A 56070-nucleotide genomic window follows, 5' to 3' on the forward strand; every position below is an offset into this window, starting at 1 on the left:
AGGTGTGCGCCTGCCTCGGCCTGCTCTCCGACGGCCAGGCCGAGCGGCTCCGCGAGGCCGGCGCGGACGCCTACAACCACAACCTGAACACGTCCGAGGGGACGTACGGGGACATCACGACCACGCACACGTACGCCGACCGGGTCGACACGGTCCAGAAGGCGCACGCGGCGGGGCTGTCCGCCTGTTCGGGCCTGATCGCGGGCATGGGCGAGGCGGACGAGGACCTCGTCGACGTCGTGTACGCGCTGCGCGCGCTCGACCCCGACTCCGTACCGGTGAACTTCCTGATCCCGTTCGAGGGCACCCCGCTCGCCAAGGAGTGGAACCTCACCCCGCAGCGGTGCCTGCGCATCCTCGCCATGGTCCGGTTCGTGTGCCCGGACGTCGAGGTCCGGATCGCGGGTGGCCGCGAGGTCCATCTGCGCACCCTCCAGCCCCTCGCCCTGCACCTCGCCAACTCGATCTTCCTCGGCGACTACCTCACCAGCGAGGGCCAGGCGGGCAAGGCGGACCTGGACATGATCACGGACGCCGGATTCGAGGTGGAGAACGCGGGCGAGGTGACCCTGCCGGAGCACCGCGCGGCCGCGAGCGGCTGTGGTTCGCACGCGCCGGCCGCCGGCGCGGGGTCCGAGGGCACCGGGTGCGGATCGCACGCGGAGGCCGGGTGCGGGTCCCACGCGGGAGGCGGCTGCGGCTCCCACGAAGGCGGCGGGGCGTGCGGTTCGGTCCCGGCGGCCACCGACGGGGGGGCCCGCGCGGAGACCGCGGGTACGGAGCGGGCGGGCGCGGAGACGGCAGGCACGGAGACCGCACCCGCGGGCGCCCGGACCGACCTCGTCGCCGTCCGCCGCCGTGGTGCCGGAACGGACCTCGCGCCCAATGCCTGACCTGTCCGTGCGGGAACTGCTCGACCTCGACCGACGGCACGTCTGGCATCCGTACGGGCCGATGCCCGGCCGTCAGGAGCCGCTGGTCGTGGAGTCGGCGAGCGGGGTCCGGCTGCGGCTGGCCGGAGGTGCGGGTGAGCTGATCGACGGGATGTCGTCCTGGTGGTCGGCGATCCACGGCTACAACCATCCGGTCCTCAACGAGGCGGCTCGCGGTCAGCTGGACCGGATGAGCCACGTGATGTTCGGCGGGCTCACCCACGAGCCCGCCGTACGGCTCGCGAAGCGGCTGGTGGACATCTCTCCGGACGGCCTGGAACACGTCTTCCTCGCCGACTCCGGATCCGTGTCCGTCGAGGTGGCCGTCAAGATGTGCCTGCAGTACTGGCGTTCGCTCGGCCGTCCGGCCAAGCAGCGGCTGCTGACCTGGCGCGGCGGCTACCACGGGGACACCTGGCAGCCCATGTCGGTGTGCGATCCCGAGGGCGGGATGCACGAGCTGTGGCAGGGCGTGCTCCACCGCCAGGTGTTCGCCGACGCGCCTGGGGCGGAGTACGACGCTTCGTACGCCGAGCGGCTGCGCGAGCTGATCGGCGAACACGCGGACGAGCTGGCCGCGGTGATCGTCGAGCCGGTGGTGCAGGGCGCGGGCGGCATGCGGTTCCACTCCCCCGCGTATCTGCGGGTGCTGCGCGAGGCGTGCGACGCGCACGACGTGCTGCTCGTCTTCGACGAGATCGCCACCGGCTTCGGTCGGACGGGCGAACTGTTCGCGGCGGACCACGCGGGCGTGACACCGGACGTGATGTGCGTAGGCAAGGCGCTGACCGGCGGTTATCTGACGATGGCGGCGACGCTGTGCACCGCGCGGGTGGCCGAGGGCATCTCGCGCGGCGAGGTCCCGGTGCTCGCCCACGGCCCGACGTTCATGGGCAACCCGCTGGCCGCGGCGGTGGCGTGCGCGTCCGTCGACCTGCTGCTCGGACAGGACTGGCGGACCGAGGTGAAGCGGATCGGGACGGGGCTGCGGGACGGGCTCGCGGAGGCCGCGTCCCTGCCGGGGGTGCGGGACGTGCGCGTGCTCGGCGCGATCGGAGTCGTCCAGCTCGACCACGAGGTGGACATGAAGGCGGCGACGGCGGCCGCGGTGCGCGAGGGCGTGTGGCTGCGGCCGTTCCGCGACCTCGTGTACACGATGCCGCCGTACGTCACGGGCGACAGGGACGTCGAACGGATCGTGCGCGCCGTGTGCGCGGCGGCGCGGGAGGGTTGAGATGCCGGTACTGGTGATCACGGGAACGGGCACGGAGGTCGGCAAGACGATCGTCACGGCCGCCGTCGCCGCCACGGCGCTCGCGGCCGGACGGTCGGTGGCCGTACTGAAGCCGGCGCAGACCGGTGTGGGACCGAAAGAGCGGGGCGACGCCGACGAGGCCGCGCGGCTCGCGGGCGCCGTCACGACGCTCGAACTCGGCCGCTTCCCGGAGCCGTTGGCGCCGGCCACCGCCGCCCGGCGGGCCGGCCTCGCGCCGGTGCCGCCGCGGGATGTCGCCGAGGCCGCGGCCAAACTGGCCACCGAGCACGACCTGGTGCTCGTCGAGGGCGCGGGCGGTCTCCTGGTCCGCTTCGACGACGAGGACGGGACGCTGGCGGACGCGGCCCGGATGCTCGACGCACCCGTGCTGGTCGTCACGCCGGCCGGCCTCGGCACGCTCAACGCGACGGAACTGACGGCCCGTGAGCTACGGTCCCGTGAGCTGGAGTTCGCCGGTGTCGTCATCGGCAGCTGGCCGGACGCGCCGGATCTGGCCATGCGGTGCAACCTCGCGGACCTGCCGGCCGTGTGCGGTGCGCCGCTGCTGGGTGCGGTCCCGGCGGGAGCGGGGGGCCGGTCTCCCGCCGACTTCCGTGCGGGGGCCCCGGGTTGGCTGGATCCGCGTCTGGGCGGACGCTGGAACGCCGACGCCTTCGCCGCGGCCAACAGGGCCTGAGCCCCTGCGGGCCGGACGCGCGGACGTCCCGGGAGATCGCTCCGGACCGGCCCGCGGTCCGGCGGTCTTCCCGCGCGGAGCCGCTGTGGGGGCGGGTGGGCCGTCCGGCGCGTGCGACGGACCCGGCGGGGGGACAATTCCGGTAGGACCCGTCCTACCGGGAGGCCCGTCATGCCGTTCAAGCCGTTGCGTCCGGCCCGCTCCGGCAAGGTGACGGCGGACGCCGTGCACCATCCGGTGTTCGCCCGCTCCTACGCCCGCCTCAGCGTCGGCGCCGAGACCCGGCTGGGCATGGGCCGGATCCGGGACCGGCTGCTCGCCGGCCTGTCCGGCCGGGTCATCGAGATCGGCGCGGGCAACGGGCTGAACTTCGCGCATTATCCGGGCACCGTGTCGGAAGTCGTCGCCATCGAACCCGAGCGCCTGCTGCGGCAGTTGGCCGTGGAGGCGGCACTGCGCTGCGAGGTCCCCGTCGACGTGGCGCCGGGCGCGGCGGAGGCCCTGCCGGTCAAGAGCGAGGCGTACGACGCGACGGTGCTGTCGCTGGTGCTGTGCAGCGTGCGGGACGTGCCGAGGACGCTCGCCGAGGTGCGGCGGGTGCTGCGCCCCGGCGGCACGGTGCGGTTCTTCGAGCACGGCAGCGGCGGCGGACCGGTGATGCGGTCGACGCAGCGGGGCCTGGACCGCACGGTGTGGCCCCGGCTGGCCGGCGGTTGCCACCTGTCCCGCGACCCGGTCTCCGCACTGCGCGAAGCGGGCTTCGAACTGGGCCCGTACCGAAGGCTGTTCATGCCCGAGAAGGGGATGAGGCTGCCCACCTCGTACTGCGTCCTGGGCTCCGCGTACCGACCGGCGGAGTAGGGACCACGACGTGCGCGCTACAGGCTCCAGCGGCGCAGCTCGTGCGTGATCTCGTGCACGGTGGCCTCCCCGCTCTTGACCAGACGGGCCAGCTCCCGCACCTGTTCGGGCGAGGTCACGACCTTCAGGCCGCTGGCGACGAGGTAGGCGTACGCGACGGCCGAGGCGAACATCGCGTTGGAACGCTCGAGCGCCGGGACGTGCAGCAGGAGCTGGAGCAGCGCGGCGGCGCGGGCGTGCGGACTGTCGTAGACGGGAATGCCGAAGATCTCCGCCTCGTGCCGGCTGACCGCGGCGACGAGGGCTCCCCAGTCGGTGACCTGGGGATCTCCGGGTGTCTTCTGTTCGGCGATCATGAGGAGCCAGGCAAGGTCGACTCTGAGACTGCTCAACGGATCAACGACGACCTTCGCGGGTGCCTTCACGGTCCGGGCCGAACTCCTCGGCGAACACGGACTCGTACTGCTTCATGAAATCGGCGGCGGCGTCCACGAACGTGTGACCCACCTCCCCGGTGTCCTGCCGGACCAGTTCCTCGATGTAGCGGTTCACGCTCATCCCCCGTTCCAGGGCTCGCTCACGGGCGGCTCGGGCCGTGCCCTCTTCCACCCGGACGTTCAGCTGAGTCTTCGCCATCCTTCGAAGCTAGCGCGGAACCGCTAGCACCGGCAAGAGGGCCGGCCTCTCCGGGGGCCCGGAAGGGCGGCCGTGGCCACCACGGGCCCCGGCGACCACGGGTGGAGAGTGCCCCTTACATCCGTGCCCGGAGCGCGACCTGGGGCGGAGGGCATCCGGCACTCAAGGGGGATACCGGGTGTGCCCGCCGTCACACTACGCTCGGGCGCGACGAGGGATTCGGGACGTCGAAACACGGAGGAGGCGGCCTTGTCCACAGCTGCTGCGGAGCAGGCACCCGGCCGCGCGGAGGGGGACGGGATCGCCGCCCGCGCCCGCGGGCTGACGAAGGCGTACGGCTCGGGCGAGACCGCGGTGCTCGCCCTCGACTCGGTCGACGTGGACATCGCGCGCGGCCGGTTCACCGCCGTGATGGGCCCGTCGGGCTCCGGGAAGTCCACGCTCATGCACTGTCTGGCGGGGCTCGACACCGTCTCGGCCGGACAGGTGTGGCTGGGCGGCACGGAGATCACCGGGCTGAAGGACAAGGAACTGACACGGCTGCGCAGGGACCGGATCGGCTTCATGTTCCAGTCGTTCAACCTGATCCCGACGCTGAACGCCGCGGAGAACATCACGCTGCCCATGGACATCGCGGGCCAGAAGCCCGACCGGCAGTGGCTGGACCAGGTCATCGACACGCTGGGACTGCGTGATCGGTTGAAGCACCGGCCCGCCCAGCTCTCCGGCGGCCAGCAGCAGCGCGTGGCCTGTGCGCGGGCGCTCGCCTCACGGCCTGAGCTGATCTTCGCCGACGAGCCGACCGGCAACCTGGACTCCCGCGCCGGACTCGAGGTCCTCGGTTTCCTGCGCGAGGCGGTCGACGAACTGGGCCAGACCGTCGTCATGGTCACGCACGATCCGGGTGCGGCCGCCCACTCCGACCTGGTGCTCTTTCTCGCGGACGGCCGGATCGTGGACGAGACGCAGCGGCCGACCGCGGAGGCCGTGCTGGAGCGGATGAAGCGCTTCGACACGGTCCGCGTGACCTACGACGGCCGCGAACCCGACGGCACCGCGGCGGACACCGGCGGGTCCGGCGACCCGACAGCCAGGAGCGGCTCCGGCGAAAAGTCTCCCCCGGTGGGCTCCGAAAACGGTTCCCCTGCGGCCGGCTCCGCCGACGTGACCCTCGACAAGGACTGAGGCGGCTGTGCTCAAGGCGACCCTGCGGAGCTTTCTCGCGCACAAGGGGCGGCTGCTCCTGTCGGCGCTCGCCATCGTGCTGTCCGTCGCGTTCGTCGCGGGCAGCCTCATCTTCTCGGACACGGTGACCCGCACGTTCGACCGGCTCTTCGCCTCCACCTCGGCCGACGTGACCGTGGAACCGAAGAACGACCTGAACTCCCAGCTGCCGACCGGGGCCACCGAGACCGTGCCGGCCTCGCTCGCGGAGCGGATCGCCAAGGTCGAGGGAGTCGCCGCGGCCCGTGTCGACGCCTCCGTCGAGAACGCCCCGGTCGTCGACAGCGCGAACAAGTCCGTCGGCCCGACGACCGGTGCCCCCACCATCGTCACGGACTGGCAGGTCACCGACCGCAGTCCGGTGAAGCTGACCTCCGGACACGCTCCGAAGGGCGACGGCGAGGCGCTGCTCGACGCCGACACCGCCGACAAGAAGCACCTCGGCATCGGGGACACGCTGACGGTGCAGGCGCAGCCCGGGTCGTTCGAGGTGCGGATCGTCGGGATCGCCACGTTCACCACCACGAACCCCGGTGCGGCGCTGCTCTTCCTCGACACCCCGACCGCGCAGACGAAGCTCCTCGGATCCACCGACGCCGCCACGAGCATCTCGGTGGAGGCGACGGAGGGCGTCAGCGACGCGACGGTCAAGCGGCGGATCGCCGCCGAGCTGGGCGCCGCGAAGTACGACGTGAAGACCGCCGACGAGCAGGCCGAGTCGTCCGCCGAGCAGCTCGGCGGCTTCCTGGACATCATCAAGTACGTGATGCTCGGCTTCGCCGGGATCGCCGTCCTCGTCGGCATCTTCCTGATCGTCAACACGTTCTCCATGCTGATCGCCCAACGCACCCGCGAACTCGGCCTGTTGCGAGCGCTCGGCGCCGACCGCCGCCAGGTTCGCCGGTCGGTGCTCACCGAGGCGCTGCTCCTCGGCCTGGTGGGTTCGACCCTCGGCCTCGCGGCGGGGATCGGTCTCGCGGTCGGTCTGATCAAGCTGATGACCGCGTTCGGCATGAACCTGAAGTCCACGGAGATGGTGATCGGCTGGCCGACACCGGTCGCGTCGTACGTCGTCGGGGTGGGCGTCACGTTCGTCGCCGCCTATCTGCCGGCCCGGCGCGCGGCGACCGTCTCCCCGATGGCCGCCCTCTCCGACGCCGAAGTCGCCGGTGTGGGGAAGCCGTTGCGGACGCGGGCCATCGTGGGCGTGGTCGTGGGGCTGGCCGGAGCGGCGGCGCTCGCCGGATGCGCGTCCGCGTCGAAGACATCGACGTCCGCCTCCCTGCTGGGGCTCGGCGTGGTCCTGACCCTGACCGCCACGGTGATCGCGGGGCCCCTGCTGGTCCGGCCGGTGATCCGGGTCCTCGGGGGCGCCTTCCCGGCGCTCTTCGGCTCGGTCGGCCGGATGAGCCAGCGCAACGCCCTGCGCAATCCGCGCCGCACGGGCGCCACCGCCGCCGCGCTGATGGTGGGGCTGGCCCTGGTCGGCGGGATGTCCGTGGCCAGCGCCTCCATGAGCAAGTCCTTCGACAGTCAGATCGACAAGACGCTCGGCTCCGACTTCGTGCTGCAGAACGACAACTTCGTGCCCTTCTCCAAGGAGTTGACGGACAAGGTGCGCGCCACGGAGGGCGTGGGGCTCGTCGTCCGGCAGCGGTTCACCCCGATCGCCGTCCGGCTGCCGGACGGCAAGCGGATCGAGACGTCCGCGGCGGCCTACGACCGGCGGCTCGACGACGTCGCCCACATCACGTACGCGCGGGGCGACACCGCGGCGGCGCTCGCGGACGGACGCCTCGCCATGGACGCGACGTTCGCGAAGGACCACGGCGTACGGGTGGGCAGCACGATTCCCGTCGAGTTCCCGGCCGGCCGCACGACGGACCTCACCGTGGGCGCCCTCACCGACCAGGCGGGCAGCGGCGGGTTCGGTATGCAGGGCGGGCTCGTCATCGGCTTCGGCACGGTCGAGAAGTACGTGCCCGGCGGGCAGGACTCCGCGCTGTACGTGAACGCGAGCCCGGGCACGGACGCCGACCGGTTGCGTCCCCGTCTGGAAAAAACTCTCGATCCGTACCCCCAGGTACAGGTCCGCGACCAGGCCGACTACAAGAAGCTGGTGCACGACCAGATCGCCGTGCTGCTCTACCTCGTGTACGCGCTGCTCGGGCTCGCCATCGTCATCGCGGTGCTCGGTGTCGTCAACACCCTCGCCCTGTCGGTGGTGGAGCGGACCCGGGAGATCGGGCTGCTGCGGGCCATCGGACTCGGCCGCCGCCAGCTGCGCCGGATGATCCGGCTGGAGTCGGTGGTGATCGCCGTGTTCGGAGCCGTGCTCGGGCTGGCGCTGGGGCTCGTCTGGGGCGTGTGCGTCCAGCGGGTACTGGCCCTCCAGGGGATGGAGGAACTCGCCATCCCCTGGACGACGATCGTGGCGGTCGTGGTCGGCTCCGCGCTCGTCGGCGTCGTCGCGGCTCTGCTCCCGGCACTGCGGGCGTCCCGGATGAACGTCCTGGCGGCCATCGCGCACGAGTGACCGGCGGGCCGGCGGCCGACCGGGCTCCCCTACGCACCGGCCGGCCGCGCACTGTCGGCCGATGGCCGTCCGGATGGTGGAATGCGGTGCCTCCGCACGGCCCGCGTGATGGGATCGGCGCATGACCGACCTGTGGATACGGGCCGCCGCGCCCGAGGACCTGGACGCGGTGCTCGCCTTCTGGAAGACGGCCGCCGAGGGCACGAGCATCAGTGACGACCGCGACGGCGTCGAGCGGCTGCTCGCCCGGGACGCCGAGTCCCTGCTCCTGGCGGAACGCGGTGGGGAACTGGTCGGCACCGTGATCGCCGGCTTCGACGGCTGGCGCTGCCACCTGTACCGGCTGGCGGTGCATCCGGACCGGCGGCGGCTCGGCATCGGCTCGGCGTTGCTCGCCGCCGCGGAGGAGCGCTTCGTCGAGCTCGGCGGGCGGCGTGGGGACGCGATGGTGCTGCGGCGGAACGAGTCGGCCCACCACGCGTGGCGGGCGGCCGGGTACGCGCCCGAGGAGCACTGGCGACGCTGGGTGAAGCCGCTCGGCGAGTAGGGGGTGTCGTCCGGACCGGTCGGGGGAACCGGACTGGTCCCAGCGACACCCCTGGTCACTGATCAGGGACGGGGGCCACCGAGGAGAACGCTTTGCCCTTCCTTTACTCTTGGGTGGACAGTCCGTCCTCCTATGAAAGGTGTGAGCGTCCGCCCATGGGCGAACCTCCCAGTACCCGGCACCGCGATCCTCACGGCGGCCGCGGACATCGCGCGATCCCCCCGACCCTGGCCGATCATGGGACGGAGGTGACCCGATGACCGAAGTTCTCCTGCTGCTGGTGGCCGTTCTGCTGTCGCTGGCCTGCGGCGCCTTCGTGGCGGCGGAGTTCTCGCTGACCACGGTCGAACGCAGCGAACTGGAACGTGCCGCGGAGCGCGGCGAGCGCGGCGCCTCGGGCGCCCTCAAGGCCGTACGCAACCTCACCTTCCAGCTGTCCGGCGCCCAGCTCGGTATCACCGTGACCAACCTGGTCGTCGGCATGCTGTCCGAGTCCTCGATCGCCAAGCTGATCGCGGGCCCGCTGGAGTCGATCGGGGTTCCGGCCTCCGCGTCGCGCTCGGTGGCCCTCGTCATCGGTACGGCGCTCTCGACCCTCTTCCTGATGGTCGTCGGCGAGCTGGTGCCGAAGAACTGGGCGATCTCCTCACCGCTGGCCGTGGCCAAGCGCGTGGCGACGCCGCAGCGCTGGTTCAGCGCGGCCTTCCGTCCGTTCATCGCCCACCTCAACAACACGGCCAACCACGTCGTACGGCGTTTCGGCCTCGAACCCGCCGAGGAGCTGGCCTCCGCGCGCGGGCCCCAGGAGCTGGTGGCGCTCGCCCGGCACTCCGCCAAGGAGGGCGCGCTGGAGGCGGACACCGCCGAGCTGTTCGTGCGCACCCTGAACCTCGCCGACCTGACGGCGGAGAACGTGATGACGCCGCGCGTCCAGGTCATCGCGCTGGAGATGCGGGCGACCTGCGAGGACGTGGCGAACGCGACCCGGGCGACCGGGCTGTCCCGCTTCCCCGTCTACCAGGACAGCCTGGACGAGGTCGTCGGCGTGGCCCACATCAAGGACGTCCTCACGGTCCCGGCCGAGGATCGGACTCAGACACCCGTCGCCCGGATCATGCGGGAGCCGCTGCTCGTACCGGAGTCGCTGACCGTCGACCGCCTGCTGGACCGGCTGGCCGGCAAGCGCACGATGGCCGTGGTCATCGACGAGTACGGCGGTACGGCCGGTGTCGCCACCCTGGAGGACATCGTCGAGGAGGTCGTCGGCGAGGTCCGTGACGAGCACGATCCGCACGAGACGCCCGACCTCGCCCCGGTCGGCACGGACGACGACGGCCGGGCCCTGTACTCGGCCGACGGGTCGGCCCGCACCGACCAGCTCGCCCGGGTCGGACTGCGGGTGCCCGACGGCCCGTACGAGACCCTGGCCGGTTTCGTCGCGGCCGAGCTGGGCCGCATCCCCGCCGAAGGGGACTCCGTCGAGGCCACCGGCTGGCGGCTCGACGTGGTGGACGCCTCGGGACGGCGGGCCGCCCGCGTGCTGATGCACGCGCCGCACGACGCCGAGGAGAGCGCGCGATGACCGCCGTACAACTGCTGGTCGGGCTCGCGACGCTCGTCGTGAACGGCTTCTTCGTGGGCGGCGAGTTCGCGCTGATCTCGGTGCGCCGCAGCCAGATCGAGCCGCACGCCGAGCAAGGTGACCGACGCGCCCGCAGTGTGCTGTGGGGGCTCGAGCACGTCTCCGCGCTCCTCGCCACGGCCCAGCTGGGCATCACGCTGTGCACCCTGGTGCTCGGCATCGTGGCCGAACCCGCGATCGCGCATCTGCTGGAGCCGGTGTTCCACGCGGTGGGCGTGCCCTCAGGCGCGGGCCACGCCGTCTCCTTCGTCATCGCGCTCACCCTCGCGACGTATCTGCACATGCTGCTCGGTGAGATGGTGCCGAAGAACGTGGCGCTCGCCGAACCGGTGCGGACGGCGCTGTTCCTGGGGCCGCCGCTGGTCGCCCTCTCGCGTGCGCTGCGCCCGGTGATCTTCACGGTCAACGCCTTCGCGAACGGACTGCTGAAGCTGTTGCGGGTGGAGACCAAGGACGAGGTCGCGGCCACCTTCTCGGACGACGAGCTGGCCCGCCTCGTCAAGGACTCCGGTGCCGCCGGGCTCATCGACGACCGGGCCCAGGAGCGCCTGCACGACGCCCTGGAACTGGGCCGCCGGCCCGTGCACGACGTCGTGCTCCCGGTGGAACGCGTGGTCTACGCGCACGCGGGCGTCACGCCCGAGGAGCTGGAGCGGCTGTCGGCCGAATCGGGCTTCTCACGTTTCCCGGTCGTCGACGACGGCCGCCGCATCCTCGGCTACCTGCACGTCAAGGACGCGCTGGACGCCATCCCGCGTGACCTGCCGTTCCGGGTGGAGGACATGCGGCCCATCGCCCGGGTCCGGGAGAGCACTCCCCTGGACGACGTCCTGACGGCCATGCGCCGCAGCCGTACGCACCTCGCGGCGGTGATGGGCAGCGACGGGCGGCTCGCGGGGCTGGTGACCATGGAGGACGTCCTGCGGGAGCTGTTCGGACAGCCGGTCTAGGACATCCCCTTCAGGACACGTGCCGGGTGCCCGGCGGACAGCGACTGTCCGCCGGGCACCTTCATGCGGCGGGCACCCCGAGCGGCGGGGCGTGCTCCCGTGCGGGGCCGACTCGGACTCCGGGCGAACCAGGCCCTGCTGAACGGGCCGACCTGTCCGGTGCACCCGACCGACCGATGAGTATGTGTTCGGGTTACCATCTTTCCCGCCATGCAGACGAATGCCACCTACACCAGTCTTGTCGCGGTCGGCGACTCCTTCACCGAGGGCATGTCGGACCTGTTGTCCGACGGTTCCTACCGCGGATGGGCCGACCTCCTCGCGGCCCGGATGGCGGCCCGCGCCCCCGGTTTCCGCTACGCCAACCTCGCGGTGCGCGGCAAGCTCATCGGGCAGATCGTCGCCGAGCAGGTCGACGTCGCCGCCGCCATGCGGCCCGACGTGATCACTCTCGTCGGTGGCCTGAACGACACTCTGCGACCCAAGGTCGACATGGGGCGCGTCCGCGGTCTCCTGGAGGAGGCCGTGGAGCGGCTCGCCCCGGCCTGCGAACAGCTCGTCCTGATGCGCAGCCCGGCCCGCAACGGTCCGGTCCTCGAACGCTTCCGCCCGCGCATGGAGGAGCTGTTCGTCGTCGTCGACGACCTCGCGAAGCGGCACGGAGCCCTGGTGGTCGACCTCTACGGGGCGCCGTCGCTCGCGGACCCGCGCATGTGGGACGTGGACCGGCTGCACCTGACCGCCGAGGGACACCGCAGGGTCGCCGAGGCCGTGTGGCAGACGCTCGGGTACGAAGGCGAGGACCAGGAGTGGCGCACCCCGATGGGGGCCACGACCCTGCCCGGCTTCCTCTCCCGCCGCACCGCCGACGCACGCTTCGCCCGGCAGCATCTGATGCCGTGGATCGGACGGCGACTGACGGGCCGCTCGTCGGGCGACGGCCGCCCGTCGAAGCGCCCCGACCTGCTGCCGTTCGAAGGTCCTGTCACGGGAGGTCACAGCGCGGATTCGGCGCACGGGGGCTGAATCGGTATCTGGCGCACGAGGCACGAGTCCACGGGGCACGGAGCCGGAAAGGCCGCCTCGCGCGGGCGGGTCCGTGAGCGGCGAGCGCCGGTGCCTCGCCGTACCGGGTCCCGCCGGTCTCGTCACGTGCGGTTCGCGGGCGGCTTCCGCCGTGCCTCTCCGTCGAGCGACACGGCGGCCATGCTCCGCATGAGAGGCAAGCTACCGCCTCGCGCCGTGGCCTCCACAGGGCGCACAGGGGGCGCTCGACGGCGCGCCGCCCGCTGACGGCTCGCGGCACGTGCTCCCGGGAACTACGGCTGGGCCCGGCGTGAGCACCGGGCCCAGCCGACGACCCCTTCAGCTTTGCGGAGCATGGAAAGGAGCCGTCCCACCACCCGGATCGGATGGCGAGCAACGGGCCGGCCGACGGACCCGGCCGGGTTCAGCATCCAAGCACTCATGCGGGGACCTGAGAAGTACGCCCCTGGGCAGCAAGGGGCGGACGGGTCGCCGCCGGGCCGCACGGGCGCACGGCGTGGCGACGGACTCGTACCTTTTCGCCCCGTCACACCATCGGTGGACGGATCAGGGCGGATGTGCCCCACCGACGCCACCTCGTCACCGCGTGGCGAAGGCAGAGAACCGGCCAGGCCCGACGCACTCGCCTACAGCCCCGCGGGGAGAGTCTGGGCCAGGTGCAGTACGGGGTTCCGGCGGCCCGGTGGACGCATGGCCGTGGTTCTTCTGGTGCAGAGGTGCGGGTGGGCACGGGTGAGAAACAGTCACCCGGAGCGGAGATTTTGGTGGCTCGATCGCGCCGCTCGACTACACGCCGCCCCCGTCGGTGCCGGCGGCGGGCAGGGCGGTGGTGGTCAGTGGTCCGTGGGCCATGACGATCGCGGCCAGCGGGTACGGCGGACCGGCGGTGCCGCGCAGGACCAGCAGCGGCATCCCGCGCTCGTCCTGTCGCCGTCCGAGTGACAGCCAGACGCGGTCGGACCGGTCGGTCTGCCCCACACCGAGGTCGTAGATCCGCCCCCAGAGATAGAAGGGGTCGGCCGCGGCGTCGCTCGCCTCCTGGAGGAGTTCGGGGACACCGTGGGCGGTGAGGTGGACCGCGACGCCGTCGAGGGTCCCCGCGGCCACCTGCGCGTGCCCGGCCGTGCGGGTGCGTACGTTGCGGGCCGCGCCGATCGCGTCGAGCCAGTACTCCCAGTCGGCCAGACACGTGGCCTTGATGGCCACGGTGACGCGCTCGCCGTCCGCGGTGATCCGCATGGCCTCCAGGCGCGCGAGGTGTTCGGACTGGAGGGTCGCGGCGACGGAGACCGCGCGGGCGGAGGCGGTGTCCCATCCGGCGGTGCGGGACCGCGCGGCGGCCGGGCGCACCCGTGGGACCTGTCCGTCCACCGCTTCGGGTACCGGCTCGGGCACCACGGCGACCTCGGTGCCGCGCGCGCCGTCGGCCCCGGACGCGGTCTCGTGTGCGTGTGCCCCCTCGTGGCCGGCCGCGGTCTCCCGTCCGTGCGTCGCCTCGGGCTCGACCGCGACCGCGTGACCGTGCGCGGCCTCGTGCCCGGCGGGGCCCTCGCTCGCGTTCTCGTCAGCGCTTCCGTTCCCGCTTCCGTTCTCGATCCCGTTCTCGCGGTTCGGCCCGGGCCCGCGCCTGCCGCCGTACTCGCTCTCGGGTGCACGCTCGGCACCGGGCTCCTCGCCGTGACCGCTCCCGTGTACGTGCTCGGCGAAGGGGCGTCCCGAGCCGCGGTCGGCGAGGTGCAGGACGATGGCGCCACGGGCAGGGGGGAGGAGCGGCATGGCCGCGGGGCCGCGGTCGTGCCGGGGTTCGGGTTCCTCGGCGCCGGGAAGCAGCCCTTTGCGGTTCAGCGCGGTGGCGATCCGCATCGCGACCTCGTTGGGGTAGCCGCAGTCCTCGACGATCGTCTCCACGGCCACCCGATACGACTCCGGGCCGTTGCGCCAGGACTCGACCTGGGTACGCAGTCGTTCGAGGACCCCGGCGCCGCCGACCTCCACCAGCCGTCCCTGCGCGTCCAGCGTCGCGATGAACTCCCGCGCGAAAGCGCCGAGTTGACCGGCGAGCTCCGCTTCGACCGCGGTGCGGCCCCCGGGCGCGGGGGTCATGCCGCAACTCCCAGGTACTCGCTGCGCAGCTTGGCCAGCGCCCGGAACTGCAGGGTCTTCACCGCGCCCTCGGTCCGCGCCATGTGCCGGGCGGTCTCCAGCACCGACAGTTCCATGAGGAAGCGCCGGGTGAGTACCTCGCGTTGGGGCGCCCGCAGTTGGCCGAGTGCCTGGCGCAGCAGCTCCTCGTCCAGACCGATCAGCACGGTGTCCTCGGTGCTGACGGTGAGGTCCTCGTCGAAACCGAGCATGTCCTCGACGACGAACTCCCGCCGCTGCGCGCTCTTGCAGTGGTCGATGACCTTGTTCCGCGCGATGGTGATGAGCCATCCGGCGAACCCGACACCGCGGTAGGTGAAAGTGCCCCGTTTCATCCAGGCGTTGAGGAAGGTCTCGCCCGTGATGTCCTCGGCGACCTGCCGGTTGCGCACGCGACGTTGTACATAGGCGAGCACCGCGGGGTGGTGCAGTGCGTAGAGCTCCCCGAACGCGTCCCGGTCACCCGCGAGGGCACGAGCGATCAGGGCCGGTTCTCTGGTGTCGGACCGCGGTGTGGCGGCGTTAGCCTCGGCGATCAAGGCCTACTCCGTTCATGAGTGGATGAACTGTGGTGGGCGGGTGCGCCGACGGTCTGCCGGGCGGCGGATGCCGTGACGGTGTGTTCCGGCCGTGGCCGGCTCCGGGCGCCGGGCGGCCCGGGCCTCGTGAGCGAGGGTCTTGCGGTCGCGCGGTGTCCCCCGCCGTCGCCTCGCAGCTCCGCAACGTGATCGAGCCGATGCCGAGGCGCTGCGCGCAGAGGTCCCCACGACCAGGACTTGCATACGTGCGACTAACTCACAGTCATGCAACATATGCAACTTGCGTACACGTACGCAAGTTGCTTCGCGGTACAGGCGTAGGACTTTTTGCCGTGAACTGGCGTACGAACGCTGCCCCTTGGCCTGTCGCGACGAGATCGCTCCGACTGACCTGCGACGATAACCACGTGCAAGTCGTGTGCAACTTGCATACGTGCGCGCTACTCTCCGGGCATGCGGAGCATGGAAGAGTCCCCCCACGAGTCCCGCGGTGAGCGACAAGCTCTCGCAAGGAGGGTTGGCGAGTACCTCACGAAGGCCGCGACCGCGGCCGGGTACGACGTCCGCCCACGAGCAGGCGGCCGGGCCCAACTGGCCGGCTCGATCGGAGTGAGCCTGACGACGATCAGCAGAACACTGGAGGGGAAGACACTCCCCCTCCCCTCGCAACTGACGACATGGGCGTCGGTGCTCGGTCTCGACCAACGGGAGATGTTGGTCAACAGCGGCATGCTTTCCCCGGAACACGGGCCTCAGCCGACGATCCGGAGGGTGGCCTCGGCGTCACTCACGCCGGAGGAGGCCATGGACGCGTGGGGAATCACCGATCTCAGAATCCGCACGATGCTCAACGGGAACATCGTCCAGGCGATCGAGTTCCAGAAGGACCTTGACGCAGGCGACGACCGGGGGGCCACGGCAAGGGGGTAACGAAACGTGGCGTACAGACTGGCAATCGCGTCCACCGCCAGCTGCACAGCCGGCGGGACATTCGTGGGCGAGGGCGTCTGGCACCGTACGTGGGAACTGGCGGCTGTCGGGGGCGCTCTCCTGACCGTGGGCGTCGCGGGGCTGCTGGCCGCCATGCTGCGCCACACGCTCAGCCAGGTCGAGGCCCGCACACGGCACGACCTCGGCGTGCTGGCGGAGCACCGGAGGTGTCTTGAGCTGGACATGCAGATGCGGGAAGCGGACCTGTCCCTGCGCGAGCGGGCGCTGGCCCGCAGCGCAACCTTCACGGCGCTGCGGCTCGCCAGTCACGCGAGGGCGGTCGACCAGGCGCGCAACGAGAACGCGGCGCTGCGCGCCGGGAACGCCCAGCTGATGGAGGAGATCGAGGAGGTCAACGACGAGCGGAACCAGCTGATCACCACCGAACTCAGCCTGGCCCGCGACCGTTTCACCACCAAGACGTACGGAGGTCTGCGCGCCGTGGTCGGCAGCGGGCAGTCCCATCCGGACCCGCACGCGCGAGCGGGGTACGAGACCCGTCCACCGCGCTCGGGATCATGAGTCCGGAGGTCTCCGTCCAGGGATCATGAGGCCCGACCCGGCGGTACGGGAGTGGCTCTGTGCAGCCGGTATGCTCCGTACACGTGACTGCCGCGCCCGCAAAGCCCCGTATCCCCAACGTCCTCGCCGGACGCTACGCCTCCGCCGAGCTCGCCACGCTCTGGTCCCCCGAGCAGAAGGTGAGGCTGGAGCGTCAGCTCTGGCTCGCCGTGCTGCGCGCCCAGAAGGACCTCGGGATCGAGGTGCCGGAGGCCGCCGTCGCGGACTACGAGCGCGTCCTCGACCAGGTCGACCTCGCCTCCATCGCCGAGCGCGAGAAGGTCACCCGGCACGACGTGAAGGCCCGGATCGAGGAGTTCAACGACCTCGCCGGACACGAGCACGTCCACAAGGGCATGACGTCCCGCGACCTCACGGAGAACGTCGAGCAGCTGCAGATCCGTCTCTCGCTGGAGCTGATGCGCGACCGCACGGTCGCCGTCCTCGCCCGTCTGGGCAAGCTCTCCGGCGAGTACGCCGAGCTGGTCATGGCCGGCCGCTCGCACAACGTGGCCGCGCAGGCCACCACCCTGGGCAAGCGCTTCGCTACCGCCGCCGACGAGCTGCTCGTCGCGTACGGCCGCCTGGAGGAGCTCCTCGGCCGCTACCCTCTGCGCGGCATCAAGGGTCCCGTCGGCACGGCTCAGGACATGCTGGACCTGCTCGGCGGCGACACGGCCGCGCTCGCGGACCTGGAGCAGCGGATCGCCGGGCACCTGGGCTTCTCGCAGGCCTTCACCTCCGTCGGCCAGGTCTACCCGCGCTCCCTGGACTACGAGGTCGTGACCGCGCTGGTGCAGCTGGCCGCCGCTCCGTCCTCGACCGCCAAGACGATCCGGCTGATGGCCGGGCACGAGCTGGTCACCGAGGGCTTCAAGCCCGGCCAGGTCGGCTCCTCGGCGATGCCGCACAAGATGAACACCCGCTCCTGCGAGCGCGTCAACGGCCTGATGGTCATCCTGCGCGGTTACGCGTCGATGACGGGCGAGCTGGCGGGCGACCAGTGGAACGAGGGCGACGTGTCGTGCTCGGTGGTGCGCCGCGTCGCGCTGCCGGACGCGTTCTTCGCGCTGGACGGCCTCCTGGAGACCTTCCTGACCGTCCTCGACGAGTTCGGCGCGTTCCCCGCCGTCGTCGCCCGTGAGCTGGACCGCTACCTGCCGTTCCTCGCGACGACCAAGGTCCTGATGGGCGCGGTGCGCGCCGGTGTCGGCCGCGAGGTCGCGCACGAGGCGATCAAGGAGAACGCGGTCGCCTCCGCCCTCGCGATGCGCGAGCAGGGCTCGGAGCGCAACGAACTGCTCGACAAGCTCGCCGCGGACGAGCGCATCCCGCTGGACCGCGCGCAGCTGGACGAGCTGATGGCCGACAAGCTGTCCTTCACCGGCGCCGCCGCCGACCAGGTCGCCGCCGTGGTGGCCCGCGTCGAGGAGATCGTGAAGCAGCACCCGGAGGCGGCCGGCTACACGCCGGGGGCGATCCTCTGACGCGGCTCACCCCCGCGGACCTGGAGGCCGCCCGCGACCGGCTCGTGCCGGATGTCGTCGCGGACGGCCTCTCGGTGCTTTTCTGCGGCATCAACCCGGGCCTGATGACGGCTGCCACGGGCCATCACTTCGCCCGGCCGGGAAACCGGTTCTGGCCCGTGCTGCATCTGTCCGGGTTCACGCCACGGCGCATGAAGCCCGCCGAGCAGCAGGAGCTGCTCTCCTACGGGCTCGGCATCACCAACGTGGTGGCGCGGGCGACCGCGCGGGCCGACGAGCTGAGCGCCGGGGAGTACCGCGAGGGCGGCCGGCTGCTCGGTGAGAAGGTGACACGGCTGCGCCCGAGGTGGCTGGCGGTGGTCGGTGTGACCGCGTACAGGGCGGCTTTCGACGACCGCAAGGCGCGCGTCGGCCCCCAGGAGCGGAACATCGGGGCGAGCCGGGTGTGGGTGCTGCCCAACCCCAGCGGGCTCAACGCGCATTGGACCGCCGCGACGATGGCCGAGGAGTACGGCCGCCTGCGGTCGGCCGCCGGGGCCTCCTGAGTCACGGCGGGTCCGTCACGGTGACCAGGGCCAGGAGCTGGAACGGCAGTTCACGGTCCCACTGACCTATCCCGAGGGCGACCCAGCGCTCCACGCCCTCCGGTCTCCACAGATGCAGGTCCGGGACATGGGAACTCAGGTCACCCCAGGGCTCGGGTATGTCCTCGCCGCTCGTCGACCGCTCGAAGACACTCGCCAGGCTGATCTCCTCGGGAGGGCCCCATCGCAGGGTGAGCAGCTCCGACAGGCCGTCCCGCTCCGCCTCGAACTGCTCCTCCGTCTCCTCCCAGGTCGCGCCGCCCGTGTCCCAGAAGTCCTCGCTCGTCACCAACTCGGCCAGGTGGTAACCGGGTCCGGCGGTTCCCACGTCGGAGCGGCCGTGCTCCGTGGGGAACTTCTCGGAGCACAGCCGGTCGATCGTGGCGAGATGCCGCGCGATGGTCATGGCCTCCAGTAAAGCCCCCGGCACTGACAATTGGTGGGGCGTCAGGAGGCCATCGGGGTCAGGCGTCCCGGCGCCGGACGCTCCAGGCCCCGGCACCCAGCGCCGCGGCGGTCCACAGTGCGGTCACCCCGAGGCCGGTCCAGGGACCGAGCGTGCCGTCCTGCGTCCGGTGCAGGACCATCTGGCCGGCCTTGTCCGGGAGGAGGTCCGCCACGCTTCCCGACGCTCCGCCGACGACGAAGGACACGATCAGCAGGAACGGGATCAGGATGCTCAACGTGGCGACCCCGCTGCGCAGTACGGCCGCCAGCCCCGCCGCGAACAGGGCCATCAGCGTCAGGTAGAGCGCGCAGCCGATGACCGCGCGGGCCTGCTCAGCCGGGCCGAGACCGTCCGCCCTGTCACCGAGCACGGACGTTCCCACGAGCAGACCGGTGACTCCGGTGACCAGGCCGACGACGAGGACCGGGGCGCCGATCGCCGCCGTTTTCGCGAGGAACCAGCGCCCCCGGCCGGGGACCGCCGCCAGCGACAACCGCAGGGCACCGTCCCGGTATTCGGCCGCCATCGCCTGCGTGCCGAAGGTGATGGCGGCGATCTGCCCGAAGCTCACTCCGAAGAGAGCCGAGAACAGCGGGTCGAAGTCCGGGCCCTCTGAGTCGTCGAGTCCGGCGAGCGCGGAGAACGCCACGGTGGCGAGGAGAACGGCGAGCAGTGCGACGACGAGCGGACGCAGCGTGCGGATCTTGATCCACTCCGCGCGGAGTGCGGGCGCGAAGGCCCCGGATCGGCCCACGGGAGTGGCGCCCGGTTCCGTCAGGCCCTTGGACGCGGCGACGTCTCTCATGGCCGGACCTCCTGGCGCTGCGTCGCAGCGGTGGTGAACTCGGCCTCGGCGGCGGTCAGATCGAGGTACGCCTGTTCCAAGGTGCCTTCTTGCGCGGCGAGTTCCAGGATCGGAAGGCCGGACGCCGAGGTGAGGCGCCCGATGTCCTCCATCCGGACGTCCAAGGCGGTCCAGAGCCCGTCCTCGCCCTCGACGGCCTCGATGCCGTGTCCGGCCAGCAGGCCTCCGAGGGCGGCGCCGTCCGTGCTGCGCACCCGGACCCGGGGCTGCACGCGTGCGTGGATGAACTCCCGCAGGGGCAGGTCGGCGAGGAGCCGTCCCCGGCCCAGGACGACCAACTGGTCGGCGAAGGAGGCCGTCTCGTTCATGAGGTGGCTGGAGACGAGGACGGTGCGCCCCTCCCGGGCCAGACGCCGCAGCAACTCCCGGATCCAGATGATGCCTTCCGGGTCGAGGCCGTTCGACGGTTCGTCGAGGAGCACCACCGGCGGATCGCCGAGGAGAGCCGCCGCGATGCCCAGGCGCTGACGCATCCCCAGGGAGTACGTCCTCACCCGGCGCCGGGCCACGGAGGCGAGCCCGGACTCCTCCAGCACCTCGTCCACCCGGCGTTCGGGGATGCGGTTGGTGGCGGCGAGCGCCCGCAGGTGGTCCCGGGCGGTCCGCGAGCCGTGCGCGACCCCCGCGTCGAGCAGGGCACCCACCTGCCGGAGCGGTTGGCCGAGGGACGCGTACGCGCGGCCGCCGACGGTGGCGGTGCCGGAGGTCGGCTGGTCCAGGCCCAGCACGAGCCGCAGGGTGGTGGACTTCCCGGCGCCGTTGGGGCCGAGGAATCCGGTGACACGGCCGGGGAGGACGCTGAAGGTCAGGTGGTCCACGGCGCGCCTGCCGCCGTACTCCTTGGTCAGTTCGTGGACGTCGATGCCGGTCATGGGTTCAGCGTGGCCGTGGCACAGGGGTCGCCGCCTCCCCCGTCGGCGGGGACCCTCTCCCTCGCCCGGGGGAGGTTCGTTGTCGGTGCCCGCCGGCACCATGTCCGCATGGCCCGCTTTCTGCGCCCGCTGCTGTGGGGGACGACGTACACGCGTTTGCTGCACCTGTGGGTGCCGATGCTGTTCGTCAGCGTCTGGCTCTTCATCGACCTGTCGAAGCCGTGGGTCCCCGCGGTGCTGTTGATCCCGCTGGGCCTCGTCCCGGCCGTGCGGCGGGGCGAGGGCGTGCAGGCACGGTTCATGCTGGCGCCGGGTGAGCGGGGCGGTGAGGACCAGGCGTTCTCGGTGGCTCCCTCCGCCGGTCCGCGCGACCGGTGGCGGACGGTGCTGTGGCTGGAGGCGCGACTCCTGTTGGGCTGGCTGACGTGCGCCGCCACCGTCTGGCTCCCCGTCCTCGCCTTCGACCTCGGCAGAGCGGCGGCCGGTCGCCGTCCGGCCGACGACCCCGTGGTGTCCGTGCTGGACCCGCACTGGAGTTGCGCCCTGCTGGTGCCGGTGCCGCTGCTCGCCCTGTACGGCGCGGTCGTCGGCCTCGGTGAGCTGGTGACGGTCCTCGCGCGCAGGCTCCTGGGGCCCTCCCGCGCCGAGCGGCTCGCCGCCCTGGAGCAGCGCACCGAGCAACTCCTGGAGCGCAACCGCATCGCCCGCGAACTCCACGACTCCATCGGGCACGCCCTGACCGTCGCGGTCGTCCAGGCCGGCGCGGCACGGGCCGCGGGGGACCCGGCGTTCACCGATCGCGCCCTGGTCGCCATCGAGGAGACGGGACGCGCCGCTCTGGAGGACCTGGAGCGGGTCCTGGGCGTGCTGCGCGAGGCGGAGCGTCCGGCGAGCGGCCGCCCGACGCTGGCCGACGCCGACCGGCTGCTGGAGTCGGCCCGGGCCTCGGGAGCGACGGTGGACGCCGAGCTGAGCGGCCCGCTGGAGACCGTGCCCGGCCCGGTGTCCCGGGAGGGCTACCGCATCCTCCAGGAGTCGCTCACGAACGTGCTCCGGCACGCGGGGGGTGTCCCGGTGCGGGTCCGCATAGAGATACGCGACGGCACGCTCGGCCTGGAGGTACGCAACCCGCTGCCGGCCGGCCCGTCCGGGCCCGCGCGGGGCAGCGGACTGCGCGGCATCCGGGAGCGGGCCGCGCTGCTGGGAGGCCTCGCGAGAACGGGCCCGCACGAGGGTGACTGGCAGGTGCACGCCGAACTTCCGGTGAGTTGATCTACGCTGGCCCGATGCCGGTCACCGTTCTCCTCGTCGACGACGAACCTCTCGTACGCGCGGGCCTGCGTGCCGTGCTGGAGGCGGAGTCGGACATCGAGGTCGTCGGTGAGGCCGCCGACGGCGCCGCGGTGATCCCGCTGGTCCGGCAGCTGCGGCCCGACGTGGTCGCCATGGACGTGCGGATGCCGCTGCTCGACGGCATCGAGGCCACCCGCGCGGTCCTGCGGACCGTCGCCGATCCGCCGAAGATCCTCGTGGTGACGACCTTCGAGAACGACGAATACGTCTACGAGGCGCTGCGCGCGGGCGCCGACGGGTTCCTCCTGAAGCGGGCGCGCCCGGCGGAGATCGTGCACGCGGTGCGGCTGGTCGCCGAGGGCGAGTCCCTGCTGTTCCCTTCCTCCATACAGCAGTTGGCGGCCGCGTACGGGAACACCGGGGGGAATCCGGCGGCGCGGGCGGCCATGGAGCGGGCCGCGCTCACCGAGCGGGAGGCCGACGTACTGCGGCTGATGGCCCAAGGTCTGTCGAACGCGGAGATCGCCGCGCGGCTCGTCGTGGGTACGGAGACGGTCAAGTCCCACGTCAGCGCCGTACTGGCGAAGCTGGGCGCCCGGGACCGCACGCAGGCGGTCGTCGCGGCGTACGAGTCGGGCTTCGTCGCGCCGGGCTGAGGGTGACTCGTGAGCACGAAATGGTCCCCGGCACTCGCCGGGCTCCCCCGCGCCGAGTACGATCCGGCCAACACGCGCACAAGCTGGGAGGACGGACGTTGGGGCGGTTGACCGGCGGGGATCCCTCTCTGCTGCGACGGATCAATTCCGCGGTGGTGCTGCACGCCCTGCGTGCCACGGACTGCGCGACCCTCACCGAGGTCACCCGGGTGACGGGGCTGTCGCGGCCCACGGTCGAGGGCGTCGTCGAGGGACTCATCGAGAACGGACTCGTCGTCGAGCAGGCGGCCGAGGAAGGCGCCACGCGCCGTCAGGGCCGTCCGGCACGCAGATACCGGTTCCGGGCCGAGGCGGGGCATCTGCTGGGCCTGGAGATCGGCCCGCACCGTGTCGCGGCGCTCCTCGCGGACCTGGACGGCCGTGTCATGGGCGCGATGGCCAAGGACGTGGACGAGACGGCGTCGGCCGACGAGCGGCTGGAACGGCTGCGGCTCGCGGTCGCCGAGCTGCTGCGCCGGGCCGGTGTGGCGCGCAGCTCCCTGCGGGCGGTGGGGGTCGGCAGCCCGGGCATCGTGGAGGCCGACGGCACCGTACGGCTCGGCACGGCGCTGCCGGAGTGGACGGGCCTGCCGCTGGGCGAGCGGTTGAGCCGTTCCTTCAAATGTCCGGTGCTCGTGGAGAACGACGCCAACGCGGCGGCGGTCGCCGAGCACTGGAAAGGTGCGGCGACCGAGACCGACGACGTGGTGTTCGTCCTCGCGGGGCTGAGTCCGGGCGCCGGTTCCCTGATCGGCGGGCGGCTGCACCGGGGATACGGCGGGGCCGCCGGTGAGATCGGCGCACTGCATCTGCTGGGCCGTGACGTCACGCCCGAGACGCTGCTGTCGACCACGGACGAGCCGCTGCACCCGCTCGACGAGCAGGCGGTCGCCAAGGTCTTCGCGCTGGCCAAGGACGGCGACCAGCGGGCGCGCGCCGCCGTCGAACGGTTCATCCAGCGGCTCGTGCACGACGTGGCCGCGCTCGCGCTCGCCCTCGACCCGGAGCTGGTCGTCATCGGCGGCTGGGCGGCGGGCCTGGACGGTGTACTGGAGCCCCTGCGGCGGGAGTTGGCACGCTACTGCCTGCGGCCGCCCAAGGTGGCCCTCTCCCTGCTGGGTGAGGCGGCTGTCGCGACGGGAGCCCTGCGCCTGGCCCTGGACCACGTCGAGGAGCAACTCTTCGCCGTGGAGGGAACGGTGACGGCCCGCCGCTGACCCGAGGTCCACGCACTCCGGGACGCCGGCAGCGGCAGCGGCAGCGGGGAAACGGCTCGCGCCCCGGAGGATTCCGGGGCGCGGAGCGGGTGGCGCGGTGCTGCTCGACGGGGCGCAGGGCCCCGTACGGGCGGCTCAGGAGGCGCGGCGCTCCGGGTCGTGGTGGATCTCCACGCCGCCGGAGACACCGAAGGTGAGCCGGCAGGTGTCCGCGCGGTACGTGGCCACGGAGACCGCCGCGGTGCGTCCCTCGGAGAAGAACCGGGTCGTGACGACGAGCACCGGCGCGCCGGGCAGGCGGTCGAGTTCCCGGGCGTCGTCCGCGCGGGCCGAGCCCAGCTCGACGGCGCGGTCCTGGCCCTCCAGGTCCAGACGCTGCAGCTCGCGCAGCACCGCACGCGCGCGTGCCGCGCCCGAGGGCGCGTCGATGGCGGACAGGTCGGGAACCGAGGACGTCGGGATGTAGAGGAGTTCGGCGGCGACGGGCTGACCGTGCGTCACGCGGGAGCGGCGCACCGTGTGCACATGTTCGCCCTCGGCGGTCTCCAGGACGCCGGCCACCGGAGCGGGCGGTGCGGCGACCACGCAGTCGGCGGCCTGCCAGGCGTCCCCCGCCGCCCCCGGCCACACGTGCTGTTCGTTGCCGACGGCCACGCCTACGCGCGGCGGGGCGACCGTGGTGCCCACGCCCCGGCGGCGCTGCAGGCGGCCTTCGAGTTCGAGCTGCTCGAGCGCCTGGCGCAGCGTGGCCCGGGCCACGCCGAAGCGGGCCGCGAGGTCACGTTCGTTGGGCAGGATCTCGCCCACGGTGAACTCGGAGTCCAGCGCCTCGCTGAGCACGGTCTTGAGATGCCAGTACTTCGGTTCCGGCACCGATTCCAACTGCGTGGTCCCCACCCTGTGCCTCCGCAATCGCCGTGTCCCGGCGGCGTTTAAGCGCCCTTGTTTATTAAAGGTTCCTGCACTATCCCTGCGACCATAGGGCCGCCCCCACCCTTGGTCAAGACCAATCCTCGATCCTTGGGGAACGCACAGGCGGGTTGCAGCACAGCGTTCACGGGGCGTTCGCGCTGGGCGACGTTCGCGACACAACGCCGAAAGCCCCCGGCCAGGAAGGCGGGGGCTTTCGCAGTGCCGCGGTGATGTGGAACCCGTGCCGGCCGAGCGGACTTGACCCGGCTCGCGGCGGTCTAGCCGACCGGGAGCGACACGAGTTTCTCCGGGTTGCGGATGACGTAGACGCACCTGATACGCCCGTCGGCGACGTCCAGTTGGAAGACGGTGTCGGGCTTCCCGGCGGACAGCGCGATCGCCGCGACACCGCCGTTGAGTTCGAGGAAGCGGAACGAGAGGTCGGGTACGCCCTTGCGGCCGGCTCCGACGATGAAGCGGCTGATCTTGTCGGCGCTGTCGAGCACGCGCAGTGGCGCCTTGGAGAGGCCTCCGCTGTCTCCGATCAGACGCGCGTCCGGCGCCAACAGGGTCATCAGCCCTTCCAGGTCACCTTCCACGGCGGCCGCGAGGAACCGTTCGGTGAGATCCCTGCGTTCGGCCGGGTCGACCTCGTAGCGCGGGCGTCGCTCCTCGACGTGTTTGCGAGCCCGGCCGGCGAGCTGGCGCACCGCCGGTTCGCCCCGGTCGAGGACGGCCGCGATGTCGGCGTAGGGGTAGCCGAACGCCTCCCGGAGGACGAACACCGCGCGCTCCAGGGGCGAGAGGGACTCCAGCACCACGAGGACGGCAAGGGAGACGGTGTCGGCGAGGACGGCCCGTTCGGCGCTGTCCTCCACCGTGTCCGCGAAGTCGGTGACGTACGGCTCGGGGAGCCAGGGTCCGACGTAGGCCTCGTGGCGCGACTGGATCTGGCGGAGCCGGTCGATGGCGAGGCGGGTGGTGACGCGGACGAGGTAGCCGCGCGGTTCGCGCACGTCGGACCGGTCGGCGGCGGACCAGCGCAGCCACGCCTCCTGGACCACGTCCTCGGCGTCGGCCACCCGCCCGAGCATGCGGTAGGCCACGCCCGTCAGGACGGGCCGGTGCTCTTCGAACACGTCGGTCGCGATGTCGGTTGCCACCGGACCATCCCACCCGACGCTCTCCTTCCTGTCCAGGCGAACCCGCCGCGCCGATCGGCCCGGTCGGCGCCCCCGGCGCGCCTCGCGCGGTTGATGACGGACAGGGGCTACCCGTCGGTAGCAGTTGCTGACAAGCTGTCTACGAGTCAGTCCTTCCCCGCGTCCCAGACGAGGAGCAGCACCATGTCCGACACGGTCTCCTTCAGCGTCCCCTCCCCACGCGGCCCGAGGACGGTCACGCTGTCCTACGCGCGCGTGGGCACCGGTGAACCGCTGCTCCTGCTGCACGGCATCGGACATCACCGGCAGGCCTGGGACCCGGTCATCCCGCTCATCGCCTCCGAGCGGGACGTCATCGCCGTCGACCTGCCCGGTTTCGGCGCGTCGCCGGCGCTGCCCGACGGGCTCACGCACGACCTCTCGACGGTGGTGCCGGTGCTCGGCGCGCTGTGCGAGGCACTGGAGATCGAGCGTCCGCACGTCGCCGGCAACTCGCTGGGCGGGCTGCTGGCGCTGGAACTGGGCCGCGAGAAGCTCGTACGGTCCGTCACGACCTTCTCGCCCGCCGGTTTCTGGTCGCCTGCCGAGCGGCGGTACGCCTTCGGTGTGCTGCTCGCCATGCGCCAGGCGGCCCGGAGCATGCCGCTCCCCGTCGTCGAGCGGCTCTCGCGTTCCGCTGCCGGGCGGACGGTGCTGACCAGCAGCATCTATGCCCGTCCGGCCCGTCGTTCACCCGAGGCGGTGGTCGCCGAGACCCTCGCGCTGGCCCGTGCCGAGGCGTTCACCGAGACCCTGCGGGCGGGTACGTCCGTCCGGTTCACCGATGACATCCCGGCGCTGCCCGTCACCGTGGCCTGGGGTACCCGTGACCGGCTGCTGGTGCGGCGCCAGGGTGTCCGGGCCAAGCAGATGATTCCGCGCGCGCGGCTGGTGCGGCTGCCCGGCTGCGGCCACGTCCCGATGAACGACGACCCGGCGCTCGTCGCCCGCGTCCTGCTCGACGGCAGCCGCTGACGTGCTCGGTCCCTCTCCCGTGGGGGCGCCCTGACGCCGGGCGGCGAGGGGGCCCAACGCCCCTGATCCGAGCGCCACTCCGGCGGCCACGAGTGCGCTGCCGACGGCCTGCGCGGTCCCGTAGGAGCCGGTGCCGACGAGCGGGGCGGTGGCGGCCGCGGCGACGGGGATGAGCCCGGAGAAGAGGGTGGCGCGCTCGGCGCCGATCCGCTGCATGCCCATGTACCAGCAGACGAAGCCGACGACGGTGACCACCACCGCCTGCCACACCAGCGCCGTCGCCTCCGTGGCGTCCGGCATCCGCAGCCAGGCCCCGCCGTCGGCGATCAGCCCGGCCGCCGCCGACTCGACGGCGGCGATCGCGCACACGGTGGCCGACAACAGCCGCGGCCCGAGCGGCCCCAGCACCGGCACGGCGAGCACGGCGAAACCGACCTCACCGACCAGTGCGCCGACCGAGTAGGCGATCCCGGCGCCATCGGTACGCCCCCAGCCCTGGACGGCGAAGGCCCCCAGGGCGACGAGAGATGCCCCGTACAACACCCGCCCGCGGGGACGACGGGCCTCCTGGAGGGGCACGAGAACGGCGACGACGACCGGGGCGCAGCCCACGAGGACGCCCGGGACCGCCGGTTCCGCCGTGCGCTCGGCGGCGAGCACGGCGAGGTTGAAACCGACCATGCCGACGGCCCCGAGCAGAACGAGGCGCGTCCACCGGCGGACGCCGAGCAGTCGCAGGGGAGCCGTTCCACGCCTGCCGACCAGAGCCAGCAGCAGGACGCTGGCGAGGCCGTAACGGAGGAACTGGCCGCCCGCGTACGGGTAGTGGCCGAGGAGGCTGTTGGCGGTGAAGGAACCGCCGACAAGGACGCAGGCCACGGCGGCCGGCAGGGCGCCCCGGGTGGTGGTGGCGTTCATGACGCTGACGCTATGAGGGGACGTGGTCCGGTTTAAGGTCCACTTCCATGACGTCATCGGGGACCAGTCACGACGGGGCGCCGGAACCCGCTTCGTCCGGTGCGGCGCCGTGGGCGGCCGCCTGGGAGCTGCTGCTGCCGGCCGCGGCGGCACCGGCACGCGCGCGGGGGCGCGCGCTCCAGGAAGCGCTGCGCGAGGCCGTCCGTTCCGGACGGCTCGTCCCGGGCACCCGGCTGCCGTCCAGCCGCGAGCTGGCCGGGGATCTCCGGGTGTCCCGGGGCCTGGTCACGGAGGCGTACGAGCAACTGACCGCGGAGGGGTACCTGCGCAGTGGCCGGGGAGCGGGCACCTGGGTCGGCGGCGCGGTCCGCGCGGTCGCCCCGCGCGCGCGGGACCGATCCCCGCGGCCGACGGGCGTGCGGGCCGACTTCGTCGCGGGCACGCCCGATCTGTCGCTGTTCCCGCGCGCCGCGTGGGCCGCCGCGCACCGCGGCGTGCTGGCCGAACTGCCCCACGAGGCACTGGGCTATCCGGATCCGCGCGGTCTGCCGGCGCTGCGGACCGCCCTCGCCGCGCTCCTCGGCCGCCGCAGGGGCGTGGTCGCCGACCCCGAACGCGTCGTCGTGGTCTCCGGCGTCGCGCAGGCGATGACCCTGCTCGGATTCGTGCTGCACGCGCGCGGCGTGCGCGATGTCGGCGTCGAGGACCCCGGAAGTCCGGAGCACGGAGCGCTGTTCGCCTCGGCCGGCCTCGGCACCGTACCGCTGCCCCTGGACGACGAGGGGCTCGCCGTCGATCCGCTCCGGGGCTCCGGCGTACGCGCTGTCGTGACGACGCCTGCACATCAGTTCCCCACCGGGATCGCGTACTCGGCGCGGCGCCGCGCCGAGCTCCTCGACTGGGCGCGCCGGGTGGACGGGCTGGTGATCGAGGACGACTACGACGGCGACTTCCGTTACGACCGCGCCCCGGTGGGTGCCCTCCAGGGGCTCGACCCCGAACACGTCGCGTACACCGGCTCGGTCAGCAAGTCGCTCGCCCCCGGGCTGCGGCTCGGCTGGCTGCTGGTCCCCGCGTCCCACGTCGAGGAGGTCGTCGAGCGGAAACGGACCATGGACCTCGGCAACCCCGTCCTCGACCAGGCGCTGCTGGCCCGGTTCGTCGAGCGGGGGGACTACGACCGGCAGCTGCGCCGCTGCCAACGGGCGTACCGGGAGCGGCGGGACGCGCTGGTGACGGCGTTGGAGGAGCATTTCCCCGGGACGCGGGTGTCCGGTATCGCGGCGGGCCTGCACGCCGTCGCCGCCCTCCCGGACCGGTACGGGCCGCAGGACCGTTTCCTGGAGCGCGTCGCGGCGGCAGGAGTGGTGGTCCGCCCGGCAGCCCACTACGGGGAGACCGCGCCCGACGGTGTGCGGCTGGTCCTCGGGTACGCGCATCTGCCGCCCGCGCGGATACGCGACGGCGTCCGTCTGATGGCGGAGGCGCTACGCGACACAGGTGCCCGTAAGCCGACGCCGTGAGCACCGGCGGTGCCTTCGAGCGCCCCGAGGTGTCTGTGGCGCCGGTCGGCAGGCCGGTCCGTGCCCGCGTCATTTCCTCCCCCGTCAGGGAGAGTTGTTCACCTCTGGTTTCCGTGTGCGCTGCGGTGCACCAGTAGGTGTTGCAGTCCACACCGGCCGAATCCGTCCCCCGGAGGCGCCTTCATGTCGCACCGCCCGCACAGCTCCCTCCCCGGCCGCCGCAGCGTGCTGCGCGGCTCGCTCGCCGCGTCGGCTGCACTGGCTCTGCCCACTACGCTCGGCTCGGCACCGGCCTTCGCCCTGTCGGGCCGGCCGAGAGCGGGCTGGGGTGTCCAGGCCGGCGACGTGACCGCGGACTCCGGACTCGTCTGGGTCCGCTCCGACCGGCCGGCCCGGATGATCGTCGAGACCTCGGCGACCGAGTCGTTCCGCCACCCGCACCGTTGGCACGGCCCGTTGCTCGGTCCGGACACGGACTTCACCGGGACGACGCGGCTGCGCGGGCTGCCCTCCGGCGAGCAGATCCACTACCGCGTCCTGCTCGCCGACCCCGACGACCCGCGCCGCACCGGCGAGCCCGTGGCCGGAACGTTCCGTACGACACCGCGCGGCCGGCGCGGCGGTGTCCGCTTCCTGTGGTCGGGGGACCTCGCGGGGCAGGGTTGGGGCATCAACCCCGACATCGGCGGCTATCGCATCTACGACGCGATGGCCCGGCTCGACCCGGACTTCTTCCTCTGCAGCGGCGACAACATCTACGCGGACGGCCCGCTCACGGCCACGGCCGCGCTCCCCGACGGCAGTACCTGGCGGAACATCACGACCGAGGAGAAGTCCAAGGTCGCGGAGTCGCTGGCGGAGTTCCGCGGCAACTTCCGCTACAACCTGTTGGACGAGAACCTCCGCCGGTTCAACGCCCGGGTGCCGTCGATCATCCAGTGGGACGACCACGAGGTGCGCAACAACTGGTACCCGGGCGAGGTGATCGCGACCACGGACACCCGGTACACCGAGAAGAGCGTCGACGTGCTGGCCGGAAGGGCGCGGCGGGCGTTCAGCGAGTACTTCCCCGTCTCGACGCTGTCGCCGGGCCGCCGGGACGGCCGTGTGTACCGGGTCATGCGGCACGGCCCGCTGCTGGACGTGTTCGTGCTCGACATGCGCACCTACCGCAACGCCAACTCGCCCGACGACCAGACCACCGACCCGCAGGGGATCCTCGGGGCCGAACAGCTGGAGTGGCTGAAGCGCGAGCTGTCCCGCTCTCGTGCCGTGTGGAAGGTCATCGCCGCGGACATGCCGATCGGTCTCGTGGTGCCCGACACCACCGAGGGGAAGCCGAACATCGAGGCCGTGGCGCAGGGCGACCCGGGCGTGCCGCTCGGGCGTGAGCTGCAGATCGCGGAGCTGCTGCGGTTCGTCAAGCACCGGCGGATCACGGGCACGGTGTGGCTGACCGCCGACGTGCACCACACCTCCGCGCAGCACTACCAGCCCTCGCGGGCCGCGTTCACCGACTTCGAGCCCTTCTGGGAGTTCGTCTCCGGCCCGCTCAACGCCGGCGCCTTCCCGGCGAGCGCCCTGGACGGAACGTTCGGACCGGAGCGGGTGTTCGTGAAGGCGCCGACCGCCTCGAACGTCTCGCCCGCCGGCGGCTACCAGTTCTTCGGCGAGGTGGACATCGACGGCGACAGCGGTGAGCTGACGGTGCGGCTGCGTGAGCAGGACGGGACCGTGCTGTTCACACAGCGGCTCCAGCCGGGGCGCGTGGGGCAGTAGGGAAAGCAGTCCTCAAACGGCCGGGACCTTGGCGGCGCGCGGCCGGGCGGCGCGTCCCGCCATGACCGTGCGGGACGTGCGGATCCCGTACCCTCGAAGAGTCCGCCGCGCACCGGAGTCATCCCCCGGTGCGCGGCTCCACGAGGCCGCCGAATCAGCTGCGACAGAGCAAGTCCCCGTAGGTCGGGCCCCGTTGCCAGTGGTCGCCTCCACGGTTTTTCCGTGACGCGATCCCTGCGGCCGTTTTCTACACCCGACACTCCGCGCTGGAGTCCCCATCGGGCGTACGGCGCCCGGGACTTGAGGTCGCGCGGGAAACGAGGCCCGTCGGGGCGAAGGACCATCGGCCCCTTCTCCGCGATTTCCTGACGGCGCCTCAAGTAGCGGCGGTCGGTCTTCTGGCGGTGGCGGCTGTCGCGACCGCCCGGTACTACCGGCGGGAGCCGCCGTCCGCCCTGACGGCGAACGCGTCCGGCGGCGGCGCAAGGGGTCGCCGCCCGACCGAGGACGCCCGGAGCCCTGGCCCGTCGCACGCCCGTGGTGCGCTTCCCCTGACCGAGCGGGCACACCCGTGCGCACGTTCGAAGCAAAGACCTTCAAAAAAGAACTACAAAAGGGGCAGAGTGACACTTAACCGATCAGTCACAAAGCGTTCGTGATCACGCAACACCATTCCTTCACAGTGTCGGTATGACTCCAGACATGTCTGATGTGACGCGTGCGAAGCACGGGCGCCCCGTCCACCACTGGCGACGCGATGTCGTCGAACTCGCCGCGCTCTTCACGGCCGTGGCGGTCGCCGACGGCGTGGCCAACCTGATCGGGCACGGGCCGGACGGCCCCGCCCTGCTGGCGATCTCGGCGGTGCTCCTGGTCGCCACCGCCGGATTCCACACATGGTGGGCACGCCGCCACGGTCACGCACCCCCGACGGGCGATACCGGCACCCGGCCCCTCGCCGAGCGGCGAGCGGCCGGGCCCTCCGGGGAACAGGAAAGGCGGGAAGGGCCCGGCACGCCGGAGGCCGTCCCCGAGGAGACCGTGCTGTGGCGCATGCGCACGACGGTCAAGGACGCCCCGGGTTCACTGGCCAGGCTGTGCGCCGCCCTCGCCCACCGGCAGGTCGACATCCTGAGCCTGCAGACACACCCGCTCGCGGACGGCACGGTCGACGAGCTCCTGCTGCGCGCGCCCGCCGGGTTGGCCGCGTCCGAGATCACCCGTGACGTGGCACGCGCCGGTGGCGCCGCCACCTGGATCGAGCGGGCCGACGCGCACGACCTCGTGGACGCGCCGACCCGGGTACTGGGCCTGGCCACCCGTACCGCCCTCGACGCCTCCGAACTCCCGCTCGCACTACGGCAGTTGCTCGGCCGGTGCACCATCCGCTCACTGCCCGCGAAGTCCCCTCTCTCGGGGCGGGCGACGGAGGGCACCCCGGTGGAGGGGGCGCTGGAGGACACGGTGATGCGGCTGCGGGCGCCGGAGGGCGGAGTCATCACGGTGGAGCGGCCCTATCTGCCGTTCACACCCACCGAGTTCGCGCGGGCGCGGGCGCTGGTGGAGCTGGACGCGCGGCTCGGTCCGCGGATCCCGGGCGGCAGGGACCTGCTGACGCTGCCGCAGGGCAACGCGATCACCGTGCGGCGCGCCGACGTCTCCGATGTCGAGGCGGCCAAGGCGATGCACGAGCGCTGCTCGCCGCGCACCCTGGGCATGCGCTATCACGGCCCGGTCGGTGACGCGGACCGCTACCTCAACCACCTGCTCAGCCCCAGCTTCGGCCGCACCCTCGCCGTGCAGACGGCCTCGGGCCGGATCGTCGGGCTCGGGCATCTCCTCTGGGACGGCGACGAGACGGAGGTCGCTCTCCTCGTCGAGGACGAGTGGCAGCGACGCGGCATCGGGACCGAACTCATCGGCCGCCTCGTGACGATGGCCGTGGATGCCGGCTGCGAGAGCGTGTACGCCGTCACGCAGGCCTCCAACACCGGCATGGTCGCCGCGATGCGCAGCCTGGGCCTCCCCCTCGACTACCAGATCGAGGAGGGCACCCTCGTCATCACCGCCCGTCTGGAGGCGACGCCGGTGACCACCTCGCTGCTGCCGTACGACCAGGGCGCGGGCGAGGGCCAGGAGCAGCACGGGACGCGAGCGGTCCGGGACTGATCCCTGAGCCGGTGGACGGGCACGCCCGTTCACCGGCGGGGCGGAGGCGGCGGGCAGGAGGCGGCGGGCAGGAGCGACACGAGGTGGACATGCCACCCGCCTCGCCCTCCTCCGGCGCCTCGCCCCTCCCCTCGGCACTCCCCCGCTCCGGCGATCCCCCGCCCCCGCTCAGACGCCGCTCGTGAACCCCAGCGCTCCGTCCAGGTCCGTCCACAGGTCGTCGACGTCCTCCAGGCCCACCGACAGGCGCAGCAGCCGGTCGCTGACGCCCGCGTCGTGGCGGTCCTCGGTGGGCACGATGCGGTGACTGATGGACGCCGGGTGCTGGATGAGGCTGTCGACACTGCCGAGGCTCACCGCCGGGGTGATGAGGCGGACCCCGGCGATGACGTCGTGCGGGTCGCCGTGCACCTCGAAGGCGATCATGGCGCCGCCGATGCGCGGGTAGTGCACACGGGCCACGCGCGGGTCCCCGGCCAGCCTGCGGGCGAGTTCGGCGGCGTTCGAGGACGCTGCCCGGACCCGTACCGGGAGGGTCGACAGGCCGCGCAGCAGCAGATAGCCGGCCAGCGGATGCAGGACGCCGCCCGTCGCGAACCGCACCTGGCGCAGCCCCCGGGCGAACTCCTCGTCGCACGCCACCGCTCCGGCCATCACGTCACCGTGGCCGCCGAGGTACTTGGTGGCGCTGTGCAGGACCAGCCGGGCGCCCTGTTCGACGGGGCGCTGCAGCACGGGGGTGGCGAACGTGTTGTCGGCGAGGAGGGGGACGGAACCGCAGGCGTGCGCGACGGCCCGGAGGTCGAGTTCGGCGAGCGTCGGGTTCGCGGGCGACTCGACCATCACGAGACCCGTGTCCGGACGCAGCGCGTCGGCGATACCGGCCGGGTCGACCCAGGTGACCTCGGAGCCCAGGAGTCCCGCCGTGAGCAGGTGGTCGCTGCACCCGTAGAGGGGCCGGACGGCGACGACGTGGCGCAGGCCCATCGCGTTCCGCACCAGCAGGACGGCGCTCAGGGCGGCCATGCCACTCGCGAAGGCGACCGCGCTCTCGGTGCCTTCGAGGCGCGCGAGAGCGGTCTCGAAGCGGGCGACGGTCGGATTGCCGAGGCGGCCGTAGACGGGCGGGCCCTCGGGTTCGGCACCCTCCGCGGCGAAGGCGTCGATCCGGGCGGCCTCCCCGCGACTGTCGTACGAGGGATAGGTGGTGGACAGGTCGATCGGGGCCGCGTGCAGCCCCAGGGCGGCCAGGTCCTCCCGCCCGGCGTGCACGGCCTCGGTGGCGAGGGCACGCGGCCGGGTGACGGAAGCACCACCGGCGCCCCGCCTGTCGTCGCGGGTGTCGGCGTCGTACGCGTCAGGGGTGTCGTACACAACGGAGTCCATGAGAGGCAGCCTGAACACACGACGGGGTTCGGGCGCCGCATCCCGTGTTACGTTCGCGCCATGGCCGATTCCGTCGTACTCGATCCGGTGGATCTTCATCTGCTGCGCCTGTTGCAGAACGACGCACGGACGACGTACCGCGATCTCGCGGCGCAGGTGGGCGTCGCACCCTCGACCTGCCTGGACCGCGTGACGCGGCTGCGACGGGCGGGGGTGATTCTCGGCCATCAGCTGCGACTGGACCCGGCGAAGCTGGGCCGGGGTCTGGAGGCCCTGCTGTCGGTGCAGGTCCGGCCGCACCGGCGGGAGTTGGTGGGGCCGTTCGTGGACCGGATCAGGCTGCTGCCGGAGTCCCGGACCGTCTTCCACCTCACCGGCCCGGACGACTACCTCATCCATGTCGCGGTCGCGGACATGGCGGATCTTCAGCGCCTGGTACTCGACGAGTTCACCTCGCAGCGCGAAGTGGCCCGCGTGGAGACGCGGTTGATCTTCCAGCAGTGGGACTGCGGCCCGCTGCTGCCCCCGGTCGCGGCAGGGTCGTCACCAGCGGCGAAATCCGGTTGATGCGGTGACCGGACCGGCGGACCGGGGCTGACGCGGCGGCCGTCCCCGTACGAGGATGGCCGCATGTCACAGACGAAGAAGCCGCTGCCCCGCGAGGTCGCCGACGCGTACGTCGACGAACTCACCGCCCTCGATCCGGTCCTCGGTACCTATCTCGGTGTTCCGGAGAGCTACGGCAGGCTCCCCGACACCTCGCCCGCCGGCCAGGAGGCCGTCGCCGAACTGGCGCGCGGCACCCTCGCCCGGCTCGACGAGGCCGAGCGGCAGCCCGGCGCGGAGAGTGACATCGAGCGCCGATGCGGCCGGCTGCTGCGGGAGCGGCTCACCGCCGAACTCGCCGTCCATGACGCCGGCGAGGGCCTGCGGGCGGTCGGCAATCTGCACACTCCGGTGCACTCGGTGCGACAGGTATTCACCCTGACGCCGACCGGGACGGACGAGGACTGGGCCACCGTCGCGCAGCGGCTGCGGGCGGTACCGGCCGCGCTCGCCGGCTACCGGGAGTCGCTCGCCCTCGGCCTGGACCGCAAGCTGTACGCGGCCCCGCGGCCCGCCGCCACGTTCATCGAGCAGCTCACCGAGTGGTCGGACACGGACGGACAGGGGCGCGGCTGGTTCGAGGACTTCGTCTCGGCGGGTCCCGCGTCCCTGCGCGAGGAACTGGATGCGGCGGCGCGGACCGCGACGGAGGCGCTGCTCTCCTTGCGCGACTGGATGCGCGAGGTGTACGCGCCGACGATCGAGGGGGCGCCCGAGACCGTGGGCCGCGAGCGGTACGCGCGGCTCGCACGCTACTTCAACGGCACGGATCTCGACCTGGACGAGGCGTACGCGTACGGCTGGGCCGAGTACCACCGGCTCCTCGCCGAGATGAGGACGGAGGCCGAGAAGATCCTGCCGGGCGCCGAGACCCCGTGGGTGGCGCTCGCGCACCTCGACGAGCACGGCCGGCACATCGAGGGCGTCGACGAGGTCCAGGCCTGGCTCCAGGGGCTGATGGACGAGGCGATCACGGCCCTGGACGGCACGCACTTCGAGCTCGCCGAGCAGGTCAAGCGGGTGGAGTCGCGCATCGCCCCGCCCGGCAGCGCCGCCGCCCCCTATTACACGGCCCCCTCGCAGGACTTCTCGCGCCCGGGACGCACCTGGCTGCCCACGATGGGGCAGACCCGCTTCCCGGTCTACGACCTCGTCTCGACCTGGTACCACGAGGGCGTGCCCGGCCATCACCTCCAGCTCGCCCAGTGGGTGCACGTCGTCGAGGACCTGTCCCGCTACCAGTCCGGTGTCGGCCGGGTCAGCGCCAACTGCGAGGGCTGGGCGCTCTACGCGGAGCGACTGATGGACGAACTCGGGTTCCTCACCGACGCGGAGCAGCGCCTCGGTTACCTCGACGCGCAGATGATGCGGGCCGCGCGCGTCATCATCGACATCGGGATGCACCTGGGGCTGGAGATCCCGGCCGACGCGCCGTTCCACCCGGGCGAACGCTGGACGCCGGACCTGGCGCAGGAGTTCTTCGGCGCGCACAGCAGCCGCCCCGCGGACTTCGTGGAGAGCGAGCTGACCCGCTACCTCACGATGCCCGGGCAGGCCATCGGCTACAAGATCGGCGAGCGCGCCTGGCTGCTGGGCCGCGAGAACGCGAAGCGGCACCACGGTGACGCCTTCGACGCCAAGGCGTGGCACATGGCCGCCCTGTCCCTTGGTTCCCTGGGACTGGACGACCTGGTGGAGGAGCTGTCCCGGCTCTGACCACACCGTGCGCGGTGGCCCGGTCCGCGAGGAGCCGGGCCACCGCGCACACTACGCGTCAGTCCACCAGCCGCCGCAGCTGGACGAGACCCACCCACGTCTCGGGTCCCGGCTCGACACGGGCCGCGCGGACCCCGTACCGGCCCGGCGCGAGAGCCACCTTCAGGTGATCGGTGCGCTCGGAGACGGGGCCCGGCCACGCGGCGTCGAAGAGGACGACGGGACCGGGCACGTTCCACTGCACCTCCGGATCCCACACGGCCGTGGCGAGGGCCGCCGGGACGACGGCGAGCAGTTCGTCCTCGGACTCGGCGGCACTCCAGCGTACGAAGATGCCGTGCTCGGGGAGGTAGGCGGTCGAGGCGGGTTCGTCGCCGAGGACCAGGGCCCTGGAGTCGCCGACGGGTACGAGGCCGATGAAGCCCTCGACGTCACAGGCCCGGTCGTAGTCGGAGGACATCTCGTCGCCGTCCGCCCCCGACCAGAACGGCAGGACCGCTTCCGGGATCGCTATGAGCGGCCCGCCGCCCGACTCCACCCATTCGACCGCACCGGGCTCCGCGTATCTGACCATGGGCAGAAGCTACACGGCGCCCGCCGGCACCCGTTCGGCAGGCGCCCCGAACCCGCCCGGCGGCGGTCCGGAGGTGTCACCGTCGCCCAAGTGGCCGGCGTCAGAACCCTGTTGGGGTCCTCAGCAGCCGCAGTCGTCCGCGTCCACGGGCGACGTCAGCGGGTCGGCGGCGCGGCGCTCACGACCCTGCCAGGTCTCGAACTCGAAGCCCTCGCGCGCCCAGTACTCGAAGCCGCCGAGCATCTCCTTGACCTGGTAGCCGAGTTCGGCGAGGGCGAGGGCGGCCCGGGTCGCGCCGTTGCAGCCCGGGCCCCAGCAGTAGGTGACGACGGGCACCGACCTGTCGAGCAGGTGCCCGGCCTGCTCCGGGACGAGTGCGGTGGGCAGGTGGACCGCGCCGGGAACGTGTCCCTGGTCCCAGGACTCGGTGGAGCGGGAGTCGAGGACGACGAACCCCGGGTCACCGCCGGCGGAGAGGGCCGCCGCCACGTCGGACGCGTCCACGTGGAAGGCGAGACTCGCCCCGAAGTAGGCCGCGGCCACCGCCGGGGAGGCGGGCGCCACCCGCAGCACGGGGTTCACCGCGGTCACGGGCCGGTGCGTCGGACCGGGGGCCGTGGAGGCCGCCGGCCCGGTCGTCGGAGCCACCGGCGACGCACCCGTCGGGGTCGCTCCCGAGGTCGCCTCGGTGCCGGTCGCCGTGTCGGCATTGGTGCCGTCGGTTGTGACAGTCATGGTCTGGCCTTCCTCCCGTGCCCCGCCGACCCGGTGTCGCCGTTGCCACCCCGGTGCCTCTGCCGCACCGGTCCCGCGGGGCTTTCCTGACCAGAAATCTACGGGTGGCTATCCCCGTCCTGAAGCGACGATCCACGGCATCACTCTTGTTCTGCCGGGGATTCAAATGGTATTCATCAACGATGACCGCGTATTCCCCGGACGCCACCGACTGGCGCATCCTCGACGTCCTCCAGCGGGAGGGCCGGGCCAGCTTCGCCGACCTCGCCCGGGCCGTCTCCATGTCCGCTAGCGCGGTCACCGAGCGGGTACGGCGTCTGGAGGAGGCGGGCGTCATCGAGGGGTACGCGGCCGTCGTCGCCCCGGAGAGCCTGGGAATGCCCGTCCTCGCCTTCGTGCGGCTCCGGTATCCGAACGGCAACTACAAGCCGTTCCACGACCTCGTGGAGGCGACGCCCGAGATCCTTGAGGCCCATCACGTGACCGGCGACGACTGCTTCGTCATCAAGGTCGCGGCGCGTTCGATGACCCACCTGGAAACGGTGGCGGGCAAGATCGGCGCGCTGGGCTCGGTGACGACGAGCGTCGTCTACTCCTCGCCGCTGCCCCGCCGCCCGCTGGGCCACTGACCGACGCGGACGGTTCGCAGGCCGGGTCCCGCCCCTGCCGACCCGGCGTTGAAAGGCACCGAGACGACAGGCGGGTGCCCCGCTCAGGGCGCTGGGGGCTCCGCCCGCCGTCGTCGGCCTCGCGATGCGGTGGGTGCCCCGCTCATCCCTCGCCACCCCGCTGCCGGACGACCGAACCCGTCCTGCCCTTCACCACTTCCAGCTGGGCGTGGATACGACGACGCAGGTCGGCGACGTGGCTGACGATGCCGACGCTGCGGTCGCGCTCGCGCAGCGAGTCGAGGACGTCGAGGACCTCGTCGAGGGTCTGGTCGTCGAGGCTGCCGAAGCCCTCGTCGATGAAGAGCGTGTCGAGCCGCACCCCGCCGGCCTCGTCGGTCACGACGTCCGCGAGACCGAGGGCGAGGGCGAGGGAGGCGAAGAAGGTCTCGCCGCCCGAGAGTGTCGCCGTGTCGCGCTCGCGTCCGGTCCACGCGTCCACGACGTGCAGCCCGAGCCCGCTGCGGCCGCGGCCGGCGCGGTCGTCGGAGTGCACGAGGGTGTAGCGCCCGGAGGACATGCGCTGGAGGCGTACGGTCGCGGCGGCGGCGACCTGCTCCAGGCGGGCGGCGAGAACGTACGCCTCCAGGCGCATCCTGCGTTCGTTGTCCGCCGACGTGCCCGCGGCGAGACCGGCCAGCCCGGCCACGCGGTCGTACTCCTCACGCAGGGGGGCGAGCCGCACCACTCCCCTGGCCGCGCGCGTGGAGAGGCCGTCCAGTTCATTGCAGCTGCGGGCCGCCGCGTCCTGCGCGGAGGCCGCCTCCCGCAGACGGCGGTCGGCTGCTTCGGCGGCCCGCTCGGCGGCGCGCAGCTCCGCGGGCGGGCGACGGGCGGCTTCCGCCGTGTCGGCCTCCGTGAGCACGGCGCGGACTGCGGACTCCTCCAACTGCCAGGCGTCGAGCCGTCGTTGGAGGTCTCGGTGTGCCTCGTCGTCGAGCAGCGCGTCGGCTGCGGCCTGCGGGGTCTCGAACCCGGCACGGAAGGCGGCGTCGGCGAGTCGCGCGTCGGCGTCCTTCAGCCGCTGTGCGGTGTCCTCGAACGCGCGGGCACTGTCCGCCGCCTCGGCGAGGAGCGCGGCCTGTCGCTCCAGTTGGGCGGCTCGTACGGCCACGCTCGCGGCAGCACCGCGCGCCTGCTCCAACTCCCCTTCCAGCGAGGCCTTCTCCCGGTCGAGGGCGTCCCTGAGGGAGGCCCGCGAGGCGACCCGGCGGGAGGCCTCCTGCTGGGAGGTCAGCCGTTGCCGGTGTTCCCGCTCGGCCTGCTCACGCGCCTCGCGTGCCGCGTGCAGCCCGGAGGCCGCCCTGCGCGCCTGGTCGAGGAGCTGCTCCAATTCCTCCGCCTCTTCGGCGAGTTGCCCGGTCGGCGCGTCTCCGGCCTCGGCCGTCGCGGCGGCCAGGGCCTCGCGGACCACGCCGAGGCGCCGCTCGGCCACGGCACGCTCCTCGTCGGCGCGCTGGTAGGCGGCGAGGGCGCGCTCCTCCGTCTCGCGGTCGACGTGTCCGGCGATCTTCCGGGCGGGGGCCGGGTGTTCGGTGGCACCGCAGACCGCGCAGGCCTCCCCGTCGACGAGGCCGGAGGCGAGTTCGGCGGCGATGCCCTGGAGGCGCTGTTCCTTCAGGTCGAGCCACCGGGTGCGCGCCTCGGTGGCCGTCTCGCGCGCCGTGAGCGTCCCCTCGTGGGCGTCCTCGGTGTCCCGGGCGAACTGGTCGCGTTGGCGGGCCGCGCCGAGCCGCTTGATCGCGGGGTCGCGCCGCACGCCGAGCTGTTCGGCGCGGGAGGCGGCGTCCTGTGCCGACTCGATCCGTGTCTCGATGTCCGCGCGCAGGTTCTCCCAGTCGGCCAGCCAGCTGTCGGTGTCCTGGAGGACGTCCTCGTCGGCCCGTTCCTGGCGGTCCAGGGCGGCGCGCTCCGTGCCGAGTTCGGTGAGGCGGCGCTCCGCGCGGCGTGCCGACTCCAGGCCGCCGAGTTCTTCGGCGGCCTTGCGTGCGGCGGCGGCCAGTCCGGGGGCTCCGGCCCCGGCGAACGTCTCCGGCAGGGCCGCACGCGCGCGCGTCTCCGCGTCGGCCGCCCGCCGGTGCTCGGCCTCGGTCACCTCGCGCAGGTCGAGCGCGGGAGCCACCGCCTCGGCCTTGCGGGCGCGCTCCATCCGGGTGCGGGCGTCCCGGTGGGCCTCGGCGCGGTCCTCCAGCCGTGCGGCCCGCTCCCGCGCCTCGGTGAACCGGCGCTGCAGCCGGTCCACTTCGCGCGCGTCGTCGAGTTCGCGGTCCGCCGCCGCCTGCGCCGACTCGGCTGCCCGGCGCGCGCAGTGGGCGATGGTCAACCGCTCGCGCGCGGTGCTGCGGGCCACCGCGGCCCAGGCGAGCACGGATGCGGTGAGACCCGGATCGCCCGGGGCGAGATCGGGGAAGGGCACCTCGGTGGTGTCCCCGGCCTCCTGGTGCATGCGGTGCGCGTCGGCGAGCAACGCGGCGTCACCGGACCGTACTTCCGCCTCGGTGGCCCGGCGCCGCTCGGCGAGGCGCTTCTCGACCTCGGCGAACCGGTGGGTGTCGAAGAGCCGGCCGAGCAGCTTGCCGCGGGCCTCGGCGTCGGCGCGCAGGAACCGCGCGAAGTCGCCCTGGGGCAGCAGCACCACCTGGCAGAACTGCTCGCGGCTCATGCCGAGCAGCTGGGTGATCTCCTCGCCGATCTCCTGGTGGGAGCGGCTGAGGTCCGTCCATACGCCGGCCGCGGAGTCGTAGGAGCGCAGCCAGCTCTGCGCCTTCTCGGTCGTGGTGCCGGTGCCGCGCTTCTTGGGGCGCGCCCAGGGCGGCTGCCGGGTGACCTCCAGACGCCTTCCGGAGACGGTGAGTTCGAGGCGCACCTCGGTGCGGGTGGCGGGGGCCGCGTGGTCGCTGCGCAGGCCGAGGCCCTGGCCGCTCTGCCGGGCTCCAGGAACCGCGCCGTACAGCGCGAAGCAGACGGCGTCGAGGACCGAGGTCTTGCCCGCGCCCGTCGGTCCGTGCAGCAGGAAGAGTCCGGCGGCGGACAGCTCGTCGAAGTCGATCCGCTGGGTGCCGCCGAAGGGGCCGAAGGCGGTGATGTCCAGGCGGTGCAGCCTCATCGGGTCCTCTCGATGTCCGGGCGGGCGGTCCCCAGGGGGTGCGGCGGGCGCGGTGTCACCGGGCGGTCTCCCGTACGGTCTCGTCGGCGCGGACCGCGTCGAACGCGTCCCGCAGCACGGCCTGTTCGCGCGGGTCGGGGCCCGCGCCGCGCACGTGGGCGACGAAGTCCTCGGCGATCTCCTGCTCGCTGCGGCCGGCCAGCCGGCGGGCGTAGGAGATGTCGGGGTCCTGTGGGGAGCGCTCGGGGTCGAAGACGAGGCTGAGCGTGTGCGGGAAGCGCTCGGTCAGCCGGGCCATGGGGTCGGCGGGCCGCACCGGGTCGGTGAGGGTGGCCTCGACCCAGGCGTCCTCGTGGCGCGCGAGGCCGGGGTCGGCGAGCAGGTCCTCCAGACGGCCACGGACGCGGGCGAGGCCGCGTGGCACGGGGCAGTCGATCCGCTCCGCGTCCAGGGAGCCGTCGGGTCCGAGGTCCACCAGCCACATGGTCTTGCGGTGGTCGGCCTCCGAGAAGGAGTACGGCAGGGGGGAGCCCGAGTAGCGCACGCGCTCGCCGATGGTCTGGCTGCCGTGCAGGTGGCCGAGGGCGGTGTAGTCGACGCCGTCGAAGACCCCGGCGGGCACGGAGGCGACCCCTCCGACGGTGATGTCCCGCTCGCTGTCGCTCACCGCCCCGCCGGTGACGAAGGCATGGGCGAGGACGACCGAGCGGGTGCCCGGAGCACGTGTGGCGAGGTCGGCGCGGACCCGGTCCATGGCGGCGGCCAGCACGGCCTCGTGACCCGGCTTCTCCACGCCGAACTCGTCCTTCACCAGGGCCGGTTCGAGGTAGGGCAGGCCGTAGAAGGCGACGTCGCCGTGACGGTCGGCGAGCACCACGGGGGTGCCGCAGGCCGCGGCGTCGGTCCGCAGGTGGATGCCCGCCCGGTCGATGAGGCCGGCCCCGACGCCGAGGCGCCGCGCGGAGTCGTGGTTGCCGGAGATCATCACCGTGGGCACGCCCAGGCCCGCCAGCCGGTGCAGGGCGTGGTCGAAGAGCTGGACGGCGGCGAGCGGCGGGACGGCACGGTCGTACACGTCTCCCGAGACGACCACCGCGTCCACCTCGCGCTCGCGCGCGGTGCCGACGAGGTGACCGATGAACTCGGCCTGGGCGTCGAGCATGTTCACCCGGTGGAACGCCCGGCCCAGATGCCAGTCGGAAGTGTGCAGGAGCCTCATGATCCCCGAAGGGTAACGGCCGGGTCTGACATCACGGGCGGTTACTCCCGTATCAGCCCGTCATGACCGGCACCGGAGTTGACCGTTTCATCCCGTTCGTGCCGACTGTCACACGTCTCCGTAGGCCTCCCCGCCCAGTTCGAACCCGGCTGTCCCCGCTGTCGCGTCGGCCAGCCAGGCGCGGAACGCGTCCGCGTCGGCGTCCGGCAGCCCGATCTCGATGGTGACCGCCTCGCCGTAACGAACATCACGTACCTCGCGCCCGGTGGAGCGCAGATCGTTCTCCACCTTGCCGGCCCGCTGGTGGTCGACGGTGACGGTCGCCAGCCGGAACCGGCGGCGGGTGATGGTGCCCAGTTCGTCCAGCGCCTCGCCCACCGAGCCGCCGTACGCCCTGATCAGTCCACCGGCGCCGAGCTTGACCCCGCCGTAGTAGCGGGTGACGACGGCGACGACGTACCGCATGTCGCGGCGCAGCAGCATCTGGAGCATGGGGACGCCCGCGGTGCCGCCCGGTTCGCCGTCGTCGCTCGCCTTCTGCACGGCCGCGTCCGCACCGATGACGTACGCGGAGCAGTTGTGGCTCGCGTCGGCGTGCCGCTTGCGGACGGCGGCGATGAAGTCCTGGGCCTCCCGCTCGGTGGCGGCCGGGGCGAGGGCGCACAGGAAACGGGAGCGGTTGATCTCGGTCTCGTGCACACCCGCGCGGGCCACGGTGCGGTACTCGTCCTGCATCGTCCCAGCGTATGCGCTGTACGCACGCGTGCCCGACGGCGGTGCTCGCTCGGCCCCGGCCGCAGGGACCGGGGCCGCGCGGGTACGGTCGGCCCGCGGGATCAGGCCTTCTTGCCGCGTGGCACGGCGACGTCCGTGAGCAGCGCCGCGCCGGGCGCCAGTTCGTGCCAGCCCGCGCCGTGCCAGACGAGGACCGCGACGGCCGACGTCGGGTACTTCGTCCGGACCTGGTCCAGCGTGTCGTCGAACCCGTCCCCGGCGAGCGTGAGGATCAGCTCCTCCAGTCCGGGGTTGTGTCCGATGAGCAGCAACGTCCGTACGTGTTCGGGGACCTCGCGCACCACGTCGAGCAGCTCGGGTACGTCGGCCGCGTACAGCCGTTCGTCGACCCGTACCGGCGGCGGCGTGCCCCACTGATCGGCCGCGAGCTCCCAGGTCCGCCGAGCCCGTACGGCGGTGGAGCAGAGCGCGAGGTCGGGGATCCAGTCGGCGTCGGCCAAGGCGCGGCCGGCGGCGGGCGCGTCCCGCAGACCGCGCGGCGCGAGGGGGCGCTCGTGGTCGGGGACTCCGGCGGGATAGGCGGACTTGGCGTGCCGCAGCACGACGAGTCTGCGCCGCGGGCCCGCCGGGGCACGTCCATTCACCACGCCGAACCGATCTCGCGGGTGAGTTCGAGGCCGAGCAGCCGGTCGGCGTAGGCGTAGGACTCGAAGCGGGCGCCCTCCGCGACGTCCGACGTCTCCATCCACCGCAGCACGTCCAGCACGGCGGGGATGTCCAGGTCGTCCTCCCAGGCGGTGCGCAGCCGCAGGCGTACGTCGTCGGGGACGGCCTTGGACGGCCGGGTGGCCCATCCGGCGACGGCGGCGCGCCAGCGCTTGAGCGTGGCCTCGGCGTCCGCCAGGGTCGCGGCGTCGAGGCTGAGGGGCTGGTCCCTGCGCGGCGCGAGCAGTGCCAGGCGCAGCACGGTGGGGTCGGCGGGAGCGGGAACCGGGCCGCCGCCGGTGTCGACCGGCGCCACCTCGAAACGGACGGCGTCCGTCGAGGTACCGCCCGTGGCGCGCACCTCGACGGTCTGTGTCGCCGTCGGTCCCGTCCCGGCGTCGTGATGCTCCTCGAAGGGCCTGATGCCGAGTCCGGCCGCGCTCTCCCGCAGCCTGTCCGCGTCGGCAGGGTCCTCCGCCGAGGTCAGGGTCGCCCACACGGGGTTGCTGCCGACCTCCAGGGTCCGTACCAGGACGTCGGCGCAGACCAGCACCCGCAGCCCCGTGGCGTCGAACGTGTCCACGCGCGCGTGGACCCGGACCAGACCGCGGCGGGCGCGGGCGGCGTCGATGAGTTCGCCCGTACGGGCGTCGAGGATACGGAGCACGGGCTGAGCCTAGGCCGGTGGGCGGCCGGGCGCGGGGAGGTGGGAGCCATTCCGGACAGCTGCTCCCGGTCGCGGGGCCGTCCGGTGCCGGACCGCGCCACGTTCCGCGGCTTCTCCGGCCGCCCGGCGACCGCGACGGCGAACCGCTGGGAATCGTCGGGAATCACCGCGTGGCGCGCGCCGTTGTCCCTGGTGGGCGGCCGGACGGCCGAGCACTCATGTCAGGGACCCACGAGGAGGCCGAGCGTGTACGGCGACCAGGCAGCGATCCGTAAGATCCTCACCGAGCTGGGCGACACCTGGGCGATCGTCGGGCTCTCCTCGAACCAGCACCGCGCGGCCTACGGCGTCGCCGGCGTCCTCAAGCGTTTCGGCAAGCGGATCGTGCCGGTGCACCCGAAAGCCGAGACGGTCCACGGGGAGAAGGGGTACGCGTCGCTGGCGGACATCCCCTTCGAGGTCGATGTCGTCGACGTGTTCGTGAACAGCGGGCTGGCCGGTCCGGTCGCGGACGAGGCCGTCACCATCGGGGCCAAGGGCGTGTGGTTCCAGCTCGACGTGATCGACGAGGGGGCCTACGAACGGACGCGCGCCGCCGGGCTCGACATGGTGATGGACCGCTGCCCCGCGATCGAGATCCCGCGGCTCGGCTGAACCGGCCGGCACGACTGCCCGGGACCGTCCGGGCGGCCTTGCGCGGAAACGCCGTTGACGCCGGACGGCCCGCGCGGGTTTCCTGCTCCGGTGCCCATCCTTCGTATCGAGAAGCCCGACGACGAAGCCCGTCTCGCGGACTGGCAGCACGTCCACAACGTGATCGTCCCGCCCGCGGCCCTGTCGCTCGACGACGTGCGCGAGCGGGTCCGGCGCAACCGTCTGGAGGTCGCCTACCTCGGTGACGTCCTGGTGGGCTGCACGACCGTGCGCCCGCCGGCCGAGGACAGCGGGACGGCGACCGTCATCGCGCGTGTGCTGGCCGCGCACCGCGGACAGGGCTTCGGCGAGAAGCTCTACGCGCGCGGCCTGGAGCAGGCCCGGGCGCTGGGCGCCGAGACGGTCGAGACGGTCGTCCTCGCGGCCAACGAGGCAGGGCTGCGCTTCGCCCGACACCAGGGGTTCGTGGAGATCGATCGGTACGTCCTGCCGGGCGAGACGGCGGAATGGGTCGATCTGCGCCTGGCCTAGGGCCCGTTCACCTCCTTCGCCCCTCTCCCGGAGCGGGGCCGGGGAGTTCGGTCCGCTCACTCCTGGCTGTCGAGGAACTTCGCGACCGTGTCCGTGAAGAGCCGCGGATCGTCGAGCCACGGGAAGTGCCCGGCCCCGGGCAGGACGGCCGGCTCGGCCCGCGCGAAGAGGTCCGCGACGGTCGCGGCCACGCGCGGCAGCGGGCCGCTGTCCAGGGCCCCCGAGACGAGCAGCACCCGCACGTCCCAGGCGGCGACCACCGACCGGGCGGCAGCGGGCCGGAAGACTTCCGGCGTCGCGTAGCGGTCGGCGGCCTCCTCGTTGGTCTGATCGGCATCGGTCGCCGCGTGCGCGCGTGCGGCCGCGTCCCAACGACCGTAGAAGAACGGGGTGGCGGCGTCGAAGTCGGCATCGCTCGCGGTGCCGGCCCAGATCCGCCCGTACGCCTCGTGCGCGCCCTCGAACCACGGCTCCTCCGTGCGGAGCGCCGCCGCCTCCGCCCGGTGCTCCGGCGTGAATTCGACACCCAGCACCCGCGCCCGGGCGGTGACGAGGGTGAGGGAGCGGACCCGCTCGGGGTACCGGACCGCGTACAGGAGGGCCAGGTCGCCGCCCGCCGAGTGGGCGAGCAGATCGACCCGGTCGAGTCCGAGGTGCGTACGGAACGCCTCCACGTCGTCGACCTGCCGGTCGCAGCGGTACGTCGCCGGGTCGGCCGGACGGTCCGAGGCGCCGGTGCCCCGCAGGTCGAGCAGGCACAGCCGGCGGTGCCGCGTCACCCCTCCGAGGTCACCGAGGTAGGCGGAGGCGCGCATCGGTCCGCCCGGCAGGCAGAGCAGCGGCGCGCCCTCGCCCCTGCTGTGGTGGGCGAGTCGGGTTCCGTCGGGTGCGGCGAAGGTCGGCATGACCGTCATCCTGATCAGCGCATCCGGCGGCGAGCAAGTGATTTGACGGTCCATCAGTGAAGTCCGCGTGCGCCGACGCCGTCCGATACGCCGTGAACTCACGTCCATCTCGACTCGGCCATGCGTGCGCTTTGCCTCCGGTTCGCCCGGCGTACGCCTCCGATTGCTTTCATCGAGGGATGGACCACATCACGTTCCTCGTGGCGGTCGTCATCGTCACGGCTCTGGCCTTCGATTTCACCAACGGATTCCACGACACGGCGAACGCGATGGCCACGTCCATCGCCACCGGTGCCCTCAAGCCCAGAACTGCCGTCCTCATCAGCGGTGTTCTGAACGTGGGCGGCGCCTTCCTGTCCACCGAGGTCGCCAAGACGATCTCCGGCGGGATCGTCGACGACACCCTCGTCACCCCCGGCATGATCTTCGCGGGCCTGGTCGGGGCGATCCTCTGGAACCTGCTGACGTGGCTGCTCGGGCTTCCGTCCAGTTCCTCGCACGCCCTGTTCGGCGGGCTCATCGGCGCGGTCTGGGTCGGCGCGGGCGCGAAGGGCGTCCACTTCGACAAGGTGGTCGAGAAGATCCTGATCCCGGCGGTCGCCTCGCCGGTCGTGGCGGGCGTCGCCGCACTGCTGGCCACCTACCTGGCGTACCGGATCACCGCCCGGGCCCGCGAGAGGTCGGTGACCAAGGCCTTCCGGCTCGGTCAGATCGCCTCGGCCTCGCTGGTGTCGCTGGCGCACGGAACGAACGACGCGCAGAAGACGATGGGCGTCATCACGCTGACGCTGATCTCGGCGGGTGCGCTCGGTCACGACGCCGGACCGCCGGTCTGGGTCATCGCGTCGGCGGGCCTGGCGATCGGGCTCGGCACCTATATCGGCGGCTGGCGGATCATCCGGACGATGGGCAAAGGGCTCACGGACATCCAGTCGCCGCAGGGCTTCGCGGCCGAGGCGGCGTCCACGGCGGTGATCCTCACCTCGGCCCACCTCGGTTTCGCACTGTCCACCACGCAGGTCTGCTCGGGCGGCATTCTCGGCGCCGGACTGGGCAGGCGGCTGGCCGAGGTGCGCTGGGGCACCGCGGGGCGGATGGCGGTCGCCTGGCTGGTGACCCTGCCGGCCGCCGCGCTGGTCGGCGGTGTGTCGGCGAGCGTGGTGAAGCACGGCGGGACCGTCGGCACCGTGGTGATCGCGCTCGTCGCGGTGGCCGTCGCGTCGGTCATCGTCGCCGCCTCGCGCCGCAACCCGGTGCACGCCTCGAACGTCAACGACCACCACCAGGTCACCGTCCGCACCGCATCGCCGGCCGGCGTCGGCTCGGCCGCCTGAGTCAGGGAGAGTTCCGGACATGCATCTCGACTGGACCGCACTCGGCGAGGTCGCCGCGGTGAGCACGGGAGTCACCGTGGCCGTGGTCGCCGTCTTCGCCCTCGGCGTGCTCGGGCTCGCCCGGGTCGAGGCCGCTCGCGAAGGCGACGCCGACACGGGCTCCTCCGGCGCCGGCGCCCTGGGGATCACCCAGGCAGGGCTCTGCTTCCTGGCCTGCGCGGCCGTGGTGGCGTACGGGATCTATCTGATCGTGCCGCAGTTCCACTGACTCGGCGGGAAGAACTCGGTGGACGGGGAACACGCAGCACGAGAAGGGGAGGGCCGGATGACGGAACTGCTGGCAGGCATGCGGGTCGACTACACCGACCACGACGACCCGGTACTGATCCGGCCGGACGGCAGCACGGTCGACACCTGGCGGGAGAACTACCCGTACGAACAGCGGATGGAGCGCAAGGAGTACGAGTGGCACAAGCGGCTCCAGCAGATAGAACTGCTGAAGCTGCAGAGCTGGATCAAGCAGACGGGACGGCGGCTCGTCATCGTCTTCGAGGGGCGTGACGCGGCCGGCAAGGGCGGCACGATCAAGCGCTTCACCGAGCACCTCAACCCGCGCGGCGCCCGCGTCGTGGCCCTGGAGAAGCCCACCGAACGAGAACGCGGCCAGTGGTACTTCCAGCGGTACGTCGAGCATCTGCCGACGGCGGGCGAGATCGTGATGTTCGACCGGTCCTGGTACAACCGGGCCGGTGTGGAGCGGGTGATGGGCTTCTGCAGCGACGACGAGTACCGGCGTTTCATGCGGCAGGCGCCCGCGTTCGAGCGGATGCTCGTCGACGACGGAGTGGACCTGATCAAGTTCTGGTTCTCGGTCTCGCAGGGCGAGCAGCGCACCCGCTTCACGATCCGCCAGGTCGACCCGGTGCGGCAGTGGAAGCTCAGTCCCATGGACCTGGCCTCGCTGGACCTCTGGGACGACTACACGGCGGCCAAGGTCGCCATGTTCCGCGAGACGGACACCGAACAGGCGCCCTGGACGGTGGTGAAGAGCAACGACAAGAAGCGGGCCCGCGTCGACGCCATGCGCAGTGTGCTGGCCCGCTTCGCCTACGCGGACAAGGACGAGGAGGTCGTCGGTCTGCCCGACCCGAGCATCGTGGGCGCGGCGGCGAACCTGATGGAGGAGGGCGAGGACGACACGGTGCCCCTCGGCGGTGCCGGGGCGCCCTGAATGCCCGGCGGTCGCGTGGATTCAGTCGTGCGCGGGACGGTCGGACAGCCGGTGGTCGGCCAGGCTCAGCGCCTCGTCGACCACCCGGCGCAGATGGCCGTCGCCGAGCGAGTAGATGACCCTGCGACCGACCTTCCGCGTGGTCACCAGCCCGGCGAGACGGAGTCGGGCCAGGTGCTGGCTGACGGCCGGGCGGGCGGCCCCGCAGCCCTCGGTCAGCGTGCTGACGTCCGCCTCGCCGTCGGCCAGCGCGTGCAGCAACGTCAGACGGGTGCGGTCGCCGAGCAGGGCGAGGAGTTCGGCAGCGAGCGCGAACTGTTCCTCGCCGGGGCTGCGCGGGTGCGCATCGTGCGCAGGTGACAGGTGCATGCGTGCGCTCATACGCACATAATGGCGTCGTGGGCGTCCGCGCGTCCACTCCCGCGCAGCGGAAGGGGACGCCCGTGCACGAACGGCACCATCACGAGGACGGCCGCCACGACGGCCACGGGGACGGCCACCGCGAGCACGAGGGCGAGTCGCACGGCGGTCACGGTCATCCGCCGGGCGGACGCGACCGGACCGAGCACCGGCATGCGCACGGCGACCGGCACCGGACCGGGCACCCCCATCCGCACGGCGATCACGACCACGTCGGCCACCGTCACCCGGCAGGCGACCGGTCCCCCGGGCTGATCCGCCGGCTCCGCCATCGGCTCGCCCCGCACTCCCACGACACGGCCGACCGCGTCGACGCCGCGCTGGAGTCGTCGGCCCGGGGCATGCGCGCCCTGCGGGTGTCACTGGCCGTCCTCGGCACAACAGCCCTGGCGCAGGCGGTGGTTGTGGTGCTGTCGGGGTCGGTCGCCCTGCTCGGCGACACCGTACACAACGCGGCCGACGCGCTGACGGCCGTACCGCTCGGGATCGCGTTCGTGCTGGGCCGTCGCGCGGCGACCCGGCGTTTCACCTACGGCTACGGGCGGGCCGAGGATCTCGCGGGCGTCGTGATCGTGCTGACGATCGCCGCGTCCGCGGTCTTCGCGGCCTGGACAGCGGTCGGCCGCCTCCTCGATCCGCACCCCGTACGGCACCTTCCGGTGGTGGCGGGCGCCGCCCTCATCGGCTTCGCCGGGAACGAGTGGGTCGCCCGGCACCGGATCCGTGTCGGCCGCGGGATCGGCTCGGCGGCGCTGGTGGCGGACGGACTCCACGCCCGTACCGACGCGTTCACCTCGCTGGCGGTGCTGGTGGGCGCGGGCGGCTCGGCCCTGGGCTGGCAACTCGCCGACCCGCTGGTGGGGTTGGCGATCACGGCGGCCATCCTGGTGGTGCTCCGGGACGCGGCCCGTGAGGTGTTCCGACGCGTGATGGACGCCGTGGAACCCGAGTTGGTGGACCGCGCCGAACGGGCGCTGCGGGACGTCGCGGGCGTGCGGGACGTGGGCGAGCTGCGGCTGCGCTGGATCGGCCACCGGCTGCGCGCGGAGGTGGCGGTGGTGGTGGACGGCGAGGTGACCGTGCGCCGGGCCCACACCATCGCCGTCGAGGCCGAGCACGCCCTGCTGCACGCGGTGCCGAAGTTGACCGCCGCCCTCGTCCACGCCGATCCGGCGCCGCTGCCCGGCGAGGAGGACCCGCACGGGAGGCTGGCGCATCACGTCACCGCCTGAACGAGCGCCGCTGGGGCGCGTGGCGGCCGGTCACGGCCGCCGCTCCCCCGGCGGACGGGTCAGGCGAGGCCCAGCCCTTCCAGCACCACCGCGTTCGGCAGCTCCGCGAACGCCGCTCCGGGCACGAGGAGTTTGCCCCGCCGGCGCCCACTGCCCACGAGCACGTACGGCAGCGCGACGACGGCCGGGTCCACCAACACAGGCCAGTCGGCGGGGAGTCCGATGGGGGTGATGCCGCCGTACTCCATGCCGGTCTCACCGGTCGCCGTGTCCATCGGGGCGAACGAGGCCTTGCGGGCGCCGAGTTGGCGGCGTACGGCTCCGTTGACGTCGACGCGGGTGGCGGACAGCACGACGCAGGCGGCAAGGGTCGTCTCACCGCCGCGCCTGCCGGCGACGACCACACAGTTGGCGGACTGGTCGAGCAGGTCCTTGCCGTAGTGCTCGACGAAGGTGGCGGTGTCGGCCCATTCGGGGTTCGTGTCGACGTGGACGATCCGCTCGGCGGGGGTGGCCCCGCGCCAGCCGCGTACGGCGTCGGCGACGGGACGGGTGAGTTCGTCCAGGCAGTCGGGGGCGGGGACGGCGTGGTCGAAGTGTCCGATCGGTGCGCGCATGACGGCACGCTAACAGCCGTACGAACCGGCCTCGCGCGGGAGTGTCCGCCCGGCGGACAGGGACCGGAGCCGCCCGGCCGCTCAGTGCACCAGCGGGACCGACACGGCCATCACCATGTCGACCGGGACCTCTCCTTTGTTGGCGTACACGTGGGGCGTGTTGGCCTCGAAGGACGCGCTCGCACCCTCGGGGACGCGGTGCTCGACCCCGTCCACGGTCAGCGTCATCTCGCCCGCGAGGACGTGCACGAGCTCGACGGTCCCGGCGGGGTGGGGGTCGGAGGGGCTGCCGTCGCCCGGCATGAGCCGCCAGTCCCACATCTCCAGCGGGCCGGGCGCCTCGGTCCCGGCCAGCAGCCGGTTGTAGCTGCCCGCGTCGGTGTGCCACAGGCGCACGGCCTGTTCGGCGGGGACGATCCGGACACGGGGCCCTTGTTCGTAGTCGAGCAGGGTGGTGATGCTGACGCCGAGCGCGTCGCCGATCTTCACGACGGTGCCGAGGCTGGGGTTGGTCCTGGCCTGCTCGATCTGGATGAGCATGCCGCGACTGACTCCGGCGCGGGCGGCGAGCGCTTCCAGGGTGAAGCCGCGCTCGGCGCGCCAGCGTTTGACGTTGCGCCCCAGGGACTGAGTCAGCAGGTCGAGATCCGACACATTCCGTCCAATATTTTGAATGACAGAGTTCAACCAGGTGAACTATCGTGTGGTGCACCTGATCGTTCACCGAACTGTACTGCGAGGCCCCCGTGACAGCACTCTTCGCCCTGGCCACCAGCCTCCTGTGGGGTCTGGCGGACTTCGGGGGAGGCCTGCTGACCCGCCGGACGCCCGCCCTCACGGTGGTGGTCGTCTCCCAGACGATCGCGGCGGTGGTGCTGGGCGCGATCGTGCTGGTCACCGGCGCCTGGAGCGCGGCGGGGCCGCAGCTGTGGTTCGCGTTCGCGGCGGGCCTGGTCGGTCCGGTCGCGCTGCTCTCCTTCTACAAGGCGCTCGCGCTCGGCCCGATGGGGGTGGTCTCGCCGCTGGGCTCGCTGGCCGTCGCCGTCCCGATCGGCGTGGGCCTCTTCCTCGGCGAGCGTCCCGGGCTGCTGCAGGTGGCGGGCATCGCGGTCGCCGTGTCGGGGGTCGTGCTCGCGGGCGGGCCCCAGCTGCGCGGCGCGCCCGTGCAGCGGCAGGCGATCCTCCTCACGCTGATCGCTGCCGCCGGGTTCGGCACGGTGTTCGCGCTCATCGCGGAGGCGTCCTCGTCGGTCACCGGACTGTTCCTGGCCCTTTTCGTGCAGCGCGTGACGAACGTCGTCACCGGCGGCGCGGCGCTCGCCGTGTCCGTGCGGCGAGGGGCGTCCGCCCTTCCCGAGGGCGGCTTCCCCTGGGCGTCCCTGCCCGCGCTCGCCTTCGTCGGCCTCGCCGACGTAGCGGCCAACGGCACGTACTCGGTGGCCGCCCAGCACGGCCCGGTCACCGTGGCCGCCGTCCTCGCCTCGCTCTACCCGGTGGTCACGGCTCTGGCCGCGCGCGGCCTGCTGCGGGAACGGCTGCGTGCCGTGCAGGCGGCCGGAGCGGGGCTCGCCCTGGTCGGCACGGTTCTGCTGGCGACGGGCTGATCCCGGGGGCGGCGCGGACCACCCGGTTCAGGACTCGGCGCGGACGTCCCCGGTCTGCGCGGGTACGTCCCTGGAGACGTCCGCCGTGTCGGGGTCCAGCGCGGCGAGGCGCGCGGCCGTCTCCTCGTCGAGCCCCGAGAGCGCCGACAGCTGGTCCGAGGTCACCCCGTCGGGGATCGGCACCGGCGGCGGGGTCCGCAGCGGCGGCTGCCATCCGGCCACGGGGTCCCAGCGCCGGACGACGCGCGCGGGCGCTCCGGCGACCACGGCATGGTCGGGCACCGGGCCCCGTACGACCGCGCCGGCGGCCACCACGACGTTCCTGCCGATCCGCGCACCCGGCAGGATCACCGCCCCGGTCCCGATCCAGCAGCCGGGGCCGATCTCCACGGGCTCCATCCGGGGCCACTGCCGGCCGATGGGCTGGTGCGGATCGTCGTACGAGTGGTTCGTGGAGGTGACGTACACGTAGGGCCCGAAGTAGCAGTCGCTGCCGATCGTGACGGTCGTGTCGGCGATGACGTGACTGCCGCGGCCGAGTACGACGCCGTCCCCGACGCGCAGGATCGGGTCGGGTCCGAGGTCGAGGTCGGGCATCAGACCCGCGGTCAGCGTGACCTGTTCGGCGACGATGCAGTGCGAGCCGAGTTGGATCCAGGGTTCCCCGAAGACCGTGCCGAGCGGGAAGGCCAGCCGGGTGCTCGGCCCGATGGCGCCGAAGCGGAACCGTCCCGGGTGTTCTGCCGTGACCGCACCCGTGCGCTGCACCCAGGCCCAGCCCGCGTGGACGACGCGCTGCGCGAGACGTCGCCGCCATGATGAGAACGTGTTCTTGCTCCTGGGCACCCGCTCACGGTACTCAGCACGGGGTACGAGGACGCCGTCGCCTCGCTGTGATCTTCGCCCCACCAGGGGCGCCGGCGATGGCATACGGTGCCGGTGCGGCCGGTGCCACCGTCCGCGCGACGACAACCGACGAGACGACGAGACGGTGACACGGTGACGACTCAGCAGGCGCTGATCAAGGGAATCGGCGGCAAGGACCCGCAGGTCGACGGGGAGGCGTTCGTGGCGCCCACCGCGGTGGTCATCGGGGACGTCACGCTGCACGCGGGCGCGAGCGCCTGGTACGGCGCGGTGCTGCGGGCCGACTGCGGGCCGATCGTCATCGGCGCGGACAGCAACGTGCAGGACAACTGCAGCCTCCACGTGGACCCCGGTTTCCCCATCACCGTCGGGGAGCGGGTCTCCATCGGCCACAACGCCGTGCTGCACGGCGCGACCGTCGAGGACGACTGCCTGATCGGCATGGGCGCCACGGTGCTCAACGGAGCCGTGATCGGGGCCGGTTCGCTGGTCGCCGCGCAGGCACTGGTGCCGCAGGGGATGCGGGTCCCGCCGGGCTCGCTCGTCGCGGGGGTGCCCGCCAAGATCAGGCGCCCGCTGACCGACGAGGAGCGCGAGGGCATCACCCTGAACGGCACGCTGTACGTGGAGCTGGCCAAGGCGCACCGCGGGATCCACGAGTAGGCGGTCCCCGGGGAATGCGCTAGTCGGCGGCGGGGACGGGCTCCGGTTCCGCCGCCTCGTGCTCCGCCGACGCCTTGTTCGCCCTGCGGCGGACGATCAGCATCGAGCCGAGACCGATGAGTACCGCCGCGACCAGGCCGAGCCAGGAGAAGCGCTTCAGCCAGGACTCGGCGACGACACCGACATAGTAGATGACGGCGGTGGTGCCACCCGCCCAGACGATGCCGCCGAGGACGTTGGCGATCAGGAACTTCCAGTACGGCATGCGCAGCACACCCGCGAGCGGGCCCGCGAAGATCCGCAGCAGGGCGATGAAGCGGCCGAAGAAGACGGCCCACATGCCCCACTTCTGGAACGACCGCTCGGCGGTGGCCACATGGCCTTCGCTGAAGTGCCG

Annotated in this window: 55 protein-coding genes and 1 pseudogene (2 of these 56 only partly in view); 32 read left to right on the plus strand and 24 right to left on the minus strand. The window is 72.6% G+C overall.

Going from position 1 to position 56070, the window contains the following annotated elements; all coding sequences use genetic code 11:
* From bioB to ACIRQH_RS17910, 4 genes are all read left to right on the plus strand, one after another.
* A protein-coding gene (gene bioB, locus ACIRQH_RS17895) for a biotin synthase BioB (RefSeq protein WP_388934751.1) crosses the window boundary here: on the plus strand, window positions 1–893 show its 3' portion. It extends 418 nt beyond the left edge of the window; the window shows 893 of its 1311 coding nt (coding positions 419–1311); the start codon falls outside the window, past its left edge; its stop codon occupies window positions 891–893.
* Window positions 886–2166, plus strand: a complete 1281-nt coding sequence (locus ACIRQH_RS17900) for an adenosylmethionine--8-amino-7-oxononanoate transaminase (RefSeq protein WP_358816809.1) — start codon at window positions 886–888, stop codon at window positions 2164–2166. Before bioB ends, ACIRQH_RS17900 begins: the two co-directional genes overlap by 8 nt.
* 1 nt (window position 2167) lies before the next feature.
* Window positions 2168–2884, plus strand: coding sequence for a dethiobiotin synthase (bioD, locus tag ACIRQH_RS17905; protein ID WP_388873679.1), 717 nt, complete (start codon window positions 2168–2170; stop codon window positions 2882–2884).
* 171 nt (window positions 2885–3055) lie between these two features.
* Window positions 3056–3745: a class I SAM-dependent methyltransferase gene (locus ACIRQH_RS17910; RefSeq protein WP_404226527.1), complete on the plus strand. Its 690-nt coding sequence runs from the start codon at window positions 3056–3058 to the stop codon at window positions 3743–3745.
* Between the two features lie 17 nt (window positions 3746–3762).
* On the opposite strand, the gene ACIRQH_RS17915 is transcribed toward ACIRQH_RS17910, so the two are convergent.
* Entirely contained in the window at window positions 3763–4137 is a 375-nt protein-coding gene (locus ACIRQH_RS17915; protein WP_355867104.1) for a fic family toxin-antitoxin system, toxin component, read from the minus strand.
* 4 nt (window positions 4138–4141) lie between these two features.
* Window positions 4142–4381 (minus strand): toxin-antitoxin system HicB family antitoxin, encoded by a 240-nt coding sequence (locus ACIRQH_RS17920; protein ID WP_358816812.1) that lies wholly within the window; start codon window positions 4379–4381, stop codon window positions 4142–4144.
* A gap of 249 nt (window positions 4382–4630) precedes the next feature.
* Here ACIRQH_RS17920 and ACIRQH_RS17925 point away from each other — a divergent pair, with 249 nt between their 5' ends.
* The 6 genes from ACIRQH_RS17925 (at window position 4631) to ACIRQH_RS17950 (ending at window position 12306) form a co-directional block, all read left to right on the plus strand.
* Window positions 4631–5566, plus strand: a complete 936-nt coding sequence (locus tag ACIRQH_RS17925) for an ABC transporter ATP-binding protein (protein ID WP_404226528.1) — start codon at window positions 4631–4633, stop codon at window positions 5564–5566.
* A gap of 7 nt (window positions 5567–5573) precedes the next feature.
* Window positions 5574–8141, plus strand: a complete 2568-nt coding sequence (locus ACIRQH_RS17930; RefSeq protein WP_404226529.1) for an ABC transporter permease — start codon at window positions 5574–5576, stop codon at window positions 8139–8141.
* Window positions 8142–8262: 121 nt separating this feature from the next.
* Window positions 8263–8688, plus strand: a complete 426-nt coding sequence (locus ACIRQH_RS17935; RefSeq protein ID WP_388873692.1) for a GNAT family N-acetyltransferase — start codon at window positions 8263–8265, stop codon at window positions 8686–8688.
* A gap of 256 nt (window positions 8689–8944) precedes the next feature.
* Window positions 8945–10270 (plus strand): hemolysin family protein, encoded by a 1326-nt coding sequence (locus ACIRQH_RS17940; RefSeq protein ID WP_388873695.1) that lies wholly within the window; start codon window positions 8945–8947, stop codon window positions 10268–10270.
* Window positions 10267–11280: a hemolysin family protein gene (locus tag ACIRQH_RS17945; protein WP_358819125.1), complete on the plus strand. Its 1014-nt coding sequence runs from the start codon at window positions 10267–10269 to the stop codon at window positions 11278–11280. Before ACIRQH_RS17940 ends, ACIRQH_RS17945 begins: the two co-directional genes overlap by 4 nt.
* A 210-nt stretch (window positions 11281–11490) precedes the next feature.
* Window positions 11491–12306, plus strand: coding sequence for an SGNH/GDSL hydrolase family protein (locus ACIRQH_RS17950; protein WP_358819126.1), 816 nt, complete (start codon window positions 11491–11493; stop codon window positions 12304–12306).
* Window positions 12307–13113: 807 nt separating this feature from the next.
* On the opposite strand, the gene ACIRQH_RS17955 is transcribed toward ACIRQH_RS17950, so the two are convergent.
* Together ACIRQH_RS17955 and ACIRQH_RS17960 are read right to left on the minus strand one after the other, a co-directional pair.
* A complete protein-coding gene (locus ACIRQH_RS17955; protein WP_404226530.1) occupies window positions 13114–14430 on the minus strand; it encodes a BN159_2729 family protein in 1317 nt (438 codons plus the stop codon).
* The gene (locus tag ACIRQH_RS17960) at window positions 14427–15008 is read right to left on the minus strand and encodes an RNA polymerase sigma factor (protein ID WP_388873703.1); all 582 of its coding nucleotides are present in this window, start codon (window positions 15006–15008) and stop codon (window positions 14427–14429) included. Before ACIRQH_RS17960 ends, ACIRQH_RS17955 begins: the two co-directional genes overlap by 4 nt.
* A 453-nt stretch (window positions 15009–15461) precedes the next feature.
* Between ACIRQH_RS17960 and ACIRQH_RS17965 the strand changes: the two genes are divergently transcribed.
* The 4 genes from ACIRQH_RS17965 to mug all read left to right on the plus strand — a co-directional run bounded on the left by ACIRQH_RS17965 (window position 15462) and on the right by mug (window position 18591).
* Entirely contained in the window at window positions 15462–15938 is a 477-nt protein-coding gene (locus ACIRQH_RS17965) for a transcriptional regulator (RefSeq protein ID WP_358819129.1), read from the plus strand.
* Between the two features lie 6 nt (window positions 15939–15944).
* On the plus strand, window positions 15945–16520 hold the full coding sequence (locus ACIRQH_RS17970) for a hypothetical protein (protein WP_404226531.1): 576 nt from the start codon (window positions 15945–15947) through the stop codon (window positions 16518–16520).
* 83 nt (window positions 16521–16603) lie between these two features.
* Entirely contained in the window at window positions 16604–18046 is a 1443-nt protein-coding gene (purB, locus tag ACIRQH_RS17975) for an adenylosuccinate lyase (protein WP_388873709.1), read from the plus strand.
* Window positions 18043–18591 carry a G/U mismatch-specific DNA glycosylase gene (gene mug, locus ACIRQH_RS17980; protein ID WP_388874205.1) on the plus strand — a complete coding sequence of 183 codons (549 nt, stop codon included), beginning with the start codon at window positions 18043–18045 and terminating at the stop codon, window positions 18589–18591. The genes purB and mug overlap by 4 nt, the downstream gene beginning before the upstream one ends.
* Window position 18592: 1 nt before the next feature.
* Here the strand turns inward: mug and ACIRQH_RS17985 are convergent, their stop codons facing one another.
* The 3 genes from ACIRQH_RS17985 to ACIRQH_RS17995 are packed head-to-tail and all read right to left on the minus strand — an operon-like array spanning window position 18593 to window position 20815.
* A complete protein-coding gene (locus ACIRQH_RS17985; RefSeq protein WP_358819133.1) occupies window positions 18593–19036 on the minus strand; it encodes a hypothetical protein in 444 nt (147 codons plus the stop codon).
* Between the two features lie 58 nt (window positions 19037–19094).
* Window positions 19095–19883 (minus strand): ABC transporter permease subunit, encoded by a 789-nt coding sequence (locus ACIRQH_RS17990; RefSeq protein ID WP_404226532.1) that lies wholly within the window; start codon window positions 19881–19883, stop codon window positions 19095–19097.
* Window positions 19880–20815, minus strand: coding sequence for an ABC transporter ATP-binding protein (locus tag ACIRQH_RS17995; RefSeq protein WP_404226533.1), 936 nt, complete (start codon window positions 20813–20815; stop codon window positions 19880–19882). The genes ACIRQH_RS17990 and ACIRQH_RS17995 overlap by 4 nt, the downstream gene beginning before the upstream one ends.
* Window positions 20816–20923: 108 nt before the next feature.
* Here ACIRQH_RS17995 and ACIRQH_RS18000 point away from each other — a divergent pair, with 108 nt between their 5' ends.
* From ACIRQH_RS18000 to ACIRQH_RS18010, 3 genes are all read left to right on the plus strand, one after another.
* Entirely contained in the window at window positions 20924–22087 is a 1164-nt protein-coding gene (locus ACIRQH_RS18000; protein ID WP_404226534.1) for a sensor histidine kinase, read from the plus strand.
* A 14-nt stretch (window positions 22088–22101) separates the two neighbouring features.
* The gene (locus ACIRQH_RS18005; RefSeq protein WP_404226536.1) at window positions 22102–22764 is read left to right on the plus strand and encodes a response regulator; all 663 of its coding nucleotides are present in this window, start codon (window positions 22102–22104) and stop codon (window positions 22762–22764) included.
* Between the two features lie 98 nt (window positions 22765–22862).
* Window positions 22863–24020 (plus strand): ROK family protein, encoded by a 1158-nt coding sequence (locus ACIRQH_RS18010; RefSeq protein ID WP_358819137.1) that lies wholly within the window; start codon window positions 22863–22865, stop codon window positions 24018–24020.
* A 135-nt stretch (window positions 24021–24155) separates the two neighbouring features.
* Here the strand turns inward: ACIRQH_RS18010 and ACIRQH_RS18015 are convergent, their stop codons facing one another.
* Window positions 24156–24917, minus strand: coding sequence for a GntR family transcriptional regulator (locus ACIRQH_RS18015; RefSeq protein ID WP_358819138.1), 762 nt, complete (start codon window positions 24915–24917; stop codon window positions 24156–24158).
* 293 nt (window positions 24918–25210) lie between these two features.
* Window positions 25211–26095: an RNA polymerase sigma factor SigJ gene (gene sigJ / locus ACIRQH_RS18020; RefSeq protein ID WP_388873724.1), complete on the minus strand. Its 885-nt coding sequence runs from the start codon at window positions 26093–26095 to the stop codon at window positions 25211–25213.
* Between the two features lie 183 nt (window positions 26096–26278).
* Between sigJ and ACIRQH_RS18025 the strand changes: the two genes are divergently transcribed.
* Window positions 26279–27109: an alpha/beta fold hydrolase gene (locus ACIRQH_RS18025; RefSeq protein ID WP_358819140.1), complete on the plus strand. Its 831-nt coding sequence runs from the start codon at window positions 26279–26281 to the stop codon at window positions 27107–27109.
* A gap of 129 nt (window positions 27110–27238) precedes the next feature.
* Here ACIRQH_RS18025 and ACIRQH_RS18030 read toward each other — a convergent pair.
* Window positions 27239–28084, minus strand: a pseudogene (locus ACIRQH_RS18030) (EamA family transporter); the annotation flags it as partial.
* Between ACIRQH_RS18030 and ACIRQH_RS18035 the strand changes: the two are divergent.
* From ACIRQH_RS18035 to ACIRQH_RS18045, 3 genes are all read left to right on the plus strand, one after another.
* Window positions 28075–29550, plus strand: coding sequence for a PLP-dependent aminotransferase family protein (locus tag ACIRQH_RS18035; RefSeq protein ID WP_404226538.1), 1476 nt, complete (start codon window positions 28075–28077; stop codon window positions 29548–29550). The pseudogene ACIRQH_RS18030 and the gene ACIRQH_RS18035 overlap by 10 nt on opposite strands.
* A 183-nt stretch (window positions 29551–29733) precedes the next feature.
* Window positions 29734–31329, plus strand: coding sequence for an alkaline phosphatase D family protein (locus ACIRQH_RS18040; protein WP_404226540.1), 1596 nt, complete (start codon window positions 29734–29736; stop codon window positions 31327–31329).
* A gap of 702 nt (window positions 31330–32031) precedes the next feature.
* Window positions 32032–33498, plus strand: a complete 1467-nt coding sequence (locus ACIRQH_RS18045) for a GNAT family N-acetyltransferase (protein ID WP_404226542.1) — start codon at window positions 32032–32034, stop codon at window positions 33496–33498.
* A gap of 168 nt (window positions 33499–33666) precedes the next feature.
* Here the strand turns inward: ACIRQH_RS18045 and ACIRQH_RS18050 are convergent, their stop codons facing one another.
* Complete coding sequence (locus tag ACIRQH_RS18050) at window positions 33667–34884, minus strand: trans-sulfuration enzyme family protein (RefSeq protein ID WP_388873736.1); 1218 nt, start codon at window positions 34882–34884, stop codon at window positions 33667–33669.
* A gap of 60 nt (window positions 34885–34944) precedes the next feature.
* Between ACIRQH_RS18050 and ACIRQH_RS18055 the strand changes: the two genes are divergently transcribed.
* Together ACIRQH_RS18055 and ACIRQH_RS18060 are read left to right on the plus strand one after the other, a co-directional pair.
* A complete protein-coding gene (locus ACIRQH_RS18055; protein ID WP_358819145.1) occupies window positions 34945–35451 on the plus strand; it encodes an Lrp/AsnC family transcriptional regulator in 507 nt (168 codons plus the stop codon).
* Window positions 35452–35514: 63 nt separating this feature from the next.
* Window positions 35515–37206 carry a DUF885 domain-containing protein gene (locus tag ACIRQH_RS18060; RefSeq protein ID WP_358819146.1) on the plus strand — a complete coding sequence of 564 codons (1692 nt, stop codon included), beginning with the start codon at window positions 35515–35517 and terminating at the stop codon, window positions 37204–37206.
* Between the two features lie 58 nt (window positions 37207–37264).
* Here the strand turns inward: ACIRQH_RS18060 and ACIRQH_RS18065 are convergent, their stop codons facing one another.
* Both ACIRQH_RS18065 and ACIRQH_RS18070 read right to left on the minus strand, forming a co-directional pair.
* Complete coding sequence (locus tag ACIRQH_RS18065; RefSeq protein ID WP_358819147.1) at window positions 37265–37780, minus strand: immunity 21 family protein; 516 nt, start codon at window positions 37778–37780, stop codon at window positions 37265–37267.
* A 120-nt stretch (window positions 37781–37900) separates the two neighbouring features.
* Entirely contained in the window at window positions 37901–38515 is a 615-nt protein-coding gene (locus tag ACIRQH_RS18070; protein WP_404226543.1) for a rhodanese-like domain-containing protein, read from the minus strand.
* Between the two features lie 182 nt (window positions 38516–38697).
* Between ACIRQH_RS18070 and ACIRQH_RS18075 the strand changes: the two genes are divergently transcribed.
* Entirely contained in the window at window positions 38698–39144 is a 447-nt protein-coding gene (locus ACIRQH_RS18075; RefSeq protein WP_358819149.1) for an Lrp/AsnC family transcriptional regulator, read from the plus strand.
* A gap of 142 nt (window positions 39145–39286) precedes the next feature.
* On the opposite strand, the gene ACIRQH_RS18080 is transcribed toward ACIRQH_RS18075, so the two are convergent.
* The 5 genes from ACIRQH_RS18080 to ACIRQH_RS18100 all read right to left on the minus strand — a co-directional run bounded on the left by ACIRQH_RS18080 (window position 39287) and on the right by ACIRQH_RS18100 (window position 45615).
* Window positions 39287–42289, minus strand: coding sequence for an AAA family ATPase (locus ACIRQH_RS18080; protein WP_404226545.1), 3003 nt, complete (start codon window positions 42287–42289; stop codon window positions 39287–39289).
* A gap of 55 nt (window positions 42290–42344) precedes the next feature.
* Window positions 42345–43508: an exonuclease SbcCD subunit D gene (locus ACIRQH_RS18085; protein ID WP_388873746.1), complete on the minus strand. Its 1164-nt coding sequence runs from the start codon at window positions 43506–43508 to the stop codon at window positions 42345–42347.
* Between the two features lie 108 nt (window positions 43509–43616).
* The gene (locus tag ACIRQH_RS18090) at window positions 43617–44243 is read right to left on the minus strand and encodes a YigZ family protein (RefSeq protein ID WP_404226547.1); all 627 of its coding nucleotides are present in this window, start codon (window positions 44241–44243) and stop codon (window positions 43617–43619) included.
* Between the two features lie 101 nt (window positions 44244–44344).
* Complete coding sequence (locus ACIRQH_RS18095) at window positions 44345–44887, minus strand: SixA phosphatase family protein (protein WP_388934836.1); 543 nt, start codon at window positions 44885–44887, stop codon at window positions 44345–44347.
* Window positions 44884–45615 carry a hypothetical protein gene (locus ACIRQH_RS18100; protein ID WP_358819152.1) on the minus strand — a complete coding sequence of 244 codons (732 nt, stop codon included), beginning with the start codon at window positions 45613–45615 and terminating at the stop codon, window positions 44884–44886. The genes ACIRQH_RS18095 and ACIRQH_RS18100 overlap by 4 nt, the downstream gene beginning before the upstream one ends.
* A 246-nt stretch (window positions 45616–45861) precedes the next feature.
* Here ACIRQH_RS18100 and ACIRQH_RS18105 point away from each other — a divergent pair, with 246 nt between their 5' ends.
* Entirely contained in the window at window positions 45862–46269 is a 408-nt protein-coding gene (locus tag ACIRQH_RS18105) for a CoA-binding protein (RefSeq protein ID WP_404226549.1), read from the plus strand.
* A 90-nt stretch (window positions 46270–46359) separates the two neighbouring features.
* Window positions 46360–46800 carry a GNAT family N-acetyltransferase gene (locus ACIRQH_RS18110; RefSeq protein WP_358819154.1) on the plus strand — a complete coding sequence of 147 codons (441 nt, stop codon included), beginning with the start codon at window positions 46360–46362 and terminating at the stop codon, window positions 46798–46800.
* A gap of 56 nt (window positions 46801–46856) precedes the next feature.
* Here the strand turns inward: ACIRQH_RS18110 and ACIRQH_RS18115 are convergent, their stop codons facing one another.
* On the minus strand, window positions 46857–47705 hold the full coding sequence (locus ACIRQH_RS18115; protein ID WP_404226550.1) for an alpha/beta fold hydrolase: 849 nt from the start codon (window positions 47703–47705) through the stop codon (window positions 46857–46859).
* 179 nt (window positions 47706–47884) lie between these two features.
* Between ACIRQH_RS18115 and ACIRQH_RS18120 the strand changes: the two genes are divergently transcribed.
* From ACIRQH_RS18120 to ppk2, 3 genes are read left to right on the plus strand one after another with little or no spacing between them, the layout of a single operon-like run.
* On the plus strand, window positions 47885–49039 hold the full coding sequence (locus ACIRQH_RS18120) for an anion permease (RefSeq protein WP_388934785.1): 1155 nt from the start codon (window positions 47885–47887) through the stop codon (window positions 49037–49039).
* A gap of 19 nt (window positions 49040–49058) precedes the next feature.
* Window positions 49059–49307, plus strand: a complete 249-nt coding sequence (locus ACIRQH_RS18125) for a hypothetical protein (RefSeq protein WP_388873760.1) — start codon at window positions 49059–49061, stop codon at window positions 49305–49307.
* 57 nt (window positions 49308–49364) lie between these two features.
* Window positions 49365–50270, plus strand: coding sequence for a polyphosphate kinase 2 (gene ppk2, locus ACIRQH_RS18130; protein ID WP_388934787.1), 906 nt, complete (start codon window positions 49365–49367; stop codon window positions 50268–50270).
* 21 nt (window positions 50271–50291) lie between these two features.
* Here the strand turns inward: ppk2 and ACIRQH_RS18135 are convergent, their stop codons facing one another.
* Window positions 50292–50651: an ArsR/SmtB family transcription factor gene (locus tag ACIRQH_RS18135; protein ID WP_388873766.1), complete on the minus strand. Its 360-nt coding sequence runs from the start codon at window positions 50649–50651 to the stop codon at window positions 50292–50294.
* A 62-nt stretch (window positions 50652–50713) separates the two neighbouring features.
* Between ACIRQH_RS18135 and ACIRQH_RS18140 the strand changes: the two genes are divergently transcribed.
* Window positions 50714–51922: a cation diffusion facilitator family transporter gene (locus tag ACIRQH_RS18140; RefSeq protein ID WP_404226553.1), complete on the plus strand. Its 1209-nt coding sequence runs from the start codon at window positions 50714–50716 to the stop codon at window positions 51920–51922.
* Between the two features lie 59 nt (window positions 51923–51981).
* Here the strand turns inward: ACIRQH_RS18140 and ACIRQH_RS18145 are convergent, their stop codons facing one another.
* Together ACIRQH_RS18145 and ACIRQH_RS18150 are read right to left on the minus strand one after the other, a co-directional pair.
* Window positions 51982–52539 (minus strand): YbaK/EbsC family protein, encoded by a 558-nt coding sequence (locus ACIRQH_RS18145; RefSeq protein ID WP_358819157.1) that lies wholly within the window; start codon window positions 52537–52539, stop codon window positions 51982–51984.
* A gap of 81 nt (window positions 52540–52620) precedes the next feature.
* Window positions 52621–53193, minus strand: a complete 573-nt coding sequence (locus ACIRQH_RS18150; RefSeq protein WP_355867230.1) for an XRE family transcriptional regulator — start codon at window positions 53191–53193, stop codon at window positions 52621–52623.
* 92 nt (window positions 53194–53285) lie between these two features.
* Between ACIRQH_RS18150 and ACIRQH_RS18155 the strand changes: the two genes are divergently transcribed.
* Complete coding sequence (locus ACIRQH_RS18155) at window positions 53286–54143, plus strand: DMT family transporter (RefSeq protein WP_358819158.1); 858 nt, start codon at window positions 53286–53288, stop codon at window positions 54141–54143.
* Window positions 54144–54170: 27 nt separating this feature from the next.
* Here the strand turns inward: ACIRQH_RS18155 and ACIRQH_RS18160 are convergent, their stop codons facing one another.
* Window positions 54171–54989, minus strand: a complete 819-nt coding sequence (locus ACIRQH_RS18160; protein ID WP_404226555.1) for an acyltransferase — start codon at window positions 54987–54989, stop codon at window positions 54171–54173.
* Window positions 54990–55142: 153 nt separating this feature from the next.
* Between ACIRQH_RS18160 and ACIRQH_RS18165 the strand changes: the two genes are divergently transcribed.
* Window positions 55143–55673 carry a gamma carbonic anhydrase family protein gene (locus tag ACIRQH_RS18165; RefSeq protein ID WP_358819160.1) on the plus strand — a complete coding sequence of 177 codons (531 nt, stop codon included), beginning with the start codon at window positions 55143–55145 and terminating at the stop codon, window positions 55671–55673.
* Window positions 55674–55692: 19 nt separating this feature from the next.
* Here the strand turns inward: ACIRQH_RS18165 and ACIRQH_RS18170 are convergent, their stop codons facing one another.
* Window positions 55693–56070 carry the 3' portion of a DedA family protein gene (locus ACIRQH_RS18170; protein WP_358819161.1) on the minus strand. Its footprint extends 273 nt past the window's final position, so the window shows 378 of its 651 coding nt (coding positions 274–651); its start codon lies off the right edge, out of view; it ends in the stop codon at window positions 55693–55695.

It is taken from the genome of Streptomyces sp. NPDC102279, from assembly GCF_044766365.1.
GTDB lineage: Bacteria > Actinomycetota > Actinomycetes > Streptomycetales > Streptomycetaceae > Streptomyces.

Coding starts and splice junctions, on each gene's coding strand:
- ACIRQH_RS18065 (WP_358819147.1), bottom strand. CDS start 37,780: ATGGTCAGATACGCGGAGCCCGGTGCGGTCGAATGGGTGGAGTCGGGC.
- ACIRQH_RS18055 (WP_358819145.1), top strand. CDS start 34,945: ATGGCCGATTCCGTCGTACTCGATCCGGTGGATCTTCATCTGCTGCGC.
- ACIRQH_RS17990 (WP_404226532.1), bottom strand. CDS start 19,883: ATGAGAGACGTCGCCGCGTCCAAGGGCCTGACGGAACCGGGCGCCACT.
- ACIRQH_RS17945 (WP_358819125.1), top strand. CDS start 10,267: ATGACCGCCGTACAACTGCTGGTCGGGCTCGCGACGCTCGTCGTGAAC.
- ppk2 (WP_388934787.1), top strand. CDS start 49,365: ATGACGGAACTGCTGGCAGGCATGCGGGTCGACTACACCGACCACGAC.
- bioD (WP_388873679.1), top strand. CDS start 2,168: ATGCCGGTACTGGTGATCACGGGAACGGGCACGGAGGTCGGCAAGACG.
- ACIRQH_RS18085 (WP_388873746.1), bottom strand. CDS start 43,508: ATGAGGCTCCTGCACACTTCCGACTGGCATCTGGGCCGGGCGTTCCAC.
- ACIRQH_RS18000 (WP_404226534.1), top strand. CDS start 20,924: ATGGCCCGCTTTCTGCGCCCGCTGCTGTGGGGGACGACGTACACGCGT.
- ACIRQH_RS18060 (WP_358819146.1), top strand. CDS start 35,515: ATGTCACAGACGAAGAAGCCGCTGCCCCGCGAGGTCGCCGACGCGTAC.
- ACIRQH_RS17920 (WP_358816812.1), bottom strand. CDS start 4,381: ATGGCGAAGACTCAGCTGAACGTCCGGGTGGAAGAGGGCACGGCCCGA.
- ACIRQH_RS17965 (WP_358819129.1), top strand. CDS start 15,462: ATGCGGAGCATGGAAGAGTCCCCCCACGAGTCCCGCGGTGAGCGACAA.
- ACIRQH_RS17940 (WP_388873695.1), top strand. CDS start 8,945: ATGACCGAAGTTCTCCTGCTGCTGGTGGCCGTTCTGCTGTCGCTGGCC.
- ACIRQH_RS18050 (WP_388873736.1), bottom strand. CDS start 34,884: ATGGACTCCGTTGTGTACGACACCCCTGACGCGTACGACGCCGACACC.
- ACIRQH_RS18040 (WP_404226540.1), top strand. CDS start 29,734: ATGTCGCACCGCCCGCACAGCTCCCTCCCCGGCCGCCGCAGCGTGCTG.
- ACIRQH_RS18045 (WP_404226542.1), top strand. CDS start 32,032: ATGTCTGATGTGACGCGTGCGAAGCACGGGCGCCCCGTCCACCACTGG.
- ACIRQH_RS18080 (WP_404226545.1), bottom strand. CDS start 42,289: ATGAGGCTGCACCGCCTGGACATCACCGCCTTCGGCCCCTTCGGCGGC.
- ACIRQH_RS17935 (WP_388873692.1), top strand. CDS start 8,263: ATGACCGACCTGTGGATACGGGCCGCCGCGCCCGAGGACCTGGACGCG.
- ACIRQH_RS17910 (WP_404226527.1), top strand. CDS start 3,056: ATGCCGTTCAAGCCGTTGCGTCCGGCCCGCTCCGGCAAGGTGACGGCG.
- ACIRQH_RS18090 (WP_404226547.1), bottom strand. CDS start 44,243: ATGCAGGACGAGTACCGCACCGTGGCCCGCGCGGGTGTGCACGAGACC.
- ACIRQH_RS18005 (WP_404226536.1), top strand. CDS start 22,102: ATGCCGGTCACCGTTCTCCTCGTCGACGACGAACCTCTCGTACGCGCG.
- ACIRQH_RS17950 (WP_358819126.1), top strand. CDS start 11,491: ATGCAGACGAATGCCACCTACACCAGTCTTGTCGCGGTCGGCGACTCC.
- ACIRQH_RS17985 (WP_358819133.1), bottom strand. CDS start 19,036: ATGACCATCGCGCGGCATCTCGCCACGATCGACCGGCTGTGCTCCGAG.
- ACIRQH_RS18035 (WP_404226538.1), top strand. CDS start 28,075: ATGACGTCATCGGGGACCAGTCACGACGGGGCGCCGGAACCCGCTTCG.
- ACIRQH_RS18135 (WP_388873766.1), bottom strand. CDS start 50,651: ATGAGCGCACGCATGCACCTGTCACCTGCGCACGATGCGCACCCGCGC.
- ACIRQH_RS17900 (WP_358816809.1), top strand. CDS start 886: ATGCCTGACCTGTCCGTGCGGGAACTGCTCGACCTCGACCGACGGCAC.
- ACIRQH_RS17955 (WP_404226530.1), bottom strand. CDS start 14,430: ATGACCCCCGCGCCCGGGGGCCGCACCGCGGTCGAAGCGGAGCTCGCC.
- ACIRQH_RS17995 (WP_404226533.1), bottom strand. CDS start 20,815: ATGACCGGCATCGACGTCCACGAACTGACCAAGGAGTACGGCGGCAGG.
- ACIRQH_RS18115 (WP_404226550.1), bottom strand. CDS start 47,705: ATGCCGACCTTCGCCGCACCCGACGGAACCCGACTCGCCCACCACAGC.
- ACIRQH_RS18145 (WP_358819157.1), bottom strand. CDS start 52,539: ATGCGCGCACCGATCGGACACTTCGACCACGCCGTCCCCGCCCCCGAC.
- ACIRQH_RS18070 (WP_404226543.1), bottom strand. CDS start 38,515: ATGACTGTCACAACCGACGGCACCAATGCCGACACGGCGACCGGCACC.
- ACIRQH_RS18025 (WP_358819140.1), top strand. CDS start 26,279: ATGTCCGACACGGTCTCCTTCAGCGTCCCCTCCCCACGCGGCCCGAGG.
- ACIRQH_RS18125 (WP_388873760.1), top strand. CDS start 49,059: ATGCATCTCGACTGGACCGCACTCGGCGAGGTCGCCGCGGTGAGCACG.
- ACIRQH_RS18120 (WP_388934785.1), top strand. CDS start 47,885: ATGGACCACATCACGTTCCTCGTGGCGGTCGTCATCGTCACGGCTCTG.
- ACIRQH_RS18075 (WP_358819149.1), top strand. CDS start 38,698: ATGACCGCGTATTCCCCGGACGCCACCGACTGGCGCATCCTCGACGTC.